This window comes from Plastoroseomonas hellenica (assembly GCF_018129085.1).
GTDB lineage: Bacteria > Pseudomonadota > Alphaproteobacteria > Acetobacterales > Acetobacteraceae > Plastoroseomonas > Plastoroseomonas hellenica.
Genome location: NZ_JAAGBB010000038.1, coordinates 1 through 55,674, shown reverse-complemented (window position 1 = coordinate 55,674; position 55,674 = coordinate 1). Strand labels below are relative to the sequence as shown.

Genomic DNA, 55,674 nt, shown 5'->3' with positions numbered 1-55,674 from the left:
GGGTCGCGAAAGCCAGGTCAAGGACGCTCTCGACCTCCTCCCGCCGAGTGATGGTGAAGCCGCGGCCGCCCATCGCCTCCGCCGCGCGGGCGAAATCGATCGGCTGCAATTCACAGCCGAATTGCGGATTGCCAAGGAACATCATCTGCTCCCAGGCGATCTGGTTGAGCATGTTGTTCTTGATCACCAGCAGCTTCAGCGGGATGCCGTAGCGCACGGCGGTGGAGAATTCGCCGAGCTGCATCGCGAAGCCGCCATCGCCGACAATCGCGAAGACCGGCCGCCCCGGATAGGCGATGCCGGCGGCGATCGCATAAGGTAATCCGCAGGCCATGGAGGCGAGCGCGCCGGAGACGGCATAGTCCTGGCCCGGGCGCATGTCGACATGTCGGGCGGCCAGCTCGGTATTCTGCCCGGAATCGCTCGCGAGGATCGCGTTGTCCGGAAGCCGCGACCCGAAGGCTTTCGCCACCGTCTGCGGCTTGAGCGGCGCATCGGTCTTCTCCTCGGCGACCGCCATCATGCCTCGCCAGCGTTCCATGCTGGCCTGGATGCGCAGCAGGAAGCCGCGATTCTGCTTCCGGACCAGGCGCTGGTTCAGCAGGCGGAGCGTCTCCGCGGCGTCGCCCACCAGGCCAGCCTCCACCGGATAGCGCAGGCCGATGCGCTGGCCGTCGCGGTCGATCTGCACACCGCGCGCCTGGCCAGGTTGCGGGTAGTATTCGATGTAAGGGAAGGTCGAACCCACGATCAGCAGCGCATCGCACTGCTCCATCGCTTCCTGCGAGGCCAGGGTGCCGAGCATGCCGATGCCGCCGGTGCTGTGCGGATGGTTGTCCGGCAGCACCGCCTTGCCGAGCAGCGCCTTGGCGACCGGCGCCGCCAGCAGCTCGGCCGCGCGCCCGAGTTCCTCGGCGGCACCAAGCGCGCCGCGGCCGGCGAGGATGGCGACCCGCGATGCCTCGTTGAGCAGCGCCGCCGCCTTGTCGAGCTCCGCCTCCGCCGGAAGCCGGCGACCTTCGAACAGGGTGTTCGGCGCATGGCCAGGCTGGTTGCGCTTCGATCGCTTCGCGGCGGCGAGCGGTTGTTCCTGCACGTCGTTGGCGACGGACAGATGCGCGACGCCGCGCTTGGTCAGCGCGGAGCGGCAGGCGAGGCCCGCCAGGCTCTCCATATGCGCGGCGTCGCTGACCTGCGCGTTGAAGACGGCGACGTCGTTGAAGACGCGCGTCAGGTCGACATCCTGCTGGGTGAAGGTCTCGATCAGGTCATGATACTGCATGCCGGTGACGGCGAGCACCGGCGCCTGATCGAGCTTCGCGTCATAGAGGCCGGCCAGCAGATGCGCGCCACCAGGACCGGAGGTCGCGATGCAGACGCCAAGCTTGCCCGTCCATTTCGCGTAGGCGCAGGCCATGAAGGCACCCGACTCCTCATGCCGGACCTGGATGAAGCGGATGCGGTCCTGGCGCGTGCGCAGCGCTTCCATGATGCCGTTGATGCCATCGCCCGGCAGGCCGAAGACCACCTCCACCTTCCAGGAGATGAGCGTATCGACCAGGATATCGGCTGCGGTGGACATCGGGTGCCTTCCTTCAGGATCGGGACGCGTGCTCGGGCTTGCCCTTGCGGCTGGTCGAGGCGAGATCCTGCAACTCCTTCTCGCTCATCGACCTGGTCATCGAACGGGACGCGCCCTTCAGGCTGTCCCTGCTGACCTCGCCGCGCTTGGCGGCGAGCGCCGCGCCGGCGGCTTTCTGCTGGGCCTTGGATTTTGCGGGCATGACACCCTCCTCAACGCTGGACGTGCCGTCCGCCGGGCTGCGAGACGCCGCTGAGCGCATTCGCGCTGGCGAAGCCATCATCATCCGCGAGTGAGATGTCGCTGAGGGCGACGATGCCGACCAGGCGCTTGTCGCGGTTCAACACCGGCAGCCGCCGGAGCTGCTGCTCGCCCATGTACAGCGAAACCGTATCGAGATCCTCGTCATCGAAGCAGTAATGGACCTCGGTGCTCATGATCTCCCGCACCGAGGTATCGGGGCCGCGGCCGCTGGCGACGGCGCGGACCGCGATGTCGCGGTCGGTGATCATGCCGATCAGCCGGTCATTCTCGCCGACCGGCAGCATCCCGGCATCGATTTCCTTCATCATGCGCGCGGCCGTCTGGATCGTCTGGCTGGGCGACGCGATCTGGACGTCTCTGCTCATGCAATGGCCGATGTTCATGGCGGTGCTCTCCTGTGATCGGTTCGTCGTGAAGCCGTCGGTGACGGCAAGGGCACCAGGAGCGTGCTCCCGGCCGCGCCCGTCATGCGGCGGGCGGGCACCATGACCCCTCGTCTCCGCCGCCATTCGTTCAACGAACGGTGGTGCCGTGGGTTCCGTCGTCTCGCGGCGGATGCCGACACGCTGGTGTGCGCAGCTCGGCCGTTGCTGGATGGCGGCGCTCTACCCGGGTTCCGGAATGGCGACGACGGCACAGAGGTCGATGCCGGGCGACACGCGCTCATGAAGCTGCCGCAGGAAGGCACCCGCCGCACCGTCGGCGGGTGCGGCATGTCCGTCCTGGGCGGGCAGATAGGCGGCGACCAGCTCCCAGCAGAGTTCCGGCTCGCCGAGCTGTGCGGTGCCGAGGCTGGGTCGGCGTGCCGCGACGACAGCCTCCGGGAGCAAGGCCACGCCGAGATTGCGTTGGACCAGGTCCAGCAGCGTCTCCAGGTCATTCACCTCGAAGACAATGCGCCGTTCGATCGCGGCATCGAGGAAGCCGCGATCGACCAGCGTTCGGGTGCCCCAATCCGGCTGGAAATCGACGAAAGGCTCGTGGCGCAGCTCGGCGAGCGACAGGTCGCGGCGCCCGGCCAGCGCATGGCCCGGCGCGCAGGCGAGCACCAGCGCATCGCAAGCGATCATCGTCGTCGCGACATCCTGCGGCGGATCGCCCAGCGGCAGGAATGCAAGATCGAGCCGGCCATCCCGGATCTTGTCGAGAAGCTGGGACGAGCTGCCCTGGCAGAGCCGTACCTCGATGTCTGGATACAAACCATGGAAACGCTCGATCAGGGGCGGGAGGTCGAGGAAGGCTGGCAGGCTTTGCACGGTACCGATGCTGACCCTGCCCCGGCGCAGCCCCTGCACCGCGGCGACCGCATCGCGCGCATCGCGGACCGCCGCGATGGCGATCCGGGCCTTGTCGAGCAAGGCCTGGCCGGCGGCGGTCAGGCGAACCTGCCGGGTGCTGCGGACGAAAAGTTTCGCGGCGAGCTCCTCCTCCAGCGCGCGGATGGAGCTCGACAGGGCCGACTGGACGATGTTCACGCGCTGCGCGGCCCGGGTGAAGTGCCGCTCCTCGGCGACCGCCACGAAATGCTGCAATTGCCGTAGTTCCACGATGGCCGGTCCTGCGATTGAGCGATACGCCGGCTAAATGGTATCTGCACATTCAATTGGAAAGATTAGCGATCCGGCCCCAGCTTCCGCCCGCAGCCGGAGACGGCGTCGTCGCGATCCAGCCGAAGCCCTGTATCCATTGCGTAGCCGAGCTTGAGCGTGGCCGCGCGCAGGGACGTGATCATCCATCGCCCGCGCACCGTCTCAGACTGATCCTGGGTCAACCCACGAGGGGGAATAGCTCGATGGCCACGCTCACCGTGAACGGGCGGCAGGTGAATGCCGATGTCGACCCGCAAATGCCCTTGCTCTGGTTCCTCCGCGACGAACTGGGCCTCACCGGCACCAAGTTCGGCTGCGGCATGGCGCTCTGCGGTGCCTGCACCATCCATCTCGACGGCACCGCGGTGCGCGGCTGCCAGACGGCGGTGGGCGATGCCGAGGGCCGCAGCGTCACGACGATCGAGGGCCTGTCGCCGGACGGCAACCACCCGGTCCAGGTCGCCTGGCGCGACCTGAACGTCGCGCAATGCGGCTACTGCCAGACCGGCCAGATCATGCAGGCGGCATCGCTGCTGAAGGACACGCCGAACCCCGGCGATGACGACATCGACGCGGCCATGGCCGGCAATATCTGTCGCTGCGGAACCTACACGCGCATCCGCGCCGCCATCAAGCAGGCGGCCGCCAAGAGCCAGGTGACGGAAGGAGCAAGCCGGTGAGCGCCATCCCGATGCACCCGATCCGCAATCTCTCCCGTCGTGCGGCGCTGCTCGGCCTCGGCGCCGGCACGCTGCTGCTCTCGACCGGCATCCGCGCCGGCGCCCAGCAGCCCGCCCGGCGGTTCGGCGGCGACGCCATGCCCGGCGGCGTGCGCGACGACCCCAAGACCTTCATCTCCATCGCGCCGGACGGCATCGTGACCATCCTCTGCGCCCGTTCGGAGATGGGCCAGGGCGTGCGCACCGGCATGATCATGATCGCGGCCGAAGAGCTCGAGGCCGACTGGGCGCGGGTCCGCGTGGCCCAGGCGACGGGCGATGAATCGCGCTTCGGCAGCCAGGACACCGACGGGTCGCGCAGCACGCGGCAGAACTTCACCGCCATGCGCCGCTGCGGCGCCGCCGCGCGCCAGATGCTGGAAGCCGCGGCCGCCGCGCAATGGCGCGTGCCGGTCGCGGAGGTGGCGGCGGAGAACCACGCGATCATCCATCGCCCGAGCGGCCGGCGGCTCGGCTTCGGTGACCTGGCCCAGGCGGCGGCGGCGCAGCCAGTGCCGACGGCACTGCGGCTCAAGGATCCCGCGAGCTTCCGCTATGTCGGGAAGGGCGAGATCGGGCTGATCGACAATACGGGCATCACCACCGGCCGCGCGATGTACGGCATCGACACGCGGCTGGACGGCATGGCCTATGCGGTGGTCGCCCGGCCGCCGGTCTATGGCGGCACGGTCGCCAGCTTCGATGCGGCCGATGCGCTGAAGGTGCCGGGCGTGCTCAAGGTGGTGCCGATCGAGCCGCGCCCGATCCCCTCCGTCTTCCAGCCACTGGGCGGCATCGGCGTCATCGCCACCAATACCTGGGCGGCGATCAAGGGGCGGGAAGCCCTGAAGATCACCTGGAATGACGGGCCGAACGGCAGCTACGACTCCACCGCCTACAGGGCCACGATGGAGCAGGCCGCCCGGCAGCCGGGCCAGGTGGTCCGCAACGACGGCAATGTCGACACGGCGCTGCCCCAGGCGGCCCGCCGGATCGAGGCGGAATACTACGTGCCGCATCTGGCCCAGGCGCCGATGGAGCCACCGGCCGCGACGGTGCGCATCGCCAATGGCCAGGCGGAGGTCTGGGCCTGTACCCAGGCACCCGAGGCGACCAGGAAGAACGTCGCCGACCGGCTCGGCCTCGCCGCCGACAAGGTGACGGTCAACGTCACCTTGCTGGGCGGCGGCTTCGGCCGCAAATCGAAGCCCGATTTCGTGGTCGAGGCGGCGCTGATGTCCCAGGCGATGGATGGGCGACCGGTGAAGCTCACCTGGACGCGCGAGGACGACCTGCAGCACAGCTATTTCCACACCGTCCAGGTGAGCCGGCTGGAAGCCGGGCTGGATGCGGCGGGCAAGCCGGTCGCGCTGCTGCACCGGACCGTCGCCCCCAGCATTGCGTCGATCTTCCAGCCGAATGTCGAGCACCAGGCACCCTTCGAGCTGGCGATGGGTGCGACCGGCCTAGCCCTTGCCATCCCGAACTACCGGGTGGAGAACCCGGCCGCCCGCGCACATACGCGGATCGGCTGGTTCCGCTCGGTCTCAAATATCCCGCATGCCTTCGCGATGCAGTCTTTCATCGCGGAACTGGCGGCAGCCGCCGGGCGCGACCCGAAGGACTACCTACTGGAGCTGATCGGCCCGGATCGCCGGATCGATCCGACGACGCTCGGCGATCAGTGGAACTATGGGGAGGATCCGGCGGTCTATGTGATGGACACCGGCCGGCTGCGCGGCGTGATCGAGAAGGTCGCGGCGGAGGCGGGCTGGGGTCGGACCCTGCCGGCGCGGCATGGAATCGGCGTCGCGGGACTCCGATCCTTCGCCAGCTACACGGCGGCGGCGGTGCAGGTCGCTGTCGGTCCAGGCGGGGAGCTCACCATCCCCCGCGTCGACATCGCGATCGATTGCGGCCCGGTGGTGAACCCGGAGCGCGTGCGGTCGCAGCTCGAAGGCGCCGTCATCCAGGGCATCAGCCTGGCGACGCTCGGCGAGATCAGCTTCAAGAACGGCCGTGCCGAGCAGACGAACTTCGATGGCTATGAGCTGACGCGCATGGATGCGGCGCCGCGTGAGATCCACGCGCATATCATGCCGGCGAGCGACTGGAGCCAGCCGCTCGGCGGCGTCGGCGAGCCGGGGGTGCCGGTGGTGGCGCCCGCCCTCGCCAACGCGATCTTCGCCGCGATCGGCAAGCGCGTGCGGAGCCTGCCGATCCGCGACCAGCTCGCGGCCTGAGCCTGATTCGGGCGCCGGCCCATGCCGGCGCCCGCACAGGGAGTACCGTTGCGTCCCGTCGCGGCCGGACCATCTTCGCCTGGCGCCAACCATCCGGAGATGATGATGCCCGACCTGTCCGCCTTCCCGATCACCAAGCTCTGGCCGGCGCGGCATCCCGATCGCCTGCAGCTCTATTCGCTGCCCACGCCGAACGGCGTGAAGGTCTCGATCATGCTGGAGGAGATCGGGCTGCCCTATGAGCCGCATGCGATCGACATCGGCAAGGATGAGACCTGGACCCCGGAGTTCCTGTCGCTGAACCCCAACGGCAAGATCCCGGCGATCATCGATCCGGACGGGCCGGGCGGCAGGCCGATCGGCCTGTTCGAATCCGGCGCCATCCTGCTCTACCTCGCGGAGAAGACCGGCAAGCTGCTGCCGGCCGATGCGGCGCTGCGCTACGAGGCCATCCAGTGGGTGTTCTTTCAGATGGCGGCGGTCGGGCCGATGTTCGGCCAGGTCGGCTACTTCCACAAATTCGCCGGCCGCGAGATCGCCGACAAGCGGCCGCTCGAGCGCTATGTCAGCGAGTCGAAGCGCCTGCTCGGCGTGCTGGAAACCCGTCTCGATGGCCGTCGATGGATTATGGGGGATGACTACACGATCGCGGACATTTCCCTGCTCGGCTGGGTGCGGAACCTGGTCGGCTTCTACGGCGCGCGCGACCTGGTCGGCTTCGACGCCCTGGCGCGGGTGCCGGACTGGCTCGATCGAGGCCTGTCCCGGCCCGCCGTCCAGCGCGGGCTGGAGATCCCGAAGCGGCCTTAGAGACCGCTTGGCACTGGCTGCGGGTCGGGCTGGCGGGTCTTTTCCGTCCCTGGCGCGCCGGCTTCCTCGCCGATGCCACCAGCATCGGCTGCGTCAGCCGACACACCAGGCACGAAAAATCCCTCGCCAGCCCTCCGCCGCCGCCATTGCCAAACGGTCTCTGACGGCGGCTCCATGCTAATGTCGCTCCGGCCATGACCGGGGCGACGCCGCGCAAGATCATCCATATCGACATGGACGCCTTCTACGCGTCGGTCGAGCAGCGGGACGATCCCTCGCTCAAAGGGCGTCCTGTCGCGGTGGGGCACGGCGCGGCACGCGGCGTCGTCGCGGCCGCGAGCTATGAGGCGCGGACCTTCGGCGTGCGGTCCGCGATGCCATCGACCACCGCACTGCGCCGCTGCCCGGAGCTGATCTTCGTCCCGCCGCGCTTCGAGGTGTACCGCGCGGTGTCGCGCCAGATCCACGCGATCCTTGCGGAGTACACGCCCCTGGTCGAACCGCTGTCGCTGGACGAGGCCTATCTCGACGTCACCGAGAACCTGCGGGGTCTGCCGACCGCGACCCGGACCGCGACGGAGATCCGTGCCCGCATCCTCGAAGCGACCGGCCTGACCGCTTCGGCCGGCATCTCCTACAACAAGTTCCTGGCCAAGCTCGCCTCCGATCATCGGAAGCCGAACGGCCAGTTCGTGGTGACGCCGGAGATGGGGCCTGGCTTCGTGGAGTATCTGCCGGTCGGCAAGTTCCATGGGGTCGGGCCGGTCACCGCGGCCCGGATGAACAGCCTCGGCATCTTCAGCGGCGCCGATCTCAGACAGCAGCCGATCGCCTTCCTGCAGCAGCATTTCGGCAAGGCCGGCCCCTGGTACCACGCCATCGCGCGCGGCGAGGATGATCGGCCGGTGGTCGCGGACCGTCCCCGCAAATCCGCGGGTTCCGAGACCACGTTCCGGCGCGATCTGACGGACCCCACCGAGATCGAAGCCGGCATCCACGCGCTGGCGGACGAGGTCTGGGCATGGTGCGAGAAGACGGGCGCGCATGGGCGCACCGTGACGGTCAAGATCAAGTACGCCGATTTCCAGCAGGCGACACGGAGCCGCACCTTGCCGGCCCAGGTGACCTCGCAGGAGACGCTGCGGCAGGTCAGCATCGACCTCGTGCGATCGGTGTTCCCGTCGGCCAAGGGCATCCGGCTGCTCGGCGTCACCCTGTCCAATTTCGAAGGCCTGGACGCCGCCGAGCCGAGGCAATTCGACCTGCTGCTCGAATGATCCACCGCAGGGCTGGTCGTTCTTGGCCAGTGACAAATCACACCGCGAGATCATAGAACATGTGGAATGAGGCGGCGCCGCTCCTGCAGGAGGACCGGCCGCTGGGAACGGCCGGTTGGGCCGCGCACTGGCCGTACCAGAATGGAGAAGGCCGGATGGCGACGCTCAAGCTCACCCTGTTCCACACCAGGACCACCGCCCAATGGGCGGATCTGGTTTTCGGCAAGCAGATCGAGAAGGGGAACGCGTTCCTGCGCCCCTATGGGATCCAGTTCGACCGCTATCCGGCGACCGGCAGCATCGAGCTCGACTGGACCTTCCCGCTGACCCCGAATGGCCGGGTCGATCCGGGCCTGAAGGAGCGGCTCCAGATGCGGGATCTGGCGAACCGCACCTATTACAGCGCGGACAACCGGCTGCCGGTGATCCTCTGCCAGATCGGCGGGGCCGGCGGTGGCGAGGCGCCCGGGTCGATCGGCATGAAACTCAACTACCTGCCCTGGGTCATCATGGACGCCTTCACGCTGAACGAGGACGGGCTGACGCTGACGCATGAGGCCGGCCATTGCGCCGGGCTGAAGCATCCGGGCGCCCCGCCGCTCCAGGATCCGCGGCTCATGGTCGGCGATGCGGCGGTCACCGACAATGTCATGGCCTATGGCACCTTCGATTACGCTACGCAGAAGATCGCGCCGCGTTCGCTGGTCGAGCCCTGGCAGATCGAGGCCTACCGCTCCGCCTATTTCCATTCAGCCTGATGCGGGTCGATGCTCGCCAGCCGCAAGGCGGCGAGCGTCGAAGACCGCCGAGCGCCGGTGCGGGAGAGCAAGCCCTGCCGGATGCGCATGGAACTCCTGTCTGGCCGTGATGTTCGGGTGGCATCAGAGGCGTGCAGGAGGAAGGATCCCATGCGCATCGCCTTCGAGGTGCTGACCGTCATCCTGGTCGCGAGCACGATGGGGCTGGCGCTGGCCCATGCGCTGGAGTGGCCGGGGAAGTTGCGGCTCGACCGGGAGCAGTATCTGGCCGTGCAGCCGATCTACTATCCCGGCTTCACGATCGGCGGCGGCGTCGCCGAGGCTGGCGGCATGCTTGCGACGCTCGCGCTGCTCCTCATGACGCCAGGCGGATCGGGCGCATTCTGGCTGACCGCCGGCGCGCTCGCCGCGTTGATCGTCATGCATCTGATCTTCTGGACCGTGACCCAGCCGGTGAACAAGGCCTGGCTGCGGGAGACCACGCTGGCAGCGCCGGCCAGGCGCTTCTTCGGCACGGGCGGGGCGGATTCGGCCGATCGATCGCCGGCGGCGGACTGGACCATCCTTCGCGATCGCTGGGAGCGGTCGCACGCCGTCCGCGCGGCGGCGGCCATGCTGAGCCTTGTCCTGCTGGTGACGGCGATCGCGCTCTGAGAGTCCGTCTCACACCGCCGCAATCGTGATCCTCGCTTCGGCATCGAGCCCATGTGCATCCAGCACAGACAGCGCATCGAGGAACCGCCAGCCGAAGGAGCCGGGCCCCGCAGCGTCCCGGCCTGCCCTTTCGCCGGCCACCGCGAAGCAGGCGAGGGCGGCGACGGCCGCGGCGAAGGGCGCCTCCGGCTCGACCGCCGCGAAGGCACCGACGAGGCAGGTGAGGGAGCAGCCGAGGGCGGTCACCTGCGGCATCAAGGGCGAGCCGCCTTCGATCCGCACCGCCTGGGTGCCATCGGTGACGAAATCGATCGCGCCGGTTGCGGCGACCACGGCGCCATGGCGCCGCGCCAGCATGACGGCGGCGCCCTCCGCACGCTCCACGACATCGCCGCTGTCGACGCCACGGCCGGCGCTCTGCCCGCCGGCGAGTGCGATGATCTCGGAGGCGTTGCCGCGGATGATGGTCGGGCGCAGCGCCATCAGCTCCGCCACAGCGTCCCGGCGGAAGGCGGTGGCGTAGTGCGCGACCGGATCCAGCACCCAGGGACGGCCGGCTTCGGCCGCCGCCCGGGCCGAGACGCGCATGCCATTCAGGAAGTCCGGCGAGAGCGTGCCGATATTCACCGTCAGCGCGCCGGCGATAGCGGCGAATTCGCCCGCCTCTTCCTCCGTATGCACCATGGCGGGGGAAGCCCCGGCTGCGAGCATCACATTCGCCGCGATGTTCATCGCCACGTAGTTGGTGATGCATTGCACGAGCGGCGCGGCATCGCGCATCGCTTGCAGCGCGGTTCCCGGTGTCTTCGCGGTCGTCATCGCGCCCCTTTCGGCGGCGGCCACGGGGATGCGCGAGCCTGCAGGCCGCGATGCCCCGAGACTCCCTCCGCCAGCATGATCTGGTTCAGGTTCGAAGGGTGCTTCTCAGCCCGCCTCGCGGCGAACGCCCCTGTCTCAAGGCCAGGATAGTACAGCAAGCCGGATCGCTGTCATCCGGCCTGCATTCAGATGACGAAGTCGAACCGGCCGAGCGGCTGGCCCTCCGCAGTCGTGACGCGCATCTGCAGCCGCGGATCGAATTCGCGGTCCTGGGCGTTGCGGCGCTCGCCAGGGAAGTAGAGCTGCGTCGTCAGGATACGATCATTCGGCCGCTGCACCTTGAAATGATAGTGGCGGGTGCGGGACCAATAGGCGGCGGGGATGATCGTCGAGAACCACCAGAGGCCCCGGGCGTCGGAGAATTGGTGGCCGCGCAGCCTGTAGCCGCGCTGGTCATAGCGGCCGCGATCATCGGCATGCCAGATCTCGATCAGCGCGTTCGGCACCGGGCGGCAGGATTCATCGAGCACGAAGCCGCCGAGCAGGATGCGTGCGCCGCCCTCGGCCTCGGCCGCCAAATCCTGCTTCAGCGGCGCATTCGGCCGGAAATACGGCCCCTCGGCATTGGCGATGGTGCGCTCGCCTCTACCGCTGCATTCCGGCGTCAGCGGAAGCCGGAATGGCTGCGCCGACGCCACAGGCGCCCCGAGCAGGAGCACGGGCATCGCGGCGACCGGTGTCAGAAGGCTGCGGCGGGTTGTCATCAGCATGCTCCCCCGTGCGATGTCATCACGCGTCGAGCAGCACCTTCACGCGGTCCGGCGTGAAGGGCATGCGGCGCAGCCGCTTGCCGGTCAGCGCGAAGATCCCGTTCGCGACCGCGGCCCCCGTCATGGGCACCCCGATCTCGCCGGCGCCGGATGGCGCGGCGCCGGATTCGATGATGCGGACCGCGATCTCCGGAATCTCGTTCAGTCGCAGCGGCTCGTAATCATAGAAGTTGCTTTGCTCGACTTCACCTGCCGCGATGGAAATCCGCTCCTTCAGCAGGCCGGAAAGACCGAAGATGATCCCGCCCTCGGTCTGCGCCTCCAGGTTCCTCGGATGGATCGCGATGCCCGGGTCGACGGCGGCCCAGAAGCGATGCACCCGGATCTGGCCAGTGCCGCGATCGAGGGACAGCTCCGCGACGCCGGCGCCGAGCGTTGCCTTGTAGCCGGCGAAGGACAGCCCATGCGCACGTCCGGGGGGAGGATGGCCGTAATCCGACATCCGGACGACGGCATCGAGGACGGCGAGGCCGCGCGGGCTGTTCGCCAGCAGCCGCCGCCGGAAGGCCAGGGGGTCGCTGCCCGCGGCCTCCGCGAGCTCGTCGATGAAGCCTTCGCGCGCGAAGCAATTGGGTCCCCAGCCGATGCCGCGCCAGGCCGAGACCCGGGCCCGCCGCTCCATGATGACATGCTCGGCAAGGAGATTCGGGATGCCATACTCCGCGCTCTCAGCGCCTTCCATGACCAGGAGATCGCGGCCATTCGCCCGCTCCCAGCGCTGCGGGAGGGCGAAGGCGAAGATGGAGGGGCTGGCGACGCGATGGCGAAGCGCCGTGACCGCGCCCTCCGCATCGAGCACGGCTTCGAGCCGATGCGCGGTGGCCGGGCGGAACCAGCCGTTCTTCACATCGTCTTCCCGCGTCCAGATCAGCTTCACCGGGCGCCGGACATGGCGGGAGAGCAGCAGCGCATCGTGCAGGATATCGCGCGCGAAGACGGTGCGGCGCCCGAAGCCACCGCCCATCTGCATCGCATGGAAGCGGATGCGATCGGGCGTGGTCTCCAAGGCCTGGGCAGCGGCCGCGATCGAGACCGTCTGGCTCTGGGTGCCGAGCCAGACTTCGGCGCCCTTGCCGTCGGCATCGACGGACGCGACCGCCGCGAGCGGTTCCATCTGCGCGTGGTAGGTATGCTCCGTCGCATAATCGGCCGTGACGCGCCGCGCGCCGGCGGCACTGAGGGCTGCCGGGGCATCGCCGCGGCTGGCCCAGGTGACGCCCGGCCGCGCGGCATCCGCGGCCGCCGCCTGGCTGGCGGCAAGGTCGGCCTCGCTGTCGGCCGTGCGAAAGGGGGAGGTGCCGGTCCATTCGACGGCGAGCAGGTCGCGCGCAGCGATCGCCGTTTCCCAACGCTCGGCGATGACGGCGACGGCGTGCGGCAGCCGCAGGATGTCGATGACGCCCGGCAGCGCCCTTGCCTCACTGTCCGCGACGCTGGCCGGGCTCTCGCCCTCGACCGGCGCGAGCAGCTCCGCCGCATAGGCCATGCCGGGCAGGCGCAGATCGATGGAATAGACGGTCTCGCCGCGGGTCTTGCCGGGGATGTCCAGCCGCCCGGGATCGGTGCCGATCAGGCGCCAGGCGGCGCGCGGCTTGAGATCGGCATCGGTGATCGCGGGCACGTCGGTGACGATCCGGGGCAGCGCGGCGACCTCGCCATGGCGCAGCCGGCGGCCGCTCAGCGCATGCAGGATCACCCCGGGCTCAGAGGTCACCTCTGCTGCCGGCACGCCCCAGGCTTGGGCGGCCGTGTGGATGAGGATACGTCGGGCACCCGCGCCGGCACGGCGCATGATGGCAAAATAGCCTTCGATCGAGGAACTGCCGGCGGTGTAGAGCATCCCGCCGGTGACGGGGTTGCCATAGACCTCGCCCGGTCCCTGGTCGACCTGCTCGACACGCACCCTGGACCAATCGGCGTCGAGCTCCTCGGCGAGGATCATGGGCAGCGAAGTGCTCACACCCTGGCCCATCTCGGTCGATCCGAAGCGGATGACCACCTCGTCGCCCGGTGTGATGGAGACCCAGGCATTGAGGGGAGCCGGGCGCCCCTCCTGGGCGACGGCATCCTCGCGGAAGACCTTCAGCGCACCGCCGGCAAGGATGGCGAAGCCGAGCGCGCCCGCCGAGCCCAGGAGCCCGCGGCGGGACAGGGTCGTGATCGCGTTCATGCTCAGCCCTCCCGCGCTGCGCGCTCGATCGCCCGGACGATGCGCGGATAGGTTCCGCATCGGCAGAGGTTGGTCGCCATGCCGTCGATGATCTCCTCGCGCGTCGGATGCGGATTGGTGGAGAGCAGCGCTGCCGCGCGCATGATCTGGCCGGACTGGCAGTAGCCGCATTGCGGCGCCTGCTCGGCGATCCAGGCCCGTTGCAGCGGATGCTCGCCGGAGGGCGACAGCCCTTCGATCGTGGTGATCGCCTTGCCGATCGCTGCCTCGAGCGGCGTCTGGCAGGCGAAGCTCGCCTCGCCGTCGATATGCACGGTGCAGGCGCCGCAGAGTCCGGCGCCGCAGCCGAATTTCGTGCCGGTCAGGCCGAGATGCTCGCGCAGCACCCAGAGCAGCGGGGTCTGCGGTTCCGCATCCACGGAGACGCTGTGTCCGTTCACGGTAAGGCTGGCCATTGATGGCTCCTGTGGCTCGGTTGCATTGACCGTGCCGTAAGCCGAATTGTGCGATAATATGGCTTCTGCTTCGTGCTTTGATCGGGTGGGCTTAACAATGCAGCGTGTGAGCCTGGGCGAGCTGGAGATCTTCGCCGCGATCGCGCGGGCGCGCAGCTTCCGCAAGGCGGCGACCGAGCGTGGCGTCTCCGCCTCCGCCCTCAGCCAGGCGTTGCGGAACCTGGAGGAGCGGCTGGGCGTGCGCCTGCTCAACCGCACCACGCGCAGCGTCTCGCTGACCGAAGCGGGGGAGGCGCTGCTGCGCAGGCTCAGGCCCGCGCTGGACGAGGTGGAGGGGGCAGTCGAGGCGGCCTATGCCTTCCGCCGGACCCCGGCTGGTTCGCTGCGCATCAATGCCCCCGCGCCGGCGGTCGAATTCGTCCTGGGACCCATGATCGCGCCGTTCCTGGAGGCATATCCCGACATCTCACTGGAGATCATCGCCGACGCGGCTTTCGTGGACATCGTCGAAAGCGGCTTCGATGCCGGCGTGCGCTTCGGGGAGGAGCTGGCGCGTGACATGATCGCGATGCCGCTCGGGTCGCCGCTCGACTATGCCGTCGTGGCGGCGCCAGGCTACCTGGCGAAGCGCGGTACGCCGGCCGGGCCGGACGACCTGCTCGGGCACAACCGCATCCGCCATCGCTTCCCGGGCGGCACCATCTTCGAATGGAGCTTCGAGAAGGACGGCCGGGCGGTGAGCATCGTGCCCGAAGGCCGCTTGACCGTGAACGACTCCCGCCAGGCGGTTCGCGCGGCGAAGGAAGGCGTCGGCCTCGCGCGGGTGCCGGTGGATTATGTCCAGGCCGAACTGGCGACAGGAGAGCTCGTCAGGGTATTGCGGGACTGGTCTCCACTGCTGCCGAGCTGGTTCCTCTATTATCCGAGCCGACGTCAGATGCCGCCGGCGATGCGCGCCTTTCTGGACTTCATCGGAGCCCGGAAGGACGCGACCGCGGACCGCCGCTGACGGCAGCAATCCTCAGCGGCCGCGCGCCTCCGCCAGGTGGTCGAAGCGATGCACATAGCTGCCGAGGCCCTGGGTCTGCGACCGCAGCTCCAGGATGAGGTCGGCGAGCTCCGCCGCCGGCACCAGCGCCTGCACGTCGTCCCAGTTCTCCCAGCCCGGCTTCGCCGCGAAGCCCAGGATCTGGCCGCGCCGGCCGGTCAGCAGGCGCTGGGCCGCGGGCGTGAACTCCGTCGGCACGCTGACCGTCACGTCGTCGACCGGCTCCAGCAACACCGGCTCCGCCTTCGCGAGCCCCTCCTGCATCGCCATGCGGGTCGCGGTCGCGAAGGCCATGTCGCTGCTGTCGACGGCATGGAAGCCGCCATCCAGCAGGGTCACGGAGATGTCGACCACGGGATGGCCGAGCGGCCCCTTGCGCGTCGCTTCCTGCGCCGCCTGGGAGACCGCCGGAATGAAGCGCTTCGGCACCGCGCCGCCGACCACCTTCTCATCGAAATGGAAGCCCGATCCGCGCGGCCTCGGCGCGATCTGCAGCTTCACATCGGCGAACTGGCCGTGACCGCCGGTCTGGCGCTTCAGCCGGGCGTTCTGCACGACCGCATGCCGGATCGTCTCCCGGAAGGCGACCGGGGCGCGGGCGGTGCGCAGCTTGACGCCGCAAGCCGCGGCCAGCCGCTCCAGCGCGGTGCGCAGATGGATCTCTCCCTGGCCACCGAGGATGGTGGTGCCGCTCTCCGGATCCAGGGTGACGGTCAGCGCCGGATCCTCCTCTGCCAGCCGCTGCAGCGCGGTGGAGAGGCGCACCTCATCCTTGCGGTCCTCCGGCTCGATCGTGATCGCGTGCAGCGGCGGCGGCGGCGCGGGAAAAGGGAGCGTCGGCCCGCCGAGCGTCATGCCGGTCCTGACGCCCTCCAGCCGCGCGATGGCGATGAGATCGCCGGCATCCGCCTGCGGCGCCTTCTGCGCCTCGCCGCCGGGGAAATGCCGGATGGCGCCGGAGCGGAGGCCGTTCAACACGCTGCCCTCGTGCAGGGTGCCGCGCCAGAGCCGCACGAAGGAGAGCCGCCCGGCATGCCCCGCATGCTGCGTCCGGAACACCTGCGCGAGTGCCGCACCCTCCGGCGCGATGCCGTGGCGCGCCGCGGTCTCGGCATGGTCCGGCGTGTCGTGGCGGAGTGCCTTCCAGAGCCGCTGGATGCCGTTGTTGTGCTCGGCGGCGCCGAGCAGCACGCTGACCACGGCGCCGCTCGCCTCGCTCTCGTGCAGCGGGCGGTAGAGGTCGGCCGGCTCCAGCGCGACATCCTCCACCACCTTCTCCAGCAACGCGTCGTCATGGTCCGCCAGGACTTCGAGCAGCGCGCCGCGCGCCTCCGCCTCGCGGGCCTGCATCGCCTCCGGCAGGGCGATGCGCTCCGACGGTTCGCCGCGGCGATAGCGATAGGCGCGCCGGCTGACGAGATCGATATAGCCGACGACGCTGTCGCCCTCCCGGATCGGCACCTGGCGGAGCGCGAGGCGACGCCGGGTCTGATCCTGCAGCGCGGCGAGCGTGTCGCGCACCGCGCCGGTGAGGGTATCGAGCTTGTTGATGAAGATCAGCGCCGGCGTCTCCGTCTCCTCCAGCCGGCGGAACACCGGGCGGAGGTTGACGGCGCGCTCCGGCACCGGGCTGCAGACGATCACCGCCAGGTCGACCACGGCCAGCGCGCAATCCACCTCGTAGGAGAACTCGACGGAGCCCGGGCAATCGAGGATCGCCCAGGCATCCCCTTGCAGGCTGCCATGGCCGAGCCGCAGCTCCGTGCCCATGCTGCGCGATGCGGTCTGTCGGGGCGGGGCATCGGCCGTGGCCGCCAGCAGGGCGTCGAACAGCGTCGACTTGCCGCTGCCCTGCGGGCCGATCAGCGCGAAGGAGCGCGATCGTGCCCGGCCGGACTCGTTGCGTGGGAGTTGCGGCATCGAGGCGCGCCTCCTGGATATCGCCGCGTTCTCGTGGCGCGGCTGGGATGCCGCCAGTCTGGAACGGATGCGGGAGGGCAGTCCAGCCAAGGCTGCGGGGCCAGCCCCGGCCCCGCGACCCCGTGATCGCCGGCGGGCCGCCTTGTGGGGCAGGGGGAAGCGCATAGACTGGACGGCAGACCACAAGAACGATCCGGGAAACGTCATGACATCCGATGCGCGGCACGGTGCCCTCTCACGCCGTTCCACCCTCGCTCTCGCGTCCGCGGCCATCGGGCTGGGGACGGGCGGGCGCGCTCCCCGCGCCTCCGACTATCCGACCAAGCCGATCCGGATCATCGTTCCCTATACGCCGGGCGGCACCACGGACATCGCGACGCGCCTGGTCGCGGAGCCGCTGTCGCGCGTGTTGGGGCAGCCGGTGGTGGTGGAGAACCGGCCGGGGGCCAACAGCATCCTGGGCGCCGGCGTCGCCGCGACCAGCGCGCCGGACGGCTATACCCTGGTCATGGTGCTGCCGGCCCATGCCGCCAATGCGACGCTGCAGGCCGGTCGGCTCCCCTTTGATCCGCTCAACGGCTTCGCGCCGCTCAGCCTCGTGGTCTCGGCACCGCTGGTGCTGGCCGGCAGCAAGCACGTGCCCGCCGCCACGCTGCGCGAATTCATCGACCACATCCGCGCCCATCCCGGCCGGGTGAATTACGGGTCGAGCGGCATCGGCGCGACGGCGCATCTCGCCATGGAGATGTTGCAGCTCCGCACCAGCCTGCGCATGGAGCATGTGCCCTACCGGGGCACCCAGCCGGCGCTCCAGGACCTGATGGCGGGCAATATCGGGCTGATGTTCGACACCTACTCGACGCTGAAGCCGCAATTCGAGGCCGGCAACATCCGCCCCCTCGGCATCGCGACCATGGCGCGCGCCCCCTTCGCGCCGGAGCTGCCGACCGTGAACGAGGGCAGCGGCCTCACGGATTTCGCCGCGAGCTCCTGGTGCATGCTGCTCGCGCCCACCCGCACGCCGGAACCGGTCCTGGAGCGCATCGCGGCGGAGGTGCGCACCATCGTGCAGGACCCGGCGATGACCCGGCGCATGCAAGATCTCGGCTTCGTCGTCGAAGGCCGCCCGCCGGCGGAGACCGGCGCCTTCCTGCGGGCGGAGGTGGAGCGCTGGCGGACGGTCATCCAGGCCGCCAATGTGCGGGTGGAGTGACGCGCCTGCGTCAGCCGCCATCCTCCTCGTCCAGCGCCATGCCGAGCCGCTTCATCCGCCGGCGCAGCGCATAGAGCTGGTCGAGCAGCGACAGCACCAGGGGCAGCGCTTCCTCGTTCACCTGCATCTCGTCGCGCAGCTCCAGGATCAGCCGCACGCGCTCGACGTCGATCTCCTGGAACTGCAGATCTCTCTCCGTGGCCGCGGGGCGGACATAGCCCTCCGTGATCCAGCGCCGGAGGTCGTCGGGCTGCAGCGTGGTGAAGCGCGCGCAGAGGATCTCGAAAGTGATCATGCCGATGCCTCCAGCCCGGCGCGGGGATCAACGGGATGCTCGGGCGTCCAGCCCTGCAGAAACGCCTCGAGCGCCGCATCGGCCTCACCGATGACGACGCGGAGCGTCAGCAGCAGGTCGCCGGCCGGCGTGTCGCCATGCGCGGCGACGCCGCGGCCGCGCAGGCGGAGCTGGCGGCCCGTGTCGCTGCGCGGCGGCAGCTTCATCCGCACCGGGCCGGCCGGCGTCGGCACCTCGACGCTGGCGCCGAGCACCGCTTCCTTCAGCGTCACCGGCAGGTCCAGGTGGATATCCGCCCCCTCGCGCCGAAACAGCGGATGCGCCGCCACCTCCAGCTCGATCAGCGCATCGCCGTCCGGCCCGCCATTGCGGCCGGGGCCGCCCTGGCCGCGCAGCCGCAGCACCTGCCCGCTGACGACGCCGGGCGGGATCTTGACGCTCAGACTCCGCCCATCGGGCAGGGTCAGATGCTCCGTGGCACCCAGCACCGCCGAGAGGAAGGGCACCCCCAGGCGATAGGCCTCGTCATGGCCGCGCCGCGGCGCGGATTCCGCACGGCGCCGCGCCTCGAAGATATCGGCGAAGATGTCCGCGAAGGCATCGGCATCCGCATGCGCGCGATAGCGTTCGCCCGCCTCCTCCTCGGCATAGTGGCGGTAGCCGCCGGCGGGGCGCTGCTCCTGCCCTTCGGCGTCGATCTCGCCGCGGTCGAAGCGCGCCCGCCGCTCCGGATCGGAGAGCAGGTCATGCGCCGCGGAGGCCGCCTTGAACCGCGCTTCCGCCTCCGGCTTGCCGGGATTGAGGTCGGGGTGATGCTGGCGCGCGAGCTTGCGGTAGGCCTGCTTGATGGCCTCCGGCGTCGCATCGCGCGCGACGCCCAGAACCTTGTAGGGATCATCGGCCATTCGACCACCCTCTGCCGTCCGGGACCTGCACCGGCCCTCGCAAGTCCTGTAGCACGCCGGCGCGCGGGGTGCCGTGCGTTGCCACCTTGCCCCCGAGGGAGAGGCCCGCGGCGCAGAGCAGCAGGATCGTGCCGGCGATCTCCACGGCGCCGACCTTCTCTCCGAACGCGATCCGGCCGATGACCAGCGCCACCACCGGGGAGACGAAGGCGTAAAGGCCGGCCCTGCTCATGCCCCAGTCGCGCATCAGGCGCAGATAGATCGTGTAGGCAAGGATCGATCCCGCGAGGACCAGATAGGCGAGGCTGCCGAGCGCCGCCGGCTGGGCGAGGGCCGCCAGTCTGGCGCCGTCGATGCCCTCGATGATCCAGGCGAGCGGGATCAGCAGGGCCGCGCTGGCGATCGCCTGGGCGCCGGCGACCGCGAGCGGCGCCTCCTCCCGCAGCAGCGGCTTCGCGGCCAGGCTCCCGAGGCAGTAAGTGACGGTGCCGGCGATGATCGCGGCGATGCCGAGGAGCTCCGCCTGGCCCTGGGACGCGAGCCGCGGCGCAAACAGCGTGGCGAGGCCCGCGAGGCCGAGCAGCAGGGCACCGCCATGCCGCCAGCCGATCCGCTCCTCCCCCATCATGACAGCCAGCAGAAAGAGCAGCACCGGGATCAGCGACAGGTTGATCATGCCCGACAGGCCCGATGGCACGCTCTGCATGCCCCAGAACAGCAGCCCATAGGTCGCCGTGTTGATCAGCGTGCCGGAGGCCAGCACGCGCGGCCAGCGCGGGCCGAAGGCGAGGCGCGCCGCGCCGCCGGCGGCGGCCGCCAGGAGCGCGCCGACCAGGAGGAAGCGTGCCGCGGCCAAGGTCAGCGGCGGCACGCCGTCGAGCCCGATCTTCACCGCGGCCCAGGTCGCGCCCCAGATCAGCGACATCAGGCCGAAGAGCGCGAGATTGCTCATGGCGGGATCAGCCGCGCGGGCTTTCGTCCACCAGGATGCGCATCACCGCGATCCGCTCCGGCAGCTCGATCAGGAACTCGGCATCGCGCGGCAGGTGATGGACCTTGTTCGGATCCCCGCCGGTGAAGGCCGACATCGCTTCGATGCTCGGCCAGTAGGAGATGGTGACGAATTCGCTCTCCGTCTCCCGGTCCTCGCGAAAGAGCTGCACGGCGAGCGCGGTCTTCTCGAGCGGCGGGATGCCTTCGCGCCGGATATAGGGCTCGTAGGCATCGGCGACCTCGCGTCGGGTGCGGCCGCGCCAGATGCGCGCGATGGTGGGTTTCTGGGCCATGCTTCCTCTCCTTGGTGGCGTTGCGATGGCGCGCGGGTCAGCGGAACGCGCGGTCCAGGAAGTCGCGGATCGGCGGGATGGCGGCTTCGAGATGCGATTCCAGCAGCCAATGCCCGGCATCCTCGAGCATGTGCAGCGTCGCGTCCGGCAGGTCCCGCAGATAGGCGCGGGCGGCGGGCTCCGGCATGTAGCCGTCCTGCGGCCCCCAGAGGATCAGGGCCGGCGGCCGATGCTGCCGCAGGTACTCCTGGTAGCGCGGGAACCAGCCGAGATTGGCCTGCAGGCCTTCCATCAGCCGCACCGATACGGCGCGGCGGACCGGCGTGTCCATCAACGGCCAGTGCAGCTTCCAGAGATCGGGCGGGATGCGCGCGGCCACCGCCTCCGACACTTCGCCGATGAATTCGTGGCGGAAGCCGTCCTCGCTCACCGCCGCTTCCAGCACCGCGCGGCGCGCCGGCGTCGGGTCCTGCCAATAGGCGCGGATCGCCGCGTATTTCGGGCCGAGCGCGTCCTCGTAGATGTCGCCGTTCTGGATGATCAGCCCGGCGATCCGCTCCGGCCGGGCGATCGCGTGGCGCAGCCCGATCTGGGATCCGTAATCGTGCAGCCAGAGCGCATAGCGGTCCAGGTGCAGCGCCCCGGCGAAGCGATCCAGCACCGCCGCGAAGGCATCGAAGTCATAGCCGAACCGCTCCATGGCCGGCGTGTCGCTGTAGCCGAAGCCTGGGAAATCCGGCGCGATGGTTCGCCAGCGATCCGCCAGCGCCGGCATCAGATTCCGGAACTGGAAGGAGGAGCAGGGATAGCCATGCGGCAGCAGCAGCACCGGCGCATCCGGCGGCCCGGCTTCGCGGTAGAAGAGGCGGAGACCATCGACCTCGGCCCAGCCGTGGCGGATGGCAGCAACCTGCTGGCGCTCTGTGACTTGCATCGCGGGAGTCCCGGCGGCTATGAAACCATGTAACCGCCTAAACGGTTTTGAGTGGTATGAGTTTCAGCCTTCATCGAATCAGCGGCCATGTCGCGCTGGACCTCGCGAACACGATCAGTTGGCGGGATTCGCCGGCGGAGATCGACCACCTGGCGCGGTTCGAGGACGCGATGGCCTGGTGCCGGGAAGCCGGGATTCTGGCACCCCGGGCCGCGCGGCGCGTCGCCGACGCCTGCCGCGCGGCGCCGGCGCTGCGGGACCGCATCCTCACCGACCTGCGCCGGCTTCGCGGCATCGTGTACGCGATCGGCGGCGCCATCGCGGATGGCACCGTCCCACCGGAAGCACCGCGCGCGGCGCTGGTCGCGATGCTGCGAAACGCTCTGGCGGGCGCGGTGCTGGAGCCTGCCGTGCCCGAGCCGCTGCGGCTCAGCTTCGCGGAAGCGGAGCCGCGGGCGGCGGTGATCGGGCCGCTCGCCTGGGCGGCGCTCGACCTGTTCCGCCAGGACCTGGCGGGCCGGCTGAAGCAATGCCCGCCCGATGACTGCCGCTGGCTCTTCCTCGACACGACGAAGAATCGCTCCCGCCGCTGGTGCGACATGGCGAGCTGCGGCAACCGCGCGAAAGTCCACCGCCACCGGCAGGCGACCCTCCGCGCCGATGGCGGGTCGTAAGGCTCGCGGGGCGATGGCGGATGGTCAGTCCGGGCCGCCGCCATCTTCGACGATCAGCACTGCGCCCTTCCGCAGCAGATAGGGCGGCGCCTCGGCCTCATGGTCGGTGAAGCCATGGCCGAGCACTTCCTTCGCGTCGAAGCGCCAGGCGCCCTTCTGGCGCTGCACCTGGCCGATCTTGCAGGCGAAAGCCGCGGCCGACTGGCGGCTGCCGTTGAAGGAGAGGGTGGTCTTGCTGACCACCTCGAACTGCGCCTTGCCCCCGAGATCGATGAAGCCGTCGAGCTTCAGGGCCTGCAGCGCGAACTTCCCGCCGGTCCTGTCCTCCACCGTCATCAGCAGCTTCTCGGCATAGGCATAATCATAGGCGATGTGGACCATGCCGAGGCGGACCTGCTCCGGCGGCATGCCGCCGGGATCGAAGCCCTTCTGCCCGGCAGCTTGTATTTCATGATCTCCAGCGCCGCGAGCGCGCGGATCATGATGACGGCGCCGATCAGCACGCTGCGCGAGCGGTTCGCGGGAAGGCCGAAGCCGAGCAGCGCCTGGCGCAGGGCCCAGGCATCCGCCTCCAGCTCTTGCGCCGGCGTGCGGTCCTCGGGCTCGACCTCGGCGTGCAGCATCGCATGCGCACATTCGTGCAGGATGACGAAGAACGTCGTCATCTTCATCAGCCACCGGGCGATGTCCTCGGCCTCCGGCGGAAGCGGCTGGGGCGCGGTGACGAGCGCCTTGCCCTGCCACTGCGCGTCCCATTGCCGGTAGACCGCGTCCAGCGCGGCATCGACGGCCTGGGGCGGCTGCGCGGCGGGGACGGTCTCCTGCCCCGTCACGGTCACGTTGGCGCCGGTCATCGCCGCGCGCGTCACCGCTTCGAGGAAATCCAGCAGGCCGGTCCAGACCAGGATATAGGCGCTGCCATCCGCGCGGGGGCGGCTCTCCGCATTGGGCTTGTTGATGCCGAGCTCCCCCAGCAGCACGCGGCCGATCTGCGGGTATTCGGTCAGCAGGCGCATGAGGGGGACGCCCCGGATCAGGCCGAAGGCCTGCCCCAGGCGGAGCTGATCCGTCTTGGGCGGGTCGTTCCGCATGCGCCGCTGGAACTCGAGCGACGCCAGACTTGCCTCGGTCATGTCGCAGCCTCGCCTGGCGGGCCCGCCCGATGACCGGCTCTGCCGCCCCCCGGCGATCCTGGGCGCGTGGCCGGCGCTTCCGCCTCCTCCGATCGGTGGAGGCCAGATGAGATCGGGGTGCCCGGCCGTTGCTAGCTGCCTGGCGCCGCGGTGCCGAGTGCGGCGATCAGCGTACGGGTGAGGCCGCGCCCGGCCGCGCCATCGGGATCGAGCCGCGGATTGTAGACCGTGACCTCCAGCCCCGCGGCGCGGCCGGTGCCGATCGCGATCTCCAGCACCCGGCGCAGCTCTTCCCAGCTCAGCCCATCCGGCAGGCGGTATTCGACCGCGGGCATGATCGCATCATCCAGGCTGTCGGCGTCGCAATGGATGAAGAAGCCGTCGAGCTCGGGCCGCGCCAGGTGCCGCACCGCCCGTTGCGCTGCTTCTTCCACGCCGAGCCGCCGCACCGCGGCCAGGTCGAAGGCGAGGATTTCCGGCGCCAGGGGCTGGCTGCCATATTCCGCCTGCTCCGCTTCGTCCCGGAAGGCGAAGGCGACCACATCCTCCCCGCGCACCAGCGGGCGCCGGCCTTCGATGTCGGTCAGCAGCGCGGGGCCGTGGCCGGTCGCGAAGGCGAGGTCCATGGAGGCGGCTTCCCCGTTCGGGTTCACCTCCGGCTGGTAGAAATCCGCGTGCCCATCGATGAAGAGCAGCCCGTAGCGGCCGCGCCGGCGGAGCGCGAGGGCATTGCCGAGCAGGATGGAGCAATCGCCCCCGAGCACCACCGGAAATTCCCCGGCATCGATCACCTGCCCGACCGCATCCGCGAGCTTCGGCGACCAGGCCGCGATCGCCTGCGCGTTCAGCGTGAGGGTCCCGGCATCCCGCTGGGGATCATAGGGCGGCACATCGAGCCGCGCCGCATGGCGGGCCGTGATCCCTTCCGCCAGGCCATGCCCCAGCAGCACGGCCGGCAGCCCTTCCACGCCGTTCGGCTTCAGCCCAAGGATCGAAGGCGCTTCGATGATCGCGTAGCGGCGCGTGGCGGCCATGGCGGATCCCTCCCTGCTGCGCCTGGATGTGGGGGAGTCGGCGCGGCCGCGGACACTGCCCGCGATCACGATCCGTCGCGGTGCGGGTTATCCGATTCGCTGGCGCACTGCCTCCAGCATCCCTCGACAGGCGACCAGCAGCGCGGCCGTCGCCGGCGCCACGCTCTCCGGCGGGCCGTTCCAGTTCCGGGTGAAGCAGAAGGTGGCGGGCACGCCGCGCACCACGATCTGGCCGGCCGCGCAAAGGCAGTTGAAGCCATCCCATTCGATGCTGCCGCCCTTGCCATAGGCGGCGGTATCGGCCGGCGCGATCATCGACATGGCATCGGCCATGGCCTGGATGCGCTTGAACTCCGTCAGCGTCTCCGGCCGCGTGAAGAAGCCGCCCGACAACGCCGGGCGATACCAGGCGACGAGGTCGGCGGCGGAACTCAGGATGCTCTCCCCGTCATTGACCGCAGGGCGCGGCGTGATCGGCGTGCGGCCGGCCACCATCGCCTGCATCCCGGCCCAGTCGAGATCGGTGCCGGCGGGCGCGCCGGCCAGCCAGGAGAAGAGGCGGCGCGTGGAGGTCGGGATCCGCGTCTGCCGCAGCCCGGCCTCCTCGACCAAGGCGCGCACCGTGGCGGCGCCCACCTTGCGCATCGCGGCATCCGTCGCGGTGTTGTCGCTATGCGCGATCATCGCTTCCAGCACGGAGCGTGCCGGCATGGTGCCGGTGAGGTGGTGGGAGACCGGGCTGCTCAGGGACCGGACGCTGTCATCGATGGCGAGCTGCTCATCGAGCGAGAGCCGCCCGGCTTCCACCCCGCGCAGATAGGCGGCGAGCACGAAGGTCTTGAAGGCGCTGCCGACAAAGAGCGGGCGTCCGGGCGCGATGCCGCCGCCCCAGGCGCCGCGCGGGTCATCCACCTGCAACAGGTAGCTGATGGTGTCGGGCAGGGCCGCGAGGCGGCGATGCGCCTCCTCCAGCCCCGGCGGCGCGCCCTCCGCGACCTGCGCCGCGCCGCGGCGCGTCCCGGCGGCGAGTGCCGCGGCGGTGAAGAGCATCAGACGCCTGCCTGCCATGGCTGCCTCCCCTTCTTTCCGCCATGGTAGCAGAAGGTGCTGCGCGCCGAGGGTGTGACGATCACTCGGCGGCGAGATCGGGCCGCGCGCGGATCCGGCGTGCCGGGCGGGCCAGGCCCATGGTCTCTCGCAGCGTGCCGCCGGCATATTCGGTGCGGAACAACCCGCGCCGCTGCAGCTCCGGCACCACGAGATCGACGAAATCCCCGAGGCAGCGGGGCAATACGGGCATGTCGATGTTGAAGCCGTCGCAGGCCTTGCCGCGATACCAATCCTCCATCTGGTCGGCGATCTGGATCGAGTTGCCCTTGAACAGGACGTGGCCCAGGGACGGCACGACGCGCTGATAGGTCTGCCGGATCGTCAGCTTGTCGCGCCGCGCCATCTCGGCGATGGCCTGGCGGTAGCTGGCGACGCCCGCGACCTCGGCGGAAAGGTCGGGCAAGGGCCCGTCCAAGGGATAGCCGGAGAGATCCGCCTCGCAGAATTTCGAGAGATAGGCGACGCCGAGGCTCGGCACGATTAGCGTCTGCAGCTCCTCATAAAGCTCCTCCGCTTCGGCCTCGCTGCGGCCGACATAGATGGTGCAGCCGGGCAGGATGCGGAGCGCGTCCGGCGCGCGGCCATACTTCGCCATGCGGGACTTGATGTCGGCGTAGAATTCCTGCGCCTCCTCTTTCGTCGTGCAGACGGAGAACAGGCCTTCGGCGAGCTCGGCGGCCATCTCGCGCCCTTCCTCGGATTGGCCGGCGGTGAACAGCAGCGGATAGCCTTGCGGCGGCCGCGCGACATTGAGCGGCCCCTGCACCGAGAAGAACCGCCCTTCATGGTCCAGCCGCTGAACCTTGCCGGGATCGAGATAGCGGCCCGTCGCCTTGTCCTCGATGAAGGCATCCTCGGCCCAACTGTCCCAGAGCCCCATGCAGACCTGGACGAATTCCCGGGCCCGCGCATAGCGCTCGCCGCGCGGCACATGCTCGGCGCGGCCGAAATTCACGGAATCCCCGGCATAGGATCCGGTGACGATGTTCCAGCAGGCGCGCCCCTTGCTGAGATGATCGAGCGAGGCGAAGCGCCGCGCCAGCAGATAGGGCTCGTCATAGGTGGTGGTGGCCGTGGCGAAGAGGCCGATATGGCTGGTGTGCTGCGAGAGCGCCGCCAGCAGGGTCAGCGGCTCGAACACCGCCGGCCGGTCGGAGCGGCTGTTGGCGGCGAAGAGTTCCGGCTTGTCCATCTGCCGCACCGCATTGCCGTCGGCGAGGAAGAGCAGGTCGAACTTGCCGCGTTCTGCCAGCTTCGCGATCTGGATGGCGTGATCCAGATTCATGCTGGTGTGCGACCACGCATCCGGATGGCGCCATCCCGCGAGGTGACTGCCGAGGCCGATCAGGCTGGTCATCAGATTCATCATGACGAAGCGCCCACTGGCTTGAGAGAGGAACAGAAGGGAGTTCGTGCCGGCACGATGGCCACCGATGCCAAGGCTACGCTCCGCATCACCCCAGGATCCAGCGCGACCAGGTGCGGTTCACCAGGGTGCGGTTATCCTCCCACCAGCCGATGTCCTTGAAGAAGCCGATGGGGCGGAAGGCCGGGCTGCCCGGCATCCGCGCAAGCTGCTCCGGCGCCAGCATGCCGAAGACCCTGGCATTGGTCGGGCCGTAAGTGAGGTCGCGGCAGTAACTCGCCTGCACCTCGGGCTGCAGCATGTAGTCGATCAGCTTCTGCCCGTTCTCGGCATTGCGGGCATCCCTGAAGATGCCGACCGCCTGCACCTCGATCATGTTCTGGTTCCACTCGATGCCGAGCGGCGCGCCGCGGTCGATCAGCACCTGCACCCGCCCATTCCAGACCGAGCCGAGCACCACTTCCCTGTCCGCCATCATCTGGGCGGAGAGCGCGCCGGTGTCCCAGAATTTGCGGATGTGCGGCCGCAGCCTTCCCATCACGCGGAAGGCGCGTTCGACATCCAGCGGGTAGAGCCTGTCCATCGCCACGCCATCGGCCAGCAGCGCGAATTCGAGATTGGGGTTGCCGGTGGCCATATCGGCCAGCATGCGCATCCCGGGAAAGCGCGGCACGTCCCAGAAATCCGCCCAGCCCTTCGGATGCGCGCCATTCGGGAAGGCTTCCGTCCCATAGGCGAGCACCGAGGCGTAGAGCATGTTGGAGGCGCGGGTGGGCAGGCGCAGCTCCGCGGCGATGTCCTCGGGCCTGGTCCAGCGCCATTTGTCGTAGGCGAGCGGCGCCAGCGCTCCCTGGCGCCGGAGCTGCTCCAGCACGTTGTCGCCGGCATCGATGAGGTCGATCTCGACATTGTTGGCGCGGAACATGGCCAGCAGGCGCGCCGCGGTGGAGGCGACGGCGGTCACGCGGATGCCGGTCTCCTGCGTGAAGGGGTCGTAGACGTATTTCCGCATGACGTCTTCGTAGACGCCGCCGGGGGTGCGGATGATCACCTCGCCCGCCTGTGCTTGGGCATTGCGGATCCGGGGCGCTGCCAGGGTGGCACCGGAAGCGGCCAGCAGCAGGCGGCGCGTCGGCCAGGGCTTCGACATCATCCTCTCCGTCGTCTGGGTGCTGCGCTGTCTCCCTGGTGATGATTGTTGCGGCCCGCTATGCGCGGCGCCGGTGCAGTCTGCTCAGGCCGCGCCGAAACGCGCGGGCGGCCGTCATGGTGCGGCGAGGTTCCCGCGCAGCGTGTCGGCCCTGTATTCGGTGCGGAACAACCCGCGGCGCTGCAGCTCCGGCACCACGATCCGGCAGAAATCCTCGAACATCTTCGGGAAGATGGTGGGCCAGATGATGAAGCCGTCGCAGGCGCCGGCGGTGAAGTAATCCTCCAACTGGTCGGCTATGCTCTTGCCGGTGCCCACCAGCAGGCCGCGCGGCTTGCTGGCCGCCTGCGCGAAGCTGATGCCATCCTGCGCCACCTGCTGCAGCAGCCGGTCATGCGAGCCGGAGATGCCCTGGTTGCCCTGCGCTGCCGCCACCGCCTCCGCGGTCTGGTGCCTGGTCAGGTCGGCGCCGATCAGGCTGGAATTCAGCATGCGCTGCGCCTCCGGGTCGATCAGCGACTGGAGGTATGCGTACTTCTCCTGCGCGATGCTCTCCGTCTCGCCCACCACCATCGCGAAGGAGGGCAGCACCTTGCATTGGTCCGGCGCGCGGCCGTACTTCGCCATCCGGCCCTTGATGTCGTCATGGAAGGCGATGGTGTCGGCCTTGCTGTGCGGCGTGCAGAAGATCATCTCCGCCCAGCGCGCGGCGAATTCCCGGCCGCGGTCGGAAGCGCCGGCTTGCAGCAGCACCGGCCGTACCTGCGGCGTGCGCGGCATCGTCAGCGGCCCGCGCGTGGTCAGCGTGGGCCCTTCGAAATTGGCGTAGCGCACCTTGGCGGGATCGATGAACACCCCGCTCTCGCGATCCATCACGAAGGCGCCGTCCTGCCAGCAATTCCACAGCGCGTCGCAGGCTTCCAGCACCTCCTCCGCATGGTCGTAGCGGCGATCCTTGGGCGGGATGCCGTCGAGGCCGAAATTGCGCGCTTCCAGATTGGTGGCCGAGGTCACCACGTTCCACGCCGCGCGGCCCTTGGTCAGCAGGTCCAGCGAGGCGAGGGTGCGCGCCAGGTAGTAGGGCGGGAAGAAGGTGGTGGAGAGTGTGGCGCCGAGGCCGAGATGATCAGTCACGCGCGCCATTACCGGCAGGATCATCAGCGGGTCCAGGTAGCTGATCTGCCCGCCATAGCGCAGATAGGCGTCGAAATTGCCGCCGTGGATATCGGGCAGGCCGAAGGTGTCGGCATAGAAGCAGGCATCGAAGCAGGCGGCTTCCAGCACGCGCGCGATGTGCTCGTAACGCGCGGGATCGAAGATATCGTGCAGATCGGCTTCCGGATGACGCCAGGCGCCCGGATGATTGGCGGTCGGGCCGGTCTTGAGATAGGCGACCAGGTGCATCCGCCGCTGGACGCTCACGCGATGCCGCCCCGCAAGCCGGGGACGCATTCGGGCCGGATCGAACGCATCATGCAGACGCCCCACTCTTCTCGAGGGGCCGTGTCATCGCTGAGTTTCCGCCTGGCGGCACTATGAAGCGCGGTGCCGGGGGGATGCAAGCATCCGCGCTCCGGCGCCGCGGCCGGGCCGCTCAGGCCGCGGCTGCCGCCTTTGCCCGCAGCAGCATGCCAAAGAGGTCGCGCGGCTCGTCCGGATCGGCCAGGAGATCCAGCTCCTCGAAGAAGCCGGTCGCCGGCAGCTTGTCCCTGATGTAGCGCAGCGCGGAGAAATCCTCGATCGCGAAGCCGACGGAATCGAAGAGCGTGACCTGGCTTGCGCTGGAGCGTCCCGGCGCCTGTCCCGTGATGACCTGCCAGAGCTCCGTCACGGGGTGATCGGGCGGGAGCTGCTGGATCTCGCCTTCGATGCGGGTCTGCGGCGTGTATTCCGCGAAGATGTCCGATCGCAGCAGGATGTCCCGGTGCAGCTCCGTCTTGCCGGGGCAGTCGCCGCCGACGGCGTTGATGTGGATCCCCGTCCCGACCATGTTGTCGGTCAGGATGGTGGCGTTCTGCTTGTCGGCGGTGACGGTGGTGATGATGTCGGCACCCTCCACCGCTTCCTGGCCGCTGGCGCAGACCGTGATGTCGAAGCCGAGGCCGGCGAGGTTGCGCAGGCATTTGCGCGACGCCGACGCATCGATGTCAAACAGCCGGAGCCGGTCGACGCCGAGCAGCGCCTTGAAGGCGAGGGCCTGGAATTCGGCCTGCGCGCCATTGCCGATGATGGCCATGGTCCGCGCGCCCTTCGGCGCCAGGTATTGCGCTGCGAGCGCGGAGGTGGCGGCGGTGCGGAGCGCGGTCAGGATCGTCATCTCCGTCAGCAGCATCGGGTAGCCGCTGCCGACATCGGCGAGCACGCCGAAGGCCGTCACGGTCTGCAGGCCCTGGCGCGTGTTGCGGGGATGGCCGTTGACGTATTTGAAGCCGTAGAGCCTGCCGTCGCTGGTCGGCATCAGCTCGATCACGCCGGCCTCGCTGTGGGACGCCACGCGCGGCGTCTTGTCAAAGCTGTCCCAGCGGCGGAAGTCTTCCTCGATATAGGCAGCGAGGTCGGTCAGGACGCGGTCCACGCCGATCGCCAGCACCAGCTTCATCATGTGATCGACGCTGATGAAGGGGACGATGTTGAGCCGGGCGGACATGATCGGACGCTCCTGCGGGTGAAGACGCGCGCTAGACGAAGGCCCTCGTCGGACGGTCCATGATCCGCTTCCCCATCAGGCTGCCGGTCAGGTCGACCATCAGGGTTGCGGTGCGGCCGCGCTCATCGAGGAAGGGGTTGAGTTCCACCAGGTCGAGGCTGGCGACCAGGCCGGAATCCTGCAGCATCTCCATCGCCAGATGCGCTTCGCGGAAGGTGGCGCCACCGGGGACGGTGGTGCCGACGGCGGGCGCGATCGCGGGGTCGAGGAAATCGACGTCCAGGCTGACATGCAGGATGCCATTCTCCGCCGCGACACGCTGCAGGAAGCCGCGCAGCAGGGGCGCGAGGCCATGCTCATCCACCGCGCGCATGTCATGGACAGTGACGCCTGCGGCGGCGAGCGCTGTGCGCTCCGCCGGGTCGACGCTGCGGAGGCCCATGGTGCAGATGCGGGTGGGGTCGACGGCGACGGGCAGGTCCGGGAACCAGCCGGCGAAGCCTGGCAGCCCGCTGGCATAGGCGAGCCCGACGCCGTGCAGGTTGCCGCTTTCGCTGGTCTCCAGCGTGTGGAAATCGGGGTGGGCATCGAGCCAGAGCACAAACAGCTTGCGGCCCTGGTCCTGCGCGCGGCGCGCGACGCCGGCGATGGTGCCGGCGGAGATCGCGTGATCGCCGCCGAGGAAGATCGGCATTGCCGCGGCACTCGCGGCATAGGCGGCTTCCATGATCACCGCCGTCCAGGCGGCGATTTCGGGCAGCGCCTTCAGGGCGGCGTTGGGGTGGGTGAGGGGGCGTGCCGGCCCGCGCCGGATATCGCCGCGGTCTTCCACCTGGTGGCCGAGCCTGGTGAGGACGGAGACGAGGCCTGCCGTGCGCAGCGCGCTCGGCCCCATTTCGCAGCCCATGCGCCCGGCCCCGTCCTGCACCGGCGCGCCGAGGATGACGCAGCGCATCGGCCGTCCTCCTTCTCCGCCAACCAGAAGCCTATCTGATCAGCCGCGTCCGGCGGTATGAAGCATCAGAATTGGCAAAGAGGGCAGCCAAAGCTACCATTCTGGCGGATCGATTGATCGGATTGGTCAGCCATGGATGCGCTGGACGAGAAGCTGGTGACCTTGCTGCGCCAGAATGGCCGCCGCAGCGTTTCCGACATCGCCGCCACGCTCAACATCTCCCGCGCCACGGTGCGGGCGCGGATGGAGCGGATGGAGAAGGCCGGCGACATCATCGGTTACACGGTGATCCTGCGGGCCGATGCGGTGGAGCAGAAGATCCGCGGCATCATGCTGATCGAGATCGAGGGCCATGCGACGGAGCGCGTCATCAAGGCGCTGGGCGGCTTCCCGGAGGTCTCCGCCATCCACACGACCAATGGCCGCTGGGACCTGGTGGTGGAGATGGGGACCGCGGGCCTGACGGAGTTCGATGACGTGCTGCGGCGGATCAGGCTGATCCCCGGCATCACGGGCAGCGAGACGAACCTGCTGTTGGCCACGCCGAGGACGACGAGGGCGAGGCTTGGCTAGGTGGGGCGGCGTCAGTGTGTGAGGCTTGGCTGAGGGCGGCTGCGCGGTGAGCGATCAGCGACGCGCGATGGCCGAATGCCGACTGCCAGCTCAATGGCGCCCGAAGGCGACAGCGGACATCCAGCTCAGCGAACCTCTGCAATCCGATCCGACCCCTAGGCGAAGTTCGGAACGTCCGCTTTCGGGTGGCCTGCTAGCAATTGGTGTGGCGTGTCAGTGCTGCTCGAATACCGACTATGCTCGATGAGCGATGTTGAGGACAGTATCGACGAGCATCGCGACCGCGCGAGCGCCCGGTCCGTCGATGAGCATGCCGCACTCAAGATTTGAATGTCGCGACCGCCGCAGGAGGTTGGCTGAGCCGACATATGCGTTAACGCCATCGGCCACGACGACCTTGGCGTGGAAGGTCTCACCCAGCGCCGCGCCGTTGTGGCCGTCAGTGAAGCAGTAGTCGAAAACACCTGTCGCCAGCATCCTCAAGCGAACTCCAGCTCGGCCGCAAGCCATCAGCTGCGACGCGTCGCGCAGGATCAACACCCGCTGGGCCGCCGCCGTCGCTTCGAACAACTCCGCCGCCCAGGCCGCGCCGGCCTTGTCGATGAACGGCACCATGATGACGAGCCGGTCAATCGCTCGGCGGGCGATATGGGTGAACGCGTCGTGCGTGTCGGTGAGCGTCGTGAAGGCCTCGCCCGCATGGCGTTTCAGCGCCTCTCCGAACCGGCTTTGTTCGCCAGGCAGGGTGACGACGAGACGGGCTGTCCCCTTCGGTGAGACAAGATCCTGCGCCTTCACGTCCGAACGCGCTCATCAAAGAAGCCGATGATCCGCGGCGCGGTCGCGGCTTCCCAGGTCGGGGCCGGGCCGCCGCGCAGGGCGGCGCGCGACAGGAGCTGGTTCGAGGCCACGCAGGTGACTTCGCTGACCATGATGCAGGCGGGGCAGGCCCCGCCGCGTGAATCGCAAAGCGAGCCCGAGCCGCATCGCAGCAGCCGGGGGTCGATCGCCCGCCGCAGGTAATCCTCGGCGTGGTTGCGCCACATGGCCGAGATGTTGCCGAGGTCGGGCGTCATGCCCTTCCGATAGAGGACGAAGGCAAGGTCGGCGGGGAACAGGTGTTCACCCAGGCCGTCCGCGTCGAGGCCGGAGAGGTCGGCCAACGAGTGCATCAGCTGGTGGGCCAGGCTGTGCAGCAGCAGATAGACGTAGGACCCGAGACTCCGGGGCGTCCCTCCACGCTCGCGGTCTTTGTAATCCTCCAGGAAGGGCCCGAAGTCCTGATAGGTCTCGATCAAGCGCAGGCCGATATGCACGCCGTGCGGCGGCGTGTCCGGCACCTCGTTCAGCTCAAGCCAGCGCCGGACCTTGGCTTCGTCCAAACGGAAATAGAGCGCCTCGTTCCTCTGCTGGGTCACGTAGATCGGATGTTTTCGGCCGCCCGGGACCGGCAGGGCGTCGAAGGCCTTCAGCCGCACCGGCATGGCGACCGACCGTCCCTGCGACTCGCGATGGTAGATCGGTCCGGGCGACACCCGCGAATAGCCGAAGCTAAATTCGCAGATCGGCAAGCCGCGGATGAGCACCATCCGCTCGAGGCCCATCGTCTCAAGGAGGGGTCCGATCATCGCTTGATAGCGGGCCAGCGCCGCCGGATTACCCGCGACGTCGGAGAGTTGCGCGTCGGGCGTCATCACATCGACGGCTCCGAAGACCGGAAGCCGGTCGGCGATGTGCTCTTGCACGAAGGCGTTATGCTGCAGCGCCAGGCGGATCGGATCGTAGCGTCGGGCCCAGTTTTCCCGGTTCAGCGCCGCTCGCACCAGCGCGGGGCTCTGGACCTGCCCGCGCTCCACCACACCGCTGGCGTACCAAGCCTCGCGCGTCTGGGCGATCGCCCCCCGCCAGCGAAGAACGCCGTCCGGCGAGCGGCGCTCCTCAGCGCGCCGGAGCATGTCGAGGAGGTCTTGATACTCTTCCCACTCTGCTGTGCGCCCGGCATTGCGAAGCGCCGCCTCGATGTCCGCCTCGCTCGGCTCAGCGAGCGGGACGTCGTAAATGCGGGCGAGCGCCTGGGCGAGGTCGAAGCGCCGGCCTTCGGTCAGCAGATCGACGACATCGGCGCTGCGGAATTCAATGAAATTGCCGCGCTGGGGATAGAAGGCCGAGTTCGCTCGGTACGAGACCGGAAGCATGTTGACTTCGATGAACTCGTACTGGCGGCCCCCGGCCTGGCGGTCCGCCTCCAGGATTTCGTAGGTGTCGTGGTCGGGTTTCTTCAATTCCCGGGTCACGCCGCATTCGTCGCAAACGAACCGCCATTCCGAGAATACAGGCGCTCGGTTGCGCAGCGAATAGTTCCTGGCGCCGCAGGTGCAGACGTCGATCCGATGCACTCGGGAGTCGGCGGGATCGAAGCGGTATCCGCTTGGGCTGAGCGGCTCGATGCTGCCGGACCAATGGGCATAGACCACATCGACCTGGCCCCATCGCGCTTCGTGGTCGCCGCAACGCCGCGGCAAGGGCTGGTGGTCGAGGTCGTCGACGGAGGTGAACTCTCGGATCCGGCCGCAAACCCCGCACTGAAAAACCAGAGGATATGGCACGTAGCCGACCACGCTCGGGTCGGTCGGCTCGAAGTGCTGCTGATCGATCTCCACGCGGTTGGTGCGTGGGTCGAAGAAGTCTGGATCTAACGCCAAGGCTGGCGCGACCTCTCCGGCGGGCCGCGCCGAAAGGGCGCGCGACTGCCAGTTCTCCGCAAACTCCCGGATGCCGTCGAAGATCTGCGTTTCCGTCGTCCGGTCGAGTGTGACGGGACGGCGGATAGGGACAGACCGGCAGATACCCTTGCCCCCCTCCCAAGTTAGGAGAACGCCGGGCGCGTAGGAAGTTGCGAGTTGTACTCGCGAGCGCATCATCTTCGGCGGTTCGATGTCCGGGTTGGGCGGCGCGTCGAATCCCCCGCGCATCGCGGCGGGGCGGCGATCCCGCCAGCCATCATCCCGTTGCGGTGGGCGACCATTGGGCGGGCGGCTCACGCGTTGTCTCCATCAAGTTCGCCATCGGTTTCCGCCCCTGCGCCGCGTTGGCTGCGAATCGCCCGCATGACCCGCGCCAGGGCGGCGGAGTCGACCCGTGTGTTGTTCGTCCGCGAAGCCGGATCGTAAGCCGAGCCCACGATCATCCCGGCCTCATCGACGTCGCGCAGCGACGTCATCGGCTTTTTGAAGACCGCGGTCTGATCACTCCAATAGTCGCGCAGCCGGCTCTCGGTCGCTTGGGCCTGCATCGCGTTGGAGAACTCTCGAGACGCGCGATCCACGAGGCGGCGGTAGGGCTCGTCATAGACGGGCCGACCCACGTGGTCGCGCCCTCGGCCCTCGAAGCCTGCTGATCTCAGGATGAAGTTGCCGACCTCGTCCGGAAAGCGGATGGGCTCTCGTCGGGCGTCGGCGCCGAGGCGGCGCACGAAGTCAAATTGGGGGACCATGTCCTTGGTCGCGTCTGGCCGGCGAACGAACTCCACGCCCTCCTTGGTGATCGCCCAGGCCTGGATGTAGGACGCGAAGACCCGACGGATTGCGTTTTCCGCCCATCGCTCCACCGCCGGCGGTGCGATCATGCGCTCTAAGAACCGATGGAAGATGTCGTGCGTCTCCACGACATACCGATCCCGCCGGCTCTGCGGCGTGGGCAGGAGCATGACGAAGCCGACGTGGGTCCGCCCGACCCGGCTCGAGGCCTGGATGTATTCCGCGATGTCGGAGGGAAGGCCGGCGAAGAACATGCTGTTGAAGCGATCGACGTCGACGCCATGGCTGATCGCTGAGGTCGCCACGATGTTGCGGACGAGGTCATCTAGGGGCGGATAGTCCCGCCCGGCCAAGCTGCGCTCCGCGTCTCCCATGACGGTCTGGATGTCCTTCATGTCGACGCCGCCGGAAATGAGCCGGCTGTCGAAGTGCTCCAAGGGGATGCCGGCGGCCTGGTGCCCGAGGCGGACGGCCGCGTCGAGGGCGTCCATGATCTGGTCGCCGCCCTTCTTGTTTGTCACATAAGCCAGGGCGATCCGATGCAGGTCGACCACCGCCAGGACGTCTTCGTCGCGGTGATCCGCGAGGCAGCGATCTATGGCGGCGCGGCGCCAGTCACCGGCCCGTCCAGGACTGATCGCCACCCGCAGCCGTTGGATCGCGGCCCCTCGACTCTCATCCCTGACCAGGTCGGCCCACAGCTCGCCGATCAGAGTGTGAAAGACGCCCAGCACGTGAACCGAGGTCACGGTGTGGGTGGCGTCGTTGGTCATCAGGGAGACGTAGAGTCTCATCCAAGGCGACGTCGCCTCGGGTGCTTCCCATGGTGGCAGGACCTGGGCGAGACGCCGCCGGTCCGGATTGTCGGCCGGCGCCGGCGCCGGCTCGGCGAAGAAGGAATGGTAGATGTCAGGCCCGGGATAGGGGAAACGTAGCGCCCGGCGCTGGTAGAGCACCTCGATCTGGCGGTCTGGATCTGAGATCGTCGCGGTCGCCGCGATCACCTTGGGCATGCGGGCCGGGCCCCACTCGTCGCCCTGCCAGGTCCGCGCCAGCTGCAAGTCATCGCCGGCGGCGGTGTCGATCTCCTGGAAGACGTTCTCCAACAGCGTGTCGAACAGGCCGCTGAAGGTGCCGAGGCTTTCTTCGAGAAGGTGCGCCTCGTCCTGGATGATGAGTGAGGGGAAGGGGTCGAAGAAAACCCTCTGGCCATTTCGATAGGCGGGGAACACCGGACTGTACCCGGTCGCCCCAGGGCCATCTCTGAGATCCTCGATCTTGCGGGGGCTCTCCAGATGTCCCGTGGGCCCGACCCAGCGGGCAAGGCCGAACATGCCGACGACCTTGGCTATCGTGTCGGTGTGCTGGCCCAGCATGGCGAGCTTGTCGACGGTGCCGAGCAGGACCGATGGCGCCCGCGCGTAGATGGTGTCGTCCGTCAACAGGAAGGGGAGCGGCGTTAGCCCGCCATGGGCCTGGTTCCAGGCGCAGCGCCGGTTGAAGCAGATGATGGCCAGGCGCTTGGCCGTGGGCCCGTCGTTCTCATAGCGCCGAAGCCCGGTGGTCCACCCACAACATGGACAGGTCGGCACTTTGTCGTAAGCTGTTCGCAGATCGCGATAGCGTCGGCCACGCTCCCTGATGACGGCGGGCTCGTCCGCGCCTTCCTCGAGCCGGGAATCGTCGGGGTGTTCGGCATCGCTCGCGAGCGGCACATCCGCCGTAATGACCGAATACCGATTGGGCGTGTTGGAGGCCCCCACCCAGAACCCAATCTCGAACGGCCAGGTCCCAATGTTCTCTCGGCGTCGGATGAGCTCGGCATTCGCCAGCAGCCGCAGCAGGCGCTGCGCCTGCTGCAGGGTGAGGAGGCGAAGTGGGTAGCGGATCAGAACCGAGACGCCGCGATGCTTGCCACGGAGCCGGTCGAGGAAGAGCCCGATTAGCAGCGTGCCGTAGAAGGCCTCCGACTTGCCGCCGCCGGTGGGGAAATAGAGAAGGCTGACCGTGTTCTCGTCGAGCCGCGCGTCGTAGTAGGCCCGATACTCCGGCATCCGCGAGGCAAGCGTCGGAATGTGCGCAAGTACGAAGGCGAGCTGGAAAAGGCGCCACCCGCGGTTCGCGTCGGCGCCATCGCGCTCGAAGAAGGCGCGGTTCATCAGGAGCCAGGCTTCGTAGGGGGCCGCTCGTCGGCGAAGGGTCGCGGCGTTTGGCCCGTTAGGCCCAGCCGCCAATTGCTCGGCGGCGGCCTGCGCGTCGACCAGGAGGTCGACGCCGCGTCGAATGAAGCCGGCTTCCGCGATCTGCTCCGCCTCGTCGACCGCCAGGCGCTCAGTCTCGACGTCGGCGTCCTCGGCCGACAGCCCTTCCCTGACCTGGTGTCTCAAGCTGCTGACGTGGTCGCGGATCCAGGCTGTATAGGCTGCGGGCAACACCTGGAGGTCGCTGATCCGGAAACCCCGGTCAGCCAAGCGTCCGAACTGCGTCGGCACGTCGGCGCTTCGGGGAATGATCCGCGGTTGAACGAAACGCGGCGCCCAGGTGGTCCTAAGCGCGATGATCTCGTCGCGTAGGTCAGCGTCGATACCGCAGTTCAGCCCGATCGCAGGGTATTCCAGGAAGTGGCGGAACCGGTACGACGGCTCGACGCGGTCGAGGCGGAGCGGGATATGCGCCGCTCGGGGCAGCTCGACCTTGAGCGAGCACCCGAACAGCGCGTGACAGCGCATCAGCGCCTGCTGCAGTGAAACCTCGCGGGCTTGGTTATCGAGGGTGAGCCGGTAGGACTGGACCGTGGGATCGAGAAAGTCCTGCTGCCGTTCGGCTGTGATCGTCAGTTGCGAGAGGTCGGGTGCGACGTCGGTCGCATTGATCGGCAGGTTCCGGGCCGCTGCGAGGAAGACGTTATACGACGCCTCGCCCTGCGCATCGGGCGGGCGGATGGCGACGTTTCGCCAGGTTGAGAGGCGACCCGCCTCCGAGGCCAACCAACCCGCAACGCTGGCGGCGGCGGCCGCGCGCAGCCGGTCACGGTAAGTTTCGACGGCCGCCGCCAGCGCCGCGTCGTCCACCTCCAACCGCAGCGTCCCGACGGGTAGCGCCAAGGGAAGGCGGACCCACTTTCCGGGGAGGGGTGCCGGATCGATCAGCCCATATGGAATGCGCCGGCCGGCGCGCAGCAGGGTCGCGATCCGGGGACGCGGTTCCTCATCCTGTTGCTGCGCCGGATCTTGGCCGGCATCGGCTGGCTCGGCCGCCTCGGCCGGAGCCTCGACTACCGCCTGGTCATCCATGTCGCCGCGGACCAGCTCGATACCTTGAGCCTGGTAGGCCTCGATCCGCACCTGCTCCTGGATTTCGGAGCGCCGCCTACGCACCTCCGATCGACCGGCTTCGGTCAGGTCGCGCCACCGCGGCCGGTCCAGCCCTTGTTCGGCGAACAGCTGCTGGCGTCGCGTGCGGATCGCGAGGTCGACGGCGGCTTGGGTGGCCGTGTTTAGCCGAAAATCGATATCTAGACCGTTGCGGGGGTCCTGCAATTCCGCCCAGGTCGGCAGGGCCCTGATAAAGACCGCCGCGCGCGGTTCGATGGTGAGGTCGCCGGCGACCCCAGACCTCGCGGTGAAGTCGAGACCGATGGCCGCAATCCGGATATCTGAGGTCTCGTCCTCCTGGCCGCTGTCGTCAAAGCGCGGCAAGAGCTGGCCGGAGAAGATCGCCCTCCGAGGCGAACGGCCGAAGATGACCTGCCCTTCGTCGGCGCCGGAAACCCGGGCAACGATGAGGTTGACCAGGGCGTCGCAGACCGCCTCCTTGACCTCTGAATCAATGTCCCGCAGCTGCGCGGCCGTGTAGCCGATGCTCATCCTCGGAACTCCCGGCGCGCGGTGACGGTGGCGACGAACTGCTCGGCCGCGGAGCGGACCGCCTTCACGCTGGTCAATCGATCGAGTTGTGACGCGTCGGCGCCGTGCGGATCCACAAGGATGCTGCGGTAGGCATCGTACAGCACGGCGCCGACGCGCTGCCGGACGGAACGTTGGGCGATGACGGCCCAGGCCCAGAACCGGCGCGCAGCGCCGTCTGACAGGCCCAGGGCTGCCATGAACCGCAGGAAGGTCTCTCGGTCGCGCGGCGCATGGGGCACCACGTCGTGCAAGGCCTTGTCGGCCTCGTCGTGGAGGGTCACCCAATAGCGGATGGTGGCAGGCTCGACACGCGGTAGCCCCATCTTTTCGGACACGACACGCAGCCGCGCGGAAACGGACTGGCCTGGCATCAGGGCATCGAATTTCTCGCGGACTAGGTCGTGGTAGGTCCGGATCTCCTCGGCCGCGACTGCCGAGATGTTGAGCAGCGGCCGCATCTTCTCGATGAATGCCCGGCCCATGACGCAGATCTCGTCGCCTTTGCCCACCTTGGATGCCTCGGTCTCGCCGTAGCTGACGAGCGCTTGGCTCGGAAGTTTCGAGACGAGCCGGGTGCGCGGGCGGGCGATGACCGTCAGATCGTTCGACAACGTGAACTCGATCAGGTCGCGCGGTGTCCGCGACGGCCCGGCCATGTCGACGACCGACCCAAGTGGAACCTCGACATCCTCCGGCGGCGCCTCGAGGCTGTCGAGGTTGATCGCGGCCCCGCCGAGGCGGCTGGCGGCCTCGCGCGTCTTTTGAGCCAAGAGGCTGAGTCGCTGCTGCAGGGACGAGAATTCGGGGTACTCGGAGAGCCGAAGCGCATCCCGACTGGTCGATCGGATCGTGTCGAGATCGAGGAGGATCAGCAACTCCTTGGGAAGCCATGGCTTGGCCATCCAACCCAGGAGTTGGGCCCGCGTCGGCCCTACGAGGACCATTCTGAAGAAGTGATTGCGCTCGGCGTCTGGAAGGCTCGCGATGTCGGCGGCACCTTGCACGTCGGTGAAGTGGATCATGCCGTTGTCGATGCGGGCTTCCAGGTCTGGAAGTCGCGACGCTAGGTCGTCGTAGGCGAGCTCAGCGATCAGATCGCTTCGGAAGACAAACAGGCACTTGGAGCTGGAGCCAAGGTACTTCCGCACCGCCGCCTCGACGAGCGACGACATAGGCGTCGCCAGATCGACCTTTCCCCGCAGTTCGCGGGCCTTGGCGACCGAGGCGGTCAGGTCGTCATACGCGACTTGGGAAAGCACCGAGCTCGGCTCGGTCAGGTCCGCGATCAAGGCATTGACTTGGTACGCCGCGACCTGCTCCGCCGCGACGGCCGAACCCATCTCCTCGGTGACGTAGTCGCTGAGTGCGCCAAGCGAGGCTGGCAGGGATGCCGCACGGCGAAGTCGGCCAATCAGTCGACGGACGATTTCGGCGCCGCGCAGATCGCCGGCGTCCGTTGCCGTCGTGGCAAGTGACCGGAGGCGCGCAACCTCCGCGACGAGATCGCCGCCGAAGCCTTCCACCGCGATGCGCTCACAGCCTCGCCATTGGGTGGGCGTTTCCTGAGCTGGGGCCGCGACGGCGCTGTCCACGGCGAATACGACCTCCGACAGGCAAGGCTTACGTTCCACCCTTGCACGCACACGGGTTTCGATCGCCAGCGCCTCGAACCGGACTGCGTCGAAGGTCCAGGGATCATCGGTCAAGGCGACGACACCGATGCCGCGATGGGCCGCCTCGACCTTGGCGGTGAGTTCCCTGATCCTCTCCCGCCAGTGCAGGCCGAGCCGTGCGCGCCCTCGCCGCGTCAGGTCGAGAAGCAGCGCGTCAAGGGGGAGGGCCGCAGCGTTGATGCGGGCAGCCGCGGCGTCGTCGGCCCGCAAGGAGAAGGCGAAGTAGGGCGCCGCCTTGGGATCGTCCGCCAAGCCCGTCCGGCTCTGCACCCGTAAGTCGGTCTTGCTGCGGGCATGCCAGAGAAGGTGACCGTGGTCGGGTACGGGACCGCTCAGCGGGCCGCTCGCAACCATCTCGTCGAGGTTGGGATGGCGGAATTCATCGTAGACCCGGCCGTCGCGCGCCCGGCCGGTGAGGGTTTTCACGCGCGACAGGGCTTGGTGATAGTCCGCCAGGCCAGCCTGGTCGGCGTACCGGATAGCCCTGACATGATGCTGGGTGTGACAGCGCGCGATCGTGGTCTTGTCGGCGTAGACATCCTTGAGGGGTCTATGGACGGTGCTGGCCGCCGGGAAGAGTAGCGTCCGTAGCCCGATCGGCGTGGACAGGGCCGAGAACTTTTCGCCATCGTGGACGACCTCGATCGCCGTCGCGGCAAGGCAGTCAGCCAGGCACGTCAGGACGGCGCTGGCGGCCAGCGAGATTTCCGACGCCGGCCAGATCAGCACCGTGCGACGCCCGCCGTCACCGGCCGCTTTCGCGATGATCTCCACGAGCTTGCGGTAGGGCGGCGCGACACCCAACGAATGCTGGCTGCCAATCTGGTGGAGCGGGAGCCCGCCAAGCGCTTGGACATAGGCGGCTGACGGCCGCTGCGTCCGCGGTGGTAGCGCTGCGGCCGCCGCTCGCTTGGCCACGGAGTCGGCCATCTGACGGGCGAGCTGGCCCCTTTGGCCCGCTGCCGCCTGCCGTTGATCGAAGCGCGTCTGGAAGCCGACACGCGGCCCACGGCCTCGGCCATCCCAATCACGCGACATGGCGGCTCGCGGGCTGCTGGGCCGACGCTTCGTAGGCCGCGACAGCCGCCTTTTCGGGGTCGGCGTGAATCTTCAACGCCGTCTTCAGGCAGGCAGGCTTGGGCAGATCGAGCGAGCGCAAGAGCTGCACCGACACCGCCGACGTTCCCGAGAGCGCACGATATCGGACGTCGGCCGCAGCGGTGTTCAGGAGTTGGCAAACAAGGGCAACATCCGCCGCCCGGTCCCCCGCCAGGACGATGGTGTGGTTCTCGGTGACGAAGCCGCCCCAACGGGCATAGACGGCGGGGTCGACGACCGCCGCCACCAGCCGCCGGGGCTGCTTGTTGTTGGTCGTGCGCTGCAACACCGCCGCGGGTCGACGGACGATCGAAGTCGACTCCTCGGTGAACGAGACGAAATCCGCGCCTTTCCCGTCCTTGCCTGCGGGCTGGCATGGTCGGCCGGGCTTGACATTCTTGGCCCAGATCAGCGGGAAGGCGTCAGCCTCCGCCGCCCGGCGCAGGCGATCACCCTCGCGGTTCCAGACGAAGTAGCCTGCCTTGGCGGAGACCCCATAGTCGGCAAGCGTGGCGCCGCCGTGCGGCATGGCGCTGAGGGTCGGGCACGGCCAAGGCTCTTCCCAATCCTTCGGCAGGGGATAGGCCCCGATGTCCGTGATGCCAGTCGTCGCGCTGATGGCGCAGAAGCGTGTGTCCGCCCGGCCTTCCGCGCTGGTCTTTCGCAGCAAGAGGACACTGACGTCCTGGGCCACGTCAGCGAAAACCTCGTCTCGCGGGCCGACCTCGGCGACGCATAGTACCTGTGCCTGGTCACGGAGATAGCCGCGAAGCTTGGTGTACAGCGGACCCGTGCGGAAGCTCGACGGGATGACTAGCGCAACCAGGGCGCCCGGCTTTGCGGCCCGGAGGCACAGCTCGACGAAGACGGCGTATTTGTTGATGTTGCCGCTGTGGGCGACCTTCTTCCAGTGGTCGCCGGCCAGCACCGCGGGCGTGATCCGGCCGTAGGGCGGATTGGCGACCACGAGATCGAATTCGGCCTTCCATCGGCGACGCAGCGCATCGCCGACCTGGACATCGATGGAAGAGGCGCCGCCAAGCGCCAAGCGCTCGGCGATGAGGGTGCGGGAGATCCGCGCTAGGCCCGGATCGATCTCCACCCCCCGCAGCCGGCCTGTGACCTGGCCGGCTTTGGCGCCCTTGGCGGTCATCCGCGCCGCTATGGTTGATAGGAAGGCGGCGCCGCCAGCGGCGGGATCAAGGACCGAACCCGACCGGAGATCGAACCCATATTCGACAGCGAGGTTCAGCACCGCATTCGCCAGATAGGGCGGGGTGAAGTAAGCGGCTTGATCGCGCCGCACGTCGGCGGAGAGGAGCAGGGTGTAGAAGACGCCGACCCAATAGTGGCGCTCGTCGACGGTCAGCGCCGCGAGGGCGCGTGCGAGGCTTCCGAGCTCATCGTCGCCGATCCGAGCGTGCAGAAGGTCACGGGCAAGGCGCACCCGCGCGGTGTCCGTGCTGCAAGAAGACCCGACCTCCTTCGCAGCCCGCCTCGCATGCGCAAGAATTGCGCGCCCGCCCTTTCGCCAAGTCACCATCTTGGTTCACGCCCCAAACGATAATCGCGCGGCAGAGAACTCTACGCAACTACTCCGAGTATCATAATAGCAGAAAATCTGGCCACTGCGGCCAGCGATCGGAAGCGGGAAATAGAGCAATTCTGCGGATGGCGCACGCCTGGCTGGGGCCTCTAGGCGGGAGGTGCGCGTGCGCGCCATTCCGCGGCGTAGCTGAAGTACCCGGGGCCACGCTTTTCGAGCGTCTCCAGCACACCCGACGGAGACAGCCACTGCGTCTGCTTATCGCGCTGGGGCGAACGTCCGCAAGTGGCACAACCCCGACCTCCGGTGCGATTGTGGCCAATGTCTGCTTTGCGGAAGCAGCAATACTGTACTTGATGGCTGATATGGGCGCGAAGCGGACGTTGTCTGCCGCAATGGGGCGCTCAAGAGCACACCTACCCTCACTCCAGTTCGATCACGACAACGGGGCTTTCGATTTCGTACTTCGTAGGAACGGAATTTAAGGAAAAGAATGGTGCGGGTGGTCGGACTCGAGCCGATGTCGGGGCTGGCATCACCCATCTCGCCGCGCCTGCTTTTCCATGTTTCGCAGGGCGCTCATGATGTAATCTGGGTTTATGGCTATGGTTCTCGATATTCCATCCGATCTGCAGGCCCGCATTGACGCCATCGCAGCCCGGTCCAGCCTATCCCCCTCCGAGGTCATCGCGGATGCCCTGAAGAACGGGCGCTCGCTCGAATGGCAGGAGCGTTTCCTGGACAAGGTGGCGGAGGGCATGCAAGCGGCGGAACGGGGTGAGTTTGCCACGTCCGATGATCTGGACCGCGTCGTGAACAAATGCCGCCCGAGTTGATGCGGCTTGTCTGGACGGGTGCAGCCCTCGCCCATCTCGAGCAGATTCAGGACTACATCGCTCAGGACAACCCGGCAGCGGCCTATAGGCTGGCGCGGGATCTGACGGAGCGCGGCAAGCCGCTCTCTGGCCGATCACCCGATGTTGGGTCGCAGGGGCCGGGCCAAAGGGACGCGTGAATTCGTTCTGCCTGACACCCCCTATATCATCGTCTACAGAGTGACGGATCGCGTGGAAATCCTCGCGGTCGTCCACGCCGCGCGTGAGTGGCCGGAAGGATTCGAGTAATTCTAGCAATCCGTCTTTGGCTTAAATAGCGACCGCGCCAAGGCAAGCCCGCTTGAATAGCGGCGGACGGGCGGCATCGCGCAAAGGAACATGGCGCGGCCGAGCGGAGCGAGGTCGAACCGGCGCCTTGGGTTGGTGGGCGGCAAGGCGCGAAAAGAAGTGGTGCGGGTGGTCGGACTCGAACCGACACTCTGTCGCCAGAAACGGATTTTGAGTCCGTCGCGTCTACCATTCCGCCACACCCGCAACAGAACAGCCCAGGGATAAGGCGGGGAAAAGCTCCGCGCAAGCCGGGGCGAACCGCCCAGCCTCACTCGCCGGCTGGCGCGGGTTTCGGCTCCGGCAGCTTCACCCAGTCCGGCACATCCGGCGCGATCCGGGCCTCGCCGGCGGTCAGCGGCCGCCCGTCCAGCGCGGCCAGGCGCAGCAGGGCCATGGCGCGGCCATCGCGGCCACTGCGCAGCTCGCCCTGGGCAGCGCCCGCCGCATCCGTCACCGGCGTGCCGGGGGCGGGCAGGGCGCCCTCCACCCGCACCGGCAGGATCCGGCGCTTCAGCAACCCGCGGTAGCGGGTCCGCGCCGTCAGCTCCTGGCCCATGTAGCAGCCCTTGGTCCAGGAAATGCCGGACAGCTCGTCGAAGCCGGCTTCCAGCAGGATGGTGCCCTCCGGCTCCAGGTCCGCCGCCTCCGGCAGGCCGAGTGCCAGGCGGTGGCGGTCCCAGTCCTCCGCCGTCGCGTCCGCCGCGATCGGGGCGGTGGCCAGCACCCGGAACCCGGCCTCGGCCAGGCGCGGATCGGGGGCGGCGATGGCGCCCTCGGGCGGGGCCGCGCCGCCCCAGACGACGTGCACGGCAAATTCGTCAGCCACCCGCAGCGCCACCTTGGACCGCAGCCGGAAGCGGGACAGGCGCTGGGCGACGGCGGCGGCGCCCGCCGCCTCGGTCTCCAGCAGCAGGCGCTCGCCCTCGGCCAGGATGAAGAAATCCGCCAGCCACTTGCCCTGCGGCGTCAGCAGTGCGGCAAACACGGCGCGGCCGGGCTCGGCGAGCGCGACATCATTGGACACCAGGCCCTGGAGGAAGCCCACGCGGTCCTCGCCGCTGAGCTCCACCACGGCCCGCGCGGGAAGGCGGGCGATCGGCATGGGCAAGACATGAGCCCGCTCGCCGCCCGGCGCAACCTGCCCATCCCTGGCGGGGCATGCTAACCCCGCCCGGTGCGAATCCTCTTCGTCTCCTCCACCCGCATCGGCGATGCGGTGCTGTCCACGGCGCTGCTCGATCACCTGCTGCGCGCCCACCCGACAGCCCACTTCACCATCGCCTGCGGCGCCGTCGCCGAAGGCGTCTTCGCCCGCATGCCGCATCGGGACCGCACCATCACCCTGGTGAAACGGCCCTATGGGCTGCATTGGCTGGGGCTGTGGCGGCAGGTCGCCTTCACCTGGTGGGACCTGGTGGTGGACCTCCGCGCCTCCGCGCTCTCCTTCCTCATCCCCGCCCGGCGCCGGGTCATCGCCCGCGGCGGCCGCCACCCCGGGCACCGGCTGACCCATCTGGGCGAGCTCCTGGGCCTGAACCCGCCGCCGCGCCCGGTCGCCTGGTTCTCGGCGGCCGATGCGATCCACGCCTCCGCGCTGGTGGCCGGCGGCGGGCGCTTCATCGTCCTCGGCCCCTCCGCCAACTGGGACCGCAAGGTCTGGCCGGCCGAGCGCTTCATCGCCGCCCACCAGGCACTCACCGCCCCCGGCGGCCCGCTCGCCGGCGCCCGTACGGTGGTGCTGGCCGGGCCAGGGGCCGCGGAACGCGCCATGGCCGCCCCCGTGCTCCAGGCCATCCCCTGCGCGATCGATGCGGTCGGCGCGCTCAGCCTGCCGGAATGCGCGGCGCTGCTCTCCCGCGCCGCGCTGTTCCTCGGCAATGATTCCGGGCTGATGCACCTCGCCGCCGCCGCCGGGGCGCCGACCCTGGGCCTGTTCGGCCCCACGCCCGCCTCCGAATACGGCCCGATGGGCCGCTGCGCCGCCGCCGTCCTGGCCGATGGCCCGCCCGGGGAGGCGCCCATGGAAGCGCTGCCGGTCGCCAAGGTGGTGGAAGCCGCCACGCGGCTGCTCAGCAACACCAAGGTGGCCGCGTGAAACTCTCGGCGCTCGTGGTCGCCCGCAACGAGCAGGACCGCCTGCCCGATTGCCTGGCGAGCCTCGGCTTCGCCGATGAGGTGGTGGTCGTGCTCGACCGCACCACGGATGCGTCAGCGGCCATCGCCCGCGCCGCCGGCGCCCGAATCCTCGAAGGCGCGTGGGAGCTGGAGGGGGAGCGCCGCAACGCCGGCATCGATGCCTGCACCGGTGACTGGGTGCTGGAAGTCGATGCCGATGAACGCGTCTCGCCGGATCTCGCGCAGGCGGTGCGCGCCACCATCGCGACCTCCGCCTTCGCCTGGCACCAGGTGCCGGTCGACAACTACGTCGGTGACCGGCTAATCCGCCATGGCTGGGCCGGCAGCTTCGGCACCACCTCCGTTCCGCGCCTGTTCCGCCGCGGCGCCAAGCGCTGGCGCATGCAGCGCGTGCATCCGGGCCTGGACTGGACCGGGACGCAAGGCCCCAAGATCACCCAGGGCGCGCTGATCCACTTGGTCGATCGCGACATCGCGGACATGCTGAAGCGGCTCGACCGCTACAGCACCGCCAAGGCACGGGACCTGGTGGCATCGGGCGATATCGGCAGCCTCGCCGGGAATTGCCGCCGCTTCGTGTCGCGGGCCTTCAAGAGCTACGTCTCCCGTCGGGGTTACAAGGAAGGCGCCTGGGGCGTGCTGCTCGCCTTCTGCACCGGCGCCTTCCCGCTGCTCTCCTACCTGAAGGCGCGGCTGGAGCCCGGGAAGCATCGCGAGTGAAAATCGCGCAGATCATGGCCGGCGCGCCGATGGGCGGCGCCGAGGGCTTTTACGAACGCCTCAGCATCGCGCTGCACAAGGCGGGTGACGAGGTGCTGCCGGTGATCCGCCGCGATGAGGATCGCGCGCTGCGGCTGGTCGTGGGCGGCCTGGTCCCGGTGCAGCTCGGCTTCCGCGGCCCGTTCGACCTGCTGACCGCGCCAAGGCTCCGCCGCGCGCTGGAGGGCTTCGCGCCGGATGTCGCCATCGCCTGGATGAACCGCGCCGCACGCTTCGCTGTCCGCGCCCTGCCGAAGCCACGCCGCGTGCCCTTGGTCGGGCGGCTCGGCGGCTACTACGACCTGAAATACTATCGCGGCTTCGACCACCTGGTCGGCAACACCCAAGGCATCCGCGACTGGCTGATCGCGGAGGGCTGGCCCGCCGACCGCGCGCATAAGCTGCCGAATTTCGTCGAGGATTTTTCCGGCCAGCCGCCGGCAACGCTCGCCGGCACCACGCGTCTCCTCGCCATGGGGCGCCTGCACCGCAACAAGGGCTTCGACACGCTGCTGCATGCGCTCCGGGACCTGCCGCAAGGCGCGCATCTCTCGCTTGCCGGCGATGGCCCGGAGCATCAGGCGCTGCAGCGCCTGGCGCAGCAGCTCGGCGTCGCCGACCGCGTCACCTTCCTCGGCTGGCGGCAGGATCGCGGCGCGCTGCTCGCCGGCTGCGACATCTTCCTCTGCCCGTCGCGGCATGAGCCGCTAGGCAATGTGGTGCTGGAAGCCTTCTCCGCCGGCCGCCCCGTCATCGCTGCGGCATCCCATGGCCCGCGCGAGGTCATCCGCGATGGCGAGACCGGGCTGCTGGTGCCGATCGAGGATGCGCCGGCGCTCGCCGCCGCCGCCGCGGCGCTGATCGCGGATCCGCAGCGCGCCGCCGAGCTCGCGCGGCAGGGCCGCGCCGAATTCGAAACCACCCATGCCGAAGCGCCGGTCGTGGCACAATGGCGCGGCTTCCTGCACCGCATCGCGAAGGAGAGAGCCTGATGTGCGGCATCGCCGGCCTCGCGCTGCGCAACGGCGTCACGCCGTCCACCGCCATGCTCGCGGCCATGAATGCCGCCCTCGGCCATCGCGGGCCGGATGGCAGCGGCCAGCATGTCAGCGGCAATGTCGCGCTCGCCCATACCCGCCTCGCGATCATCGACCTGCAGACCGGTGACCAGCCGCTCCTCGCCGGCCCCACCGCGCTGATCGGCAATGGCGAGGTCTACAACTACCGGGAGCTCCGCACCGAGAACCAGCTCGCCTGCGTCACGGGGTCGGATTGCGAGCCGCCGCTGCATCTCTATCGCCGCGATGGCATCGGCTTCGCGGAACGGCTGCGCGGCATGTACGCAATCGCGCTGCACGATCCGGCGGAGCGGCGCCTGGTGCTGGCGCGCGATCCCTTCGGCATCAAGCCGCTCTACATCGCCGAATTCGCCGACGGCATCGCCTTCGCGTCCGAGCCGCAGGCGCTGCTCGCCGCCGGCATCCTGGCGCCGGCGCTCGATGGCGACCGGCTGAAGGAGCTGCTGCAGCTCCAGTTCACCACGGGGGCGGAGACCATCTTCCGCGGCATCACCCGCCTGCTGCCGGGCGAGACCATCGCCATCGCGGATGGCCGCATCGTGGAACGCCGCCGGCGCGCCGCGCTGCCCGAAGGCGGCCCGGAGGAGATCGGGGAGGAGGAAGCGCTCGCCCGCCTCGATGCCGCGCTGGAGCAGAGCGTCGACCTGCACCAGCGGAGCGACGTGCCCTACGGCATGTTCCTCTCGGGCGGCACGGATTCGGCGGCGATCCTCGCGATGATGGCGCGGCTGAACGACCGTCCGGTGCTCGCCTTCACCGCCGGCTTCGACGTGTCGGGAGCGGCCGATGAGCGGGAGGCGGCGGCGCGCGCCGCCAAGGCCGCCGGCGCGCGGCATGTGTCGATCGACGTGACCCGGGCGGAGGTCTGGCGGCACCTGCCGGCCATCGTCGGCGCCATGGATGATCCCGCCGCCGACTACGCCATCATCCCCACCTGGTTCCTGGCGCGCCGGGCGCGGCAGGAGGTGAAGGTGGTGCTCTCCGGCGAAGGCGGGGACGAGATCTTCGGCGGCTATGGCCGCTATCGCAGCGCCATGCGGTCCTGGTGGCTCGGCGGCAAGACGCCGCGCCGCAAGGGCGCCTTCGACGGCCTGGACGTGCTGCGGACGGAGCCGACCGGCTGGCGGGACGGCATCGCGGCGGCGGAGATCGAGGCCGGGGCGGGCGGGCGCACCCGCCTGCAGGGCGCCCAGGCGCTGGATGTCGCGGATTGGCTGCCGAACGACCTGCTGACCAAGCTCGACCGCTGCCTGATGGCGCATGCGGTGGAAGGCCGCACGCCCTTCCTCGACCCCGGCGTCGCCGCCGCTGCCTTCCGCCTGCCGGATGCGCTGAAGGTCCGGCGTGACATGGGCAAGTACCTGCTGCGCCGCTGGCTGGAGCGGCACTTCCCGGCTTCCGAGCCCTTCCGCCCCAAGCAAGGCTTCACCGTGCCGATCGGCGCCTGGATCGCGGAGGATGGCGCGCGGCTCGGCGCGCTGGTTGCGGCCCAGCCCGGCGTCGCGGAAATCGCGAAGCCCGACCGCGTGCAGGCGCTGTTCCGCGCCGCCGCCGGCAAGAAGGAAGCCTTCGCCGCCTGGCACCTGCTGTTCCACGCCCTCTGGCACCGCCGCCATGTCGAAGGCCGCCAGATGCTGGGCGATGTGTTCGAGGCGCTGGCCGAGCGCTGATCAGAAGATCGACCACCCGGTGATGGAGCCGAAGGTGCCGAGGGCGAGGGTGGCGGTCACCGAATTGCCCTGTGCGTCCAGGCCCGGCCCCCAGGCGGCGACCGCGCAGCGGTCCGGGACGATGGCGAGAATGCCGCCGCCGACGCCGCTCTTACAGGGCAGGCCGATGCGATAGGCGAATTCGCCCGCCGCGTCATAGGCGCCGCAGGTGAGCATGATGGAGACGACCCGTCGGGCATCCTGCGGGGACAGCAGCCGGGACCCATCCGCCTGCAACCCGTGCCGGGCGAGAAGGAGCCCGGCCCGCGCCAGCTCCGTGACGCTGACGGTGATCGAACATTGCCGGAAGTAGTGGTCGAGCGTCTGCTCCACCGGATTGCGCATATTGCCGAAGCTCGCCATCAGATGGGCCAGGGCGCGGTTGCGATGCCCGGTCTCGGATTCCGAGGCGGCGATGACACGGTCGACGTCGAGATCGGGATTGCCGGTCTCGGCCCGCAGCAGGTCGCGGAGCAGGCCCAGCGCATCGCCGGTCTCCGCAAGCAACTGGTCGGTGACGACGATGGCGCCGGCATTGATCAGCGGGTTGCGCGGGATGCCATGTTCGAACTCGAGCTGGAACAGCGAGTTGAAGGCGGTGCCGGAGGGCTCGCGGTGGACGCGGCGCCAGATGGCCTCGTCACCGCGGCTGAGCGCGAGTGCCAGGGTGAACACCTTGGAGACGCTCTGCAGCGAGAAGCGGACGTCCTGGTCGCCGGCGCCATGGACCGTGCCGTCGATGCCGGCCACCGCGAAGCCGAACTGGTGGGGATCGACATTGCCGAGTGCCGGGATATAGGTCGCGACCTTGCCTTCGCCGATATGCGGGCGAATGGCGTCGAGGACCCGGCGGGCCGCATCTGCGAGGTCGACCATGGGGTTTTGCCTCCGTCGCCGACATGCAGCACGTGCCGAGGCTCGACGTCCAGCGCCTCGGGTCAGGGCGATCCCGGTGCCGGAGACGGCCGAACGGCGGAGGCGCCTCCGGCGCCGACCGGCGCGGCGCTCCGTCGTGGCAGGCCATTCGCGGCGGCGATCAGCACCAGCAGCAGCGCGATCCACCAGCCCTGCCAGACGCCGTAGCTGAGGCCGCCGACCACCGCGGCCGCGACCAGCGCGCCCATGCTGGCCGGCCGGTGCCGCGCCGCGGCCGCGAGCGTCACCACCAACGCCGCGGCCAGCACCGCGCCGATCAGCCCGAGCTCCAGCCAGACCTGCAGCGGGCCGTTGTGCGGATGCAGCGGCAGGCGCTGCGCGGCCGACCGCCCGAACCAGTCCCGTGACGCCGGGGAGGTGAGGTGCAGGCGCTGCAGTGTGCGCTCCGGCGCCACGTCGCGCCCGCCGGGGACAGCGCGGCTCGCCTCCAGCCCCCAGCCGGCGATCGGGCGGTCGGCGATGCGTTCCAGCGCGAAATCCCAGATCACCAGGCGATGCGCGGCCGATGGCGGCAGCCGCTCCGCGTTGAACCCGCTGCCGAGCACGGCGCCGAACAGCGGCGGCGCCGCCAGGATCACCGCGGCGAGCCCGGCCGCGACCAGCCGGAATGTCAGGCGCGGCGCCAGCGCCGCGATGCCGCCGCCGGCGAGCCCAGCCAGGATCGCGAGCTTGGCGCTCTCCGCCGGCAGCCAGAGCGCGACCGCGACCGCAGCGATCGCGAGCGCCGCCCGCATCCAGAGCGCGATCGGCGCGGCGAGCGCCAGCGGCAGCAGCACCGCGAAGACGGTGATCGCGGGCTTGATGCCGAAGCCGAGCGTCGCGGGTGCTTCGCGGAGGCCGCGCACCGCCGCGCGCAGCGCATTGCCGGTGGCGTAGTCGATCGCCGCCAGCTCGACGCCGGCGGCGAGCCCCGCGGCCAGCCACAGCGCCAGCCGGTGCTTCGCCGCATCCTCGGCCCGCGCGACGGCCCCCGCCGCCGCGGCGCCGAGCAGCGCGAAGCCGCCGAGCGAGAGCGCATCCAGCAGCGCCCGTTTCGGCTCCAGCGCCCAGAGCGCCGAGAGCGCCGCCCAGCCGAACAGCGCCAGCGCGGCCCAGAGCGGCGCACCGCGCGGCGCCGGCGGGCGCTTCTCCGCCCGCCAGGCGAGCACCACCGTCGCCACCAGCGCCACCAGCGCCAGCGGCGCGATGGCACGGAACTGCAGGACGCTCGCCGCCGGCATGACCAGCAGCAGCAGCGCGATCGGGAAGGCAGGGGAGGTGCGGCTCACGGCCGCCGCAGTAGCCCCGGCCCTGCTTTGGCGCAACGCCGAGGGCGGAAGCCAAGCGGTCGCAGGCCGCCACCCATTCCTGCGGAGCAAGGCGAAGCCGATGCTCCGGGGCCGCGAATGCGGCCCCGCGCACGACCGGCAGTCGCCGCCGACGCGCCCTGACGGCGCGTAAGCCAAGCAAACCGGAGGTTTGCGCCCGGCGTTTGAGGGTGCCAAAGAGAGCGCAGGAGGACCCTGCCATGGCCCATTTCGACCTCATCCTGCGCGGCGGCGCCTGCGTGCTGCCCGGCGGCATCGAGACGGTGGATGTCGGCGTGCGCCACGGCCGCATCGCTGATATCGGCGACCTCCGCACCGCCGAGGCGGCGGAGACCCTCGACTGCGCCGGCCTGCATGTGCTGCCCGGGCTGATCGATCCGCATGTGCATCTGCGCGACCCCGGCGACAAGTCGGTCGAGACGCTGGCGACCGGCACCAAGGCGGCGCTGCTCGGCGGCCTCGCCGCGGTCTTCGACATGCCGAACACCCAACCCTCGATCACCACGCGCGAGCAGATCGACCGCAAGCGGGGGCAGATCGAGGCCGAGGCCTGGGTCGATGTCGGCATGTATATCGGCGGCACCCGCGCCAATACGCCGGAGCTCGCGAGCCTCGAGCTGCAGCCCAATGTCTGCGGGATCAAGATCTTCGCGGGCTCCTCGACCGGCGACCTGATGATCGAGGATGACGAGAGCCTGGAGCGCGCGATGAGGAGCGGCCGGCGCCGCATCTCCTACCATTCGGAGGATGAGTACCGCCTGCAGGAGCGGAAGCCGCACTACACGGCGGGCATGCCGCACATCAAGCACGCGGAATGGCGCGACGTGGAATGCGCCTTCCTCGGCACGCGGCGGCTGATGGCACTGGCCCGCAAGACCGGCCGGCCCGCCCATATCCTGCACGTCTCGACCGCGGAGGAGCTGGAATACCTCGCCGATTACCGCGACGTCGCGACGGTCGAGGTGCTGATCAACCACCTGTCGCAGACCGATGAGGCCTATGGCCGCCTCGGCGGCTATGCGGTGATGAACCCGCCGATCCGGGATGCCAGGCACATGGAGGCGGCCTGGGAAGCGGTCCGCAACGGCACCGTCGACACGGTCGGGAGCGATCACGCGCCGCATTCCCGCGCCGCCAAGGAACGCCCCTGGCCGGACACCGCGGCGGGCCTGACCGGCGTGCAGACCCTGGCGCCGCTGATGATCGACCATGTGAATGCCGGCCGGCTGTCGCTGCTGCGGCTGGTGGACCTGATGTGCGCCGGCCCGGCGCGGGTCTATGGCGTGACCGGCAAGGGGCGCCTCGCCGCTGGCTACGATGCCGACTTCACCATCGTCGACATGAAGAAGACCCGCGTGATCGAGGAGAGCTGGATCGTCTCGCCCTGCGGCTGGACGCCCTTCGCGGGCCAGAAGGTCACGGGCTGGCCGGTGATGGTGGTGCTGCGCGGCGGCCTCGCGATGCGGGACGACGCGGTCATCGGCACCCCGCGGGGCCGCCCGGTGGTCTTCGCGGAGGCGCGGGGGGCGTGATCCCGTCCGATGACTGGAGGGGCGATAGCCCCGGAGGTCTGAATCGGCCGGGCCAATATCTCTCGGCGGCGGAGGCCATTACGTCGCGTCGGTCGATCCGCGCCTTCCTGCCGACGCCGGTGCCGCGGGAGACGGTCGCGCGTTTGCTCGCCATCGCATCCCGTGCGCCTTCCGGCTCCAACACCCAGCCCTGGCGGGTGCATGCGCTAGCCGGGGCGGCGCGGGAAGCGCTCTGCGCCGACCTGATGGCGGCGCATGAGGCGGGAACGCCGGAGGAGCGCGAATACGCCTACTACCCCGACCCCTGGTTCGAGCCCTACCTGGCGCGGCGGCGCAAGGTGGGCTGGGGCCTTTACGCGACGCTCGGGATCGAACGCGGCGACACCGTGCGGATGAAGGCCCAGCAGGGGCGGAACTTCATCTTCTTCGGCGCCCCGGTCGGGCTGATCGTCACCATGGACCGGCGGCTCAACACCGGATCCTGGATCGACCTTGGCATGTTCCTGCAGAACATCATGGTCGCGGCGCGGGGGGAGGGGCTGGACACCTGCCCGCAGGCGGCGCTGGCGACGCGGCACGGCACGGTGCGCCGGCATCTGCCGATCCCGGCGGAGGAGGTCGTGGTCTGCGGCATGGCGCTCGGTCACGCCGATCCGGCGGCGCCGGAGAACGCGCTGGAGACCGAACGCGCCCCGGTCGAGGCATTCGCAGGGTTTTACGGGTTCTGAGCGTGCCCGATGACCGGAGGGCCCTTGGGCCTGGAGGTCTGAATCGGCCGCGCGAACTCAGTGCGCCGGTGCGGCTGGCGCCGGGGCGGTCGCGGGCGCCGGCGCTGCGGCCGGCGTCGGCGTCACCTGCGGGCATGGGCAGGCCGGC

General features: G+C 69.2%; 50 protein-coding genes, 1 tRNA gene and 1 riboswitch (1 of these 52 only partly in view). Of the genes, 19 read left to right on the top strand and 32 right to left on the bottom strand.

The features are described 5' to 3' along the window. The 4 genes from GXW71_RS25060 to GXW71_RS25045 form a co-directional block, all read right to left on the bottom strand. Positions 1-1,582 carry the 5' portion of a thiamine pyrophosphate-dependent enzyme gene (locus GXW71_RS25060; protein ID WP_211855430.1) on the bottom strand. The gene continues 182 nt to the left of window position 1, outside the view, so the window shows 1,582 of its 1,764 coding nt (coding positions 1-1,582); it begins with the start codon at positions 1,580-1,582; the stop codon falls past the left edge of the window. Positions 1,583-1,595: 13 nt separating this feature from the next. Then, a complete protein-coding gene (locus GXW71_RS25055) occupies positions 1,596-1,784 on the bottom strand; it encodes a DUF3008 family protein (protein ID WP_211855429.1) in 189 nt (62 codons plus the stop codon). A gap of 10 nt (positions 1,785-1,794) precedes the next feature. Continuing rightward, entirely contained in the window at positions 1,795-2,229 is a 435-nt protein-coding gene (locus tag GXW71_RS25050; RefSeq protein ID WP_211855428.1) for a CBS domain-containing protein, read from the bottom strand. A gap of 222 nt (positions 2,230-2,451) precedes the next feature. Then, complete coding sequence (locus GXW71_RS25045) at positions 2,452-3,393, bottom strand: LysR family transcriptional regulator (RefSeq protein WP_211855427.1); 942 nt, start codon at positions 3,391-3,393, stop codon at positions 2,452-2,454. 245 nt (positions 3,394-3,638) lie between these two features. Between GXW71_RS25045 and GXW71_RS25040 the strand changes: the two genes are divergently transcribed. The 6 genes from GXW71_RS25040 (at position 3,639) to GXW71_RS25015 (ending at position 9,896) form a co-directional block, all read left to right on the top strand. Next, a complete protein-coding gene (locus GXW71_RS25040; protein WP_211855426.1) occupies positions 3,639-4,115 on the top strand; it encodes a (2Fe-2S)-binding protein in 477 nt (158 codons plus the stop codon). Further along, positions 4,112-6,397, top strand: coding sequence for a xanthine dehydrogenase family protein molybdopterin-binding subunit (locus GXW71_RS25035; protein WP_211855425.1), 2,286 nt, complete (start codon positions 4,112-4,114; stop codon positions 6,395-6,397). Before GXW71_RS25040 ends, GXW71_RS25035 begins: the two co-directional genes overlap by 4 nt. A gap of 105 nt (positions 6,398-6,502) precedes the next feature. Then, a complete protein-coding gene (locus GXW71_RS25030; RefSeq protein WP_211855424.1) occupies positions 6,503-7,207 on the top strand; it encodes a glutathione S-transferase N-terminal domain-containing protein in 705 nt (234 codons plus the stop codon). Positions 7,208-7,401: 194 nt separating this feature from the next. Then, positions 7,402-8,484, top strand: coding sequence for a DNA polymerase IV (gene dinB / locus GXW71_RS25025; RefSeq protein WP_211855423.1), 1,083 nt, complete (start codon positions 7,402-7,404; stop codon positions 8,482-8,484). Positions 8,485-8,639: 155 nt separating this feature from the next. Next, positions 8,640-9,242 carry a hypothetical protein gene (locus tag GXW71_RS25020; protein WP_211855422.1) on the top strand — a complete coding sequence of 201 codons (603 nt, stop codon included), beginning with the start codon at positions 8,640-8,642 and terminating at the stop codon, positions 9,240-9,242. 150 nt (positions 9,243-9,392) lie between these two features. Then, the gene (locus GXW71_RS25015; RefSeq protein WP_211855421.1) at positions 9,393-9,896 is read left to right on the top strand and encodes an anthrone oxygenase family protein; all 504 of its coding nucleotides are present in this window, start codon (positions 9,393-9,395) and stop codon (positions 9,894-9,896) included. A gap of 9 nt (positions 9,897-9,905) precedes the next feature. On the opposite strand, the gene thiM is transcribed toward GXW71_RS25015, so the two are convergent. The 4 genes from thiM to GXW71_RS24995 form a co-directional block, all read right to left on the bottom strand. Beyond that, a complete protein-coding gene (gene thiM / locus GXW71_RS25010; protein WP_211855420.1) occupies positions 9,906-10,715 on the bottom strand; it encodes a hydroxyethylthiazole kinase in 810 nt (269 codons plus the stop codon). A 45-nt stretch (positions 10,716-10,760) separates the two neighbouring features. Then, a riboswitch (TPP riboswitch) is annotated at positions 10,761-10,857 on the bottom strand. A 43-nt stretch (positions 10,858-10,900) separates the two neighbouring features. After that, positions 10,901-11,479, bottom strand: coding sequence for a dioxygenase family protein (locus tag GXW71_RS25005; protein ID WP_211855419.1), 579 nt, complete (start codon positions 11,477-11,479; stop codon positions 10,901-10,903). 25 nt (positions 11,480-11,504) lie between these two features. After that, the gene (locus GXW71_RS25000) at positions 11,505-13,715 is read right to left on the bottom strand and encodes a xanthine dehydrogenase family protein molybdopterin-binding subunit (protein WP_211855418.1); all 2,211 of its coding nucleotides are present in this window, start codon (positions 13,713-13,715) and stop codon (positions 11,505-11,507) included. Between the two features lie 2 nt (positions 13,716-13,717). Next, positions 13,718-14,170, bottom strand: a complete 453-nt coding sequence (locus GXW71_RS24995) for a (2Fe-2S)-binding protein (RefSeq protein WP_211855417.1) — start codon at positions 14,168-14,170, stop codon at positions 13,718-13,720. 97 nt (positions 14,171-14,267) lie between these two features. Here GXW71_RS24995 and GXW71_RS24990 point away from each other — a divergent pair, with 97 nt between their 5' ends. Continuing rightward, on the top strand, positions 14,268-15,179 hold the full coding sequence (locus GXW71_RS24990) for a LysR family transcriptional regulator (RefSeq protein ID WP_211855416.1): 912 nt from the start codon (positions 14,268-14,270) through the stop codon (positions 15,177-15,179). Between the two features lie 12 nt (positions 15,180-15,191). Here the strand turns inward: GXW71_RS24990 and GXW71_RS24985 are convergent, their stop codons facing one another. Beyond that, positions 15,192-17,138, bottom strand: coding sequence for an elongation factor G (locus GXW71_RS24985; protein WP_211855415.1), 1,947 nt, complete (start codon positions 17,136-17,138; stop codon positions 15,192-15,194). Positions 17,139-17,343: 205 nt separating this feature from the next. Between GXW71_RS24985 and GXW71_RS24980 the strand changes: the two genes are divergently transcribed. Further along, positions 17,344-18,351: a Bug family tripartite tricarboxylate transporter substrate binding protein gene (locus tag GXW71_RS24980; RefSeq protein ID WP_211855414.1), complete on the top strand. Its 1,008-nt coding sequence runs from the start codon at positions 17,344-17,346 to the stop codon at positions 18,349-18,351. A gap of 10 nt (positions 18,352-18,361) precedes the next feature. On the opposite strand, the gene GXW71_RS24975 is transcribed toward GXW71_RS24980, so the two are convergent. The 5 genes from GXW71_RS24975 to GXW71_RS24955 are packed head-to-tail and all read right to left on the bottom strand — an operon-like array spanning position 18,362 to position 21,771. Continuing rightward, positions 18,362-18,646: a MerR family transcriptional regulator gene (locus tag GXW71_RS24975; protein WP_211855413.1), complete on the bottom strand. Its 285-nt coding sequence runs from the start codon at positions 18,644-18,646 to the stop codon at positions 18,362-18,364. Further along, on the bottom strand, positions 18,643-19,551 hold the full coding sequence (locus tag GXW71_RS24970; RefSeq protein ID WP_211855412.1) for a DnaJ C-terminal domain-containing protein: 909 nt from the start codon (positions 19,549-19,551) through the stop codon (positions 18,643-18,645). Before GXW71_RS24970 ends, GXW71_RS24975 begins: the two co-directional genes overlap by 4 nt. Further along, positions 19,541-20,503, bottom strand: a complete 963-nt coding sequence (locus tag GXW71_RS24965) for a DMT family transporter (protein WP_211855411.1) — start codon at positions 20,501-20,503, stop codon at positions 19,541-19,543. Before GXW71_RS24965 ends, GXW71_RS24970 begins: the two co-directional genes overlap by 11 nt. 7 nt (positions 20,504-20,510) lie before the next feature. Beyond that, positions 20,511-20,837, bottom strand: a complete 327-nt coding sequence (locus GXW71_RS24960; RefSeq protein ID WP_211855410.1) for a hypothetical protein — start codon at positions 20,835-20,837, stop codon at positions 20,511-20,513. A 37-nt stretch (positions 20,838-20,874) separates the two neighbouring features. After that, positions 20,875-21,771 carry an alpha/beta fold hydrolase gene (locus GXW71_RS24955; RefSeq protein WP_211855409.1) on the bottom strand — a complete coding sequence of 299 codons (897 nt, stop codon included), beginning with the start codon at positions 21,769-21,771 and terminating at the stop codon, positions 20,875-20,877. A 56-nt stretch (positions 21,772-21,827) separates the two neighbouring features. Between GXW71_RS24955 and GXW71_RS24950 the strand changes: the two genes are divergently transcribed. Beyond that, positions 21,828-22,445, top strand: coding sequence for a CGNR zinc finger domain-containing protein (locus GXW71_RS24950; RefSeq protein ID WP_211855408.1), 618 nt, complete (start codon positions 21,828-21,830; stop codon positions 22,443-22,445). 24 nt (positions 22,446-22,469) lie between these two features. Here the strand turns inward: GXW71_RS24950 and GXW71_RS24945 are convergent, their stop codons facing one another. From GXW71_RS24945 to rocF, 9 genes are all read right to left on the bottom strand, one after another. After that, on the bottom strand, positions 22,470-22,826 hold the full coding sequence (locus tag GXW71_RS24945) for a restriction endonuclease subunit S domain-containing protein (protein ID WP_211855407.1): 357 nt from the start codon (positions 22,824-22,826) through the stop codon (positions 22,470-22,472). Next, on the bottom strand, positions 22,781-23,578 hold the full coding sequence (locus GXW71_RS24940) for a hypothetical protein (RefSeq protein ID WP_211855406.1): 798 nt from the start codon (positions 23,576-23,578) through the stop codon (positions 22,781-22,783). The genes GXW71_RS24945 and GXW71_RS24940 overlap by 46 nt, the downstream gene beginning before the upstream one ends. A gap of 131 nt (positions 23,579-23,709) precedes the next feature. Continuing rightward, positions 23,710-24,612 carry an arginase family protein gene (locus tag GXW71_RS24935; RefSeq protein WP_211855405.1) on the bottom strand — a complete coding sequence of 301 codons (903 nt, stop codon included), beginning with the start codon at positions 24,610-24,612 and terminating at the stop codon, positions 23,710-23,712. A gap of 87 nt (positions 24,613-24,699) precedes the next feature. Then, on the bottom strand, positions 24,700-25,680 hold the full coding sequence (locus tag GXW71_RS24930) for a serine hydrolase (protein WP_211855404.1): 981 nt from the start codon (positions 25,678-25,680) through the stop codon (positions 24,700-24,702). A gap of 61 nt (positions 25,681-25,741) precedes the next feature. Next, positions 25,742-27,079 carry an LLM class flavin-dependent oxidoreductase gene (locus tag GXW71_RS24925; RefSeq protein ID WP_246526869.1) on the bottom strand — a complete coding sequence of 446 codons (1,338 nt, stop codon included), beginning with the start codon at positions 27,077-27,079 and terminating at the stop codon, positions 25,742-25,744. A gap of 97 nt (positions 27,080-27,176) precedes the next feature. Then, positions 27,177-28,238: an ABC transporter substrate-binding protein gene (locus tag GXW71_RS24920; protein WP_211855402.1), complete on the bottom strand. Its 1,062-nt coding sequence runs from the start codon at positions 28,236-28,238 to the stop codon at positions 27,177-27,179. A gap of 114 nt (positions 28,239-28,352) precedes the next feature. Next, complete coding sequence (locus tag GXW71_RS24915) at positions 28,353-29,660, bottom strand: LLM class flavin-dependent oxidoreductase (RefSeq protein WP_367617368.1); 1,308 nt, start codon at positions 29,658-29,660, stop codon at positions 28,353-28,355. Positions 29,661-29,832: 172 nt separating this feature from the next. Continuing rightward, positions 29,833-30,885: an ornithine cyclodeaminase gene (locus tag GXW71_RS24910; protein ID WP_211855400.1), complete on the bottom strand. Its 1,053-nt coding sequence runs from the start codon at positions 30,883-30,885 to the stop codon at positions 29,833-29,835. 31 nt (positions 30,886-30,916) lie between these two features. Then, complete coding sequence (gene rocF / locus GXW71_RS24905) at positions 30,917-31,840, bottom strand: arginase (protein WP_211855399.1); 924 nt, start codon at positions 31,838-31,840, stop codon at positions 30,917-30,919. A gap of 132 nt (positions 31,841-31,972) precedes the next feature. On the opposite strand from rocF, the gene GXW71_RS24900 reads away from it, so the two are divergent. Further along, positions 31,973-32,413 (top strand): Lrp/AsnC family transcriptional regulator, encoded by a 441-nt coding sequence (locus tag GXW71_RS24900; protein WP_211855398.1) that lies wholly within the window; start codon positions 31,973-31,975, stop codon positions 32,411-32,413. Positions 32,414-32,647: 234 nt separating this feature from the next. Here GXW71_RS24900 and GXW71_RS24895 read toward each other — a convergent pair whose 3' ends face one another. The 5 genes from GXW71_RS24895 to GXW71_RS24875 all read right to left on the bottom strand — a co-directional run bounded on the left by GXW71_RS24895 (position 32,648) and on the right by GXW71_RS24875 (position 44,075). Continuing rightward, positions 32,648-33,211 (bottom strand): phospholipase D-like domain-containing protein, encoded by a 564-nt coding sequence (locus GXW71_RS24895; protein ID WP_211855397.1) that lies wholly within the window; start codon positions 33,209-33,211, stop codon positions 32,648-32,650. Next, positions 33,208-35,454, bottom strand: a complete 2,247-nt coding sequence (locus GXW71_RS24890; protein WP_211855396.1) for a hypothetical protein — start codon at positions 35,452-35,454, stop codon at positions 33,208-33,210. The genes GXW71_RS24895 and GXW71_RS24890 overlap by 4 nt, the downstream gene beginning before the upstream one ends. Then, positions 35,451-39,815 carry a DEAD/DEAH box helicase family protein gene (locus GXW71_RS24885; RefSeq protein ID WP_211855395.1) on the bottom strand — a complete coding sequence of 1,455 codons (4,365 nt, stop codon included), beginning with the start codon at positions 39,813-39,815 and terminating at the stop codon, positions 35,451-35,453. Before GXW71_RS24885 ends, GXW71_RS24890 begins: the two co-directional genes overlap by 4 nt. Further along, the gene (locus GXW71_RS24880) at positions 39,812-42,334 is read right to left on the bottom strand and encodes a hypothetical protein (RefSeq protein ID WP_211855394.1); all 2,523 of its coding nucleotides are present in this window, start codon (positions 42,332-42,334) and stop codon (positions 39,812-39,814) included. Before GXW71_RS24880 ends, GXW71_RS24885 begins: the two co-directional genes overlap by 4 nt. 223 nt (positions 42,335-42,557) lie before the next feature. Beyond that, positions 42,558-44,075 carry an HsdM family class I SAM-dependent methyltransferase gene (locus GXW71_RS24875; RefSeq protein ID WP_211855393.1) on the bottom strand — a complete coding sequence of 506 codons (1,518 nt, stop codon included), beginning with the start codon at positions 44,073-44,075 and terminating at the stop codon, positions 42,558-42,560. 698 nt (positions 44,076-44,773) lie between these two features. On the opposite strand from GXW71_RS24875, the gene GXW71_RS24870 reads away from it, so the two are divergent. The 3 genes from GXW71_RS24870 to GXW71_RS34980 are packed head-to-tail and all read left to right on the top strand — an operon-like array spanning position 44,774 to position 45,298. Beyond that, positions 44,774-45,010: a hypothetical protein gene (locus tag GXW71_RS24870; protein WP_211855392.1), complete on the top strand. Its 237-nt coding sequence runs from the start codon at positions 44,774-44,776 to the stop codon at positions 45,008-45,010. Then, positions 44,995-45,189, top strand: coding sequence for a type II toxin-antitoxin system RelE/ParE family toxin (locus GXW71_RS34985; RefSeq protein ID WP_367617367.1), 195 nt, complete (start codon positions 44,995-44,997; stop codon positions 45,187-45,189). The genes GXW71_RS24870 and GXW71_RS34985 overlap by 16 nt, the downstream gene beginning before the upstream one ends. Next, positions 45,152-45,298, top strand: coding sequence for a type II toxin-antitoxin system RelE/ParE family toxin (locus GXW71_RS34980; protein WP_246526867.1), 147 nt, complete (start codon positions 45,152-45,154; stop codon positions 45,296-45,298). The genes GXW71_RS34985 and GXW71_RS34980 overlap by 38 nt, the downstream gene beginning before the upstream one ends. 160 nt (positions 45,299-45,458) lie before the next feature. On the opposite strand, the gene GXW71_RS24860 is transcribed toward GXW71_RS34980, so the two are convergent. Beyond that, a tRNA-Leu gene (locus tag GXW71_RS24860) sits at positions 45,459-45,544 on the bottom strand. A 64-nt stretch (positions 45,545-45,608) separates the two neighbouring features. Continuing rightward, the gene (ygfZ, locus tag GXW71_RS24855; RefSeq protein WP_211855391.1) at positions 45,609-46,442 is read right to left on the bottom strand and encodes a CAF17-like 4Fe-4S cluster assembly/insertion protein YgfZ; all 834 of its coding nucleotides are present in this window, start codon (positions 46,440-46,442) and stop codon (positions 45,609-45,611) included. A 72-nt stretch (positions 46,443-46,514) separates the two neighbouring features. Between ygfZ and GXW71_RS24850 the strand changes: the two genes are divergently transcribed. From GXW71_RS24850 to asnB, 4 genes are read left to right on the top strand one after another with little or no spacing between them, the layout of a single operon-like run. Next, complete coding sequence (locus GXW71_RS24850) at positions 46,515-47,435, top strand: glycosyltransferase family 9 protein (protein ID WP_211855390.1); 921 nt, start codon at positions 46,515-46,517, stop codon at positions 47,433-47,435. Beyond that, positions 47,432-48,196 carry a glycosyltransferase family 2 protein gene (locus GXW71_RS24845; RefSeq protein WP_211855389.1) on the top strand — a complete coding sequence of 255 codons (765 nt, stop codon included), beginning with the start codon at positions 47,432-47,434 and terminating at the stop codon, positions 48,194-48,196. The genes GXW71_RS24850 and GXW71_RS24845 overlap by 4 nt, the downstream gene beginning before the upstream one ends. Before the next feature lie 14 nt (positions 48,197-48,210). Then, the gene (locus tag GXW71_RS24840) at positions 48,211-49,227 is read left to right on the top strand and encodes a glycosyltransferase (protein WP_211855441.1); all 1,017 of its coding nucleotides are present in this window, start codon (positions 48,211-48,213) and stop codon (positions 49,225-49,227) included. Next, positions 49,227-50,984 carry an asparagine synthase (glutamine-hydrolyzing) gene (gene asnB / locus GXW71_RS24835; protein ID WP_211855388.1) on the top strand — a complete coding sequence of 586 codons (1,758 nt, stop codon included), beginning with the start codon at positions 49,227-49,229 and terminating at the stop codon, positions 50,982-50,984. Before GXW71_RS24840 ends, asnB begins: the two co-directional genes overlap by 1 nt. On the opposite strand, the gene GXW71_RS24830 is transcribed toward asnB, so the two are convergent. Both GXW71_RS24830 and GXW71_RS35530 read right to left on the bottom strand, forming a co-directional pair. Further along, positions 50,985-51,899, bottom strand: a complete 915-nt coding sequence (locus GXW71_RS24830; RefSeq protein WP_211855387.1) for a glutaminase — start codon at positions 51,897-51,899, stop codon at positions 50,985-50,987. A 62-nt stretch (positions 51,900-51,961) separates the two neighbouring features. After that, positions 51,962-53,227, bottom strand: a complete 1,266-nt coding sequence (locus tag GXW71_RS35530) for an O-antigen ligase family protein (RefSeq protein WP_211855386.1) — start codon at positions 53,225-53,227, stop codon at positions 51,962-51,964. Between the two features lie 239 nt (positions 53,228-53,466). Here GXW71_RS35530 and GXW71_RS24820 point away from each other — a divergent pair, with 239 nt between their 5' ends. Both GXW71_RS24820 and GXW71_RS24815 read left to right on the top strand, forming a co-directional pair. After that, the gene (locus tag GXW71_RS24820) at positions 53,467-54,798 is read left to right on the top strand and encodes a dihydroorotase (protein WP_211855385.1); all 1,332 of its coding nucleotides are present in this window, start codon (positions 53,467-53,469) and stop codon (positions 54,796-54,798) included. Further along, on the top strand, positions 54,795-55,526 hold the full coding sequence (locus tag GXW71_RS24815; protein ID WP_367617366.1) for a nitroreductase: 732 nt from the start codon (positions 54,795-54,797) through the stop codon (positions 55,524-55,526). Before GXW71_RS24820 ends, GXW71_RS24815 begins: the two co-directional genes overlap by 4 nt. Positions 55,527-55,674 lie beyond the last annotated feature (148 nt).

What these genes read in the sequence shown, in the direction of transcription:
- GXW71_RS25055 (WP_211855429.1), bottom strand. Translation starts at nt 1,784, where the DNA reads ATGCCCGCAAAATCCAAGGCCCAGCAGAAAGCCGCCGGCGCGGCGCTC.
- GXW71_RS25050 (WP_211855428.1), bottom strand. Translation starts at nt 2,229, where the DNA reads ATGAACATCGGCCATTGCATGAGCAGAGACGTCCAGATCGCGTCGCCC.
- GXW71_RS25040 (WP_211855426.1), top strand. Translation starts at nt 3,639, where the DNA reads ATGGCCACGCTCACCGTGAACGGGCGGCAGGTGAATGCCGATGTCGAC.
- GXW71_RS25030 (WP_211855424.1), top strand. Translation starts at nt 6,503, where the DNA reads ATGCCCGACCTGTCCGCCTTCCCGATCACCAAGCTCTGGCCGGCGCGG.
- dinB (WP_211855423.1), top strand. Translation starts at nt 7,402, where the DNA reads ATGACCGGGGCGACGCCGCGCAAGATCATCCATATCGACATGGACGCC.
- GXW71_RS25020 (WP_211855422.1), top strand. Translation starts at nt 8,640, where the DNA reads ATGGCGACGCTCAAGCTCACCCTGTTCCACACCAGGACCACCGCCCAA.
- GXW71_RS25015 (WP_211855421.1), top strand. Translation starts at nt 9,393, where the DNA reads ATGCGCATCGCCTTCGAGGTGCTGACCGTCATCCTGGTCGCGAGCACG.
- thiM (WP_211855420.1), bottom strand. Translation starts at nt 10,715, where the DNA reads ATGACGACCGCGAAGACACCGGGAACCGCGCTGCAAGCGATGCGCGAT.
- GXW71_RS25005 (WP_211855419.1), bottom strand. Translation starts at nt 11,479, where the DNA reads ATGACAACCCGCCGCAGCCTTCTGACACCGGTCGCCGCGATGCCCGTG.
- GXW71_RS25000 (WP_211855418.1), bottom strand. Translation starts at nt 13,715, where the DNA reads ATGAACGCGATCACGACCCTGTCCCGCCGCGGGCTCCTGGGCTCGGCG.
- GXW71_RS24995 (WP_211855417.1), bottom strand. Translation starts at nt 14,170, where the DNA reads ATGGCCAGCCTTACCGTGAACGGACACAGCGTCTCCGTGGATGCGGAA.
- GXW71_RS24990 (WP_211855416.1), top strand. Translation starts at nt 14,268, where the DNA reads ATGCAGCGTGTGAGCCTGGGCGAGCTGGAGATCTTCGCCGCGATCGCG.
- GXW71_RS24985 (WP_211855415.1), bottom strand. Translation starts at nt 17,138, where the DNA reads ATGCCGCAACTCCCACGCAACGAGTCCGGCCGGGCACGATCGCGCTCC.
- GXW71_RS24980 (WP_211855414.1), top strand. Translation starts at nt 17,344, where the DNA reads ATGACATCCGATGCGCGGCACGGTGCCCTCTCACGCCGTTCCACCCTC.
- GXW71_RS24975 (WP_211855413.1), bottom strand. Translation starts at nt 18,646, where the DNA reads ATGATCACTTTCGAGATCCTCTGCGCGCGCTTCACCACGCTGCAGCCC.
- GXW71_RS24970 (WP_211855412.1), bottom strand. Translation starts at nt 19,551, where the DNA reads ATGGCCGATGATCCCTACAAGGTTCTGGGCGTCGCGCGCGATGCGACG.
- GXW71_RS24965 (WP_211855411.1), bottom strand. Translation starts at nt 20,503, where the DNA reads ATGAGCAATCTCGCGCTCTTCGGCCTGATGTCGCTGATCTGGGGCGCG.
- GXW71_RS24960 (WP_211855410.1), bottom strand. Translation starts at nt 20,837, where the DNA reads ATGGCCCAGAAACCCACCATCGCGCGCATCTGGCGCGGCCGCACCCGA.
- GXW71_RS24955 (WP_211855409.1), bottom strand. Translation starts at nt 21,771, where the DNA reads ATGCAAGTCACAGAGCGCCAGCAGGTTGCTGCCATCCGCCACGGCTGG.
- GXW71_RS24950 (WP_211855408.1), top strand. Translation starts at nt 21,828, where the DNA reads ATGAGTTTCAGCCTTCATCGAATCAGCGGCCATGTCGCGCTGGACCTC.
- GXW71_RS24945 (WP_211855407.1), bottom strand. Translation starts at nt 22,826, where the DNA reads ATGGTCCACATCGCCTATGATTATGCCTATGCCGAGAAGCTGCTGATG.
- GXW71_RS24940 (WP_211855406.1), bottom strand. Translation starts at nt 23,578, where the DNA reads ATGACCGAGGCAAGTCTGGCGTCGCTCGAGTTCCAGCGGCGCATGCGG.
- GXW71_RS24935 (WP_211855405.1), bottom strand. Translation starts at nt 24,612, where the DNA reads ATGGCCGCCACGCGCCGCTACGCGATCATCGAAGCGCCTTCGATCCTT.
- GXW71_RS24930 (WP_211855404.1), bottom strand. Translation starts at nt 25,680, where the DNA reads ATGGCAGGCAGGCGTCTGATGCTCTTCACCGCCGCGGCACTCGCCGCC.
- GXW71_RS24925 (WP_246526869.1), bottom strand. Translation starts at nt 27,079, where the DNA reads ATGACCAGCCTGATCGGCCTCGGCAGTCACCTCGCGGGATGGCGCCAT.
- GXW71_RS24920 (WP_211855402.1), bottom strand. Translation starts at nt 28,238, where the DNA reads ATGTCGAAGCCCTGGCCGACGCGCCGCCTGCTGCTGGCCGCTTCCGGT.
- GXW71_RS24910 (WP_211855400.1), bottom strand. Translation starts at nt 30,885, where the DNA reads ATGTCCGCCCGGCTCAACATCGTCCCCTTCATCAGCGTCGATCACATG.
- rocF (WP_211855399.1), bottom strand. Translation starts at nt 31,840, where the DNA reads ATGCGCTGCGTCATCCTCGGCGCGCCGGTGCAGGACGGGGCCGGGCGC.
- GXW71_RS24900 (WP_211855398.1), top strand. Translation starts at nt 31,973, where the DNA reads ATGGATGCGCTGGACGAGAAGCTGGTGACCTTGCTGCGCCAGAATGGC.
- GXW71_RS24885 (WP_211855395.1), bottom strand. Translation starts at nt 39,815, where the DNA reads ATGAGCATCGGCTACACGGCCGCGCAGCTGCGGGACATTGATTCAGAG.
- GXW71_RS24870 (WP_211855392.1), top strand. Translation starts at nt 44,774, where the DNA reads ATGGCTATGGTTCTCGATATTCCATCCGATCTGCAGGCCCGCATTGAC.
- GXW71_RS34985 (WP_367617367.1), top strand. Translation starts at nt 44,995, where the DNA reads ATGCCGCCCGAGTTGATGCGGCTTGTCTGGACGGGTGCAGCCCTCGCC.
- GXW71_RS34980 (WP_246526867.1), top strand. Translation starts at nt 45,152, where the DNA reads ATGTTGGGTCGCAGGGGCCGGGCCAAAGGGACGCGTGAATTCGTTCTG.
- ygfZ (WP_211855391.1), bottom strand. Translation starts at nt 46,442, where the DNA reads ATGCCGATCGCCCGCCTTCCCGCGCGGGCCGTGGTGGAGCTCAGCGGC.
- GXW71_RS24840 (WP_211855441.1), top strand. Translation starts at nt 48,211, where the DNA reads ATGGCCGGCGCGCCGATGGGCGGCGCCGAGGGCTTTTACGAACGCCTC.
- asnB (WP_211855388.1), top strand. Translation starts at nt 49,227, where the DNA reads ATGTGCGGCATCGCCGGCCTCGCGCTGCGCAACGGCGTCACGCCGTCC.
- GXW71_RS24830 (WP_211855387.1), bottom strand. Translation starts at nt 51,899, where the DNA reads ATGGTCGACCTCGCAGATGCGGCCCGCCGGGTCCTCGACGCCATTCGC.
- GXW71_RS24820 (WP_211855385.1), top strand. Translation starts at nt 53,467, where the DNA reads ATGGCCCATTTCGACCTCATCCTGCGCGGCGGCGCCTGCGTGCTGCCC.